General features: G+C 72.2%; 51 protein-coding genes and 1 pseudogene (1 of these 52 only partly in view). 25 read left to right on the top strand and 27 right to left on the bottom strand.

Annotated features, from left to right (window positions below; genetic code table 11):
* Together ADK67_RS42685 and ADK67_RS51855 are read left to right on the top strand one after the other, a co-directional pair.
* A partial coding sequence (locus ADK67_RS42685) for a rhamnogalacturonan lyase (protein ID WP_053722314.1) occupies window positions 1-1,851 on the top strand: 1,851 nt, incomplete at its 5' end.
* Between the two features lie 71 nt (window positions 1,852-1,922).
* Window positions 1,923-2,066 carry a hypothetical protein gene (locus tag ADK67_RS51855; protein ID WP_157621557.1) on the top strand — a complete coding sequence of 48 codons (144 nt, stop codon included), beginning with the start codon at window positions 1,923-1,925 and terminating at the stop codon, window positions 2,064-2,066.
* A gap of 3 nt (window positions 2,067-2,069) precedes the next feature.
* Here the strand turns inward: ADK67_RS51855 and surE are convergent, their stop codons facing one another.
* The 7 genes and pseudogenes from surE to ADK67_RS42720 form a co-directional block, all read right to left on the bottom strand.
* Window positions 2,070-2,825 (bottom strand): 5'/3'-nucleotidase SurE, encoded by a 756-nt coding sequence (gene surE, locus ADK67_RS42690; RefSeq protein ID WP_053722315.1) that lies wholly within the window; start codon window positions 2,823-2,825, stop codon window positions 2,070-2,072.
* Window positions 2,822-3,742: a PfkB family carbohydrate kinase gene (locus ADK67_RS42695; protein WP_053722316.1), complete on the bottom strand. Its 921-nt coding sequence runs from the start codon at window positions 3,740-3,742 to the stop codon at window positions 2,822-2,824. The genes surE and ADK67_RS42695 overlap by 4 nt, the downstream gene beginning before the upstream one ends.
* A gap of 39 nt (window positions 3,743-3,781) precedes the next feature.
* Window positions 3,782-4,840 (bottom strand): hypothetical protein, encoded by a 1,059-nt coding sequence (locus ADK67_RS54365; RefSeq protein ID WP_053722317.1) that lies wholly within the window; start codon window positions 4,838-4,840, stop codon window positions 3,782-3,784.
* Window positions 4,841-5,114: 274 nt separating this feature from the next.
* Window positions 5,115-5,402 (bottom strand): annotated as a pseudogene (locus tag ADK67_RS54940) (RNA polymerase sigma factor); the annotation flags it as partial.
* Between the two features lie 90 nt (window positions 5,403-5,492).
* A complete protein-coding gene (locus ADK67_RS42710; RefSeq protein WP_053722319.1) occupies window positions 5,493-6,764 on the bottom strand; it encodes a M1 family metallopeptidase in 1,272 nt (423 codons plus the stop codon).
* The gene (locus ADK67_RS42715; RefSeq protein WP_053722320.1) at window positions 6,761-10,564 is read right to left on the bottom strand and encodes a Pls/PosA family non-ribosomal peptide synthetase; all 3,804 of its coding nucleotides are present in this window, start codon (window positions 10,562-10,564) and stop codon (window positions 6,761-6,763) included. Before ADK67_RS42715 ends, ADK67_RS42710 begins: the two co-directional genes overlap by 4 nt.
* A gap of 149 nt (window positions 10,565-10,713) precedes the next feature.
* Window positions 10,714-11,760, bottom strand: coding sequence for an LLM class flavin-dependent oxidoreductase (locus tag ADK67_RS42720; protein ID WP_053722321.1), 1,047 nt, complete (start codon window positions 11,758-11,760; stop codon window positions 10,714-10,716).
* A 74-nt stretch (window positions 11,761-11,834) separates the two neighbouring features.
* On the opposite strand from ADK67_RS42720, the gene ADK67_RS42725 reads away from it, so the two are divergent.
* Both ADK67_RS42725 and ADK67_RS42730 read left to right on the top strand, forming a co-directional pair.
* Window positions 11,835-12,296 carry a MarR family winged helix-turn-helix transcriptional regulator gene (locus ADK67_RS42725; RefSeq protein WP_053722322.1) on the top strand — a complete coding sequence of 154 codons (462 nt, stop codon included), beginning with the start codon at window positions 11,835-11,837 and terminating at the stop codon, window positions 12,294-12,296.
* Window positions 12,297-12,624: 328 nt separating this feature from the next.
* A complete protein-coding gene (locus tag ADK67_RS42730) occupies window positions 12,625-13,866 on the top strand; it encodes a cytochrome P450 (RefSeq protein WP_053722323.1) in 1,242 nt (413 codons plus the stop codon).
* Window positions 13,867-13,870: 4 nt separating this feature from the next.
* Here the strand turns inward: ADK67_RS42730 and ADK67_RS42735 are convergent, their stop codons facing one another.
* The 3 genes from ADK67_RS42735 to ADK67_RS42745 are packed head-to-tail and all read right to left on the bottom strand — an operon-like array spanning window position 13,871 to window position 16,508.
* The gene (locus ADK67_RS42735) at window positions 13,871-14,530 is read right to left on the bottom strand and encodes a response regulator (protein WP_053722324.1); all 660 of its coding nucleotides are present in this window, start codon (window positions 14,528-14,530) and stop codon (window positions 13,871-13,873) included.
* Window positions 14,527-15,675, bottom strand: a complete 1,149-nt coding sequence (locus ADK67_RS42740; protein ID WP_053722325.1) for a sensor histidine kinase — start codon at window positions 15,673-15,675, stop codon at window positions 14,527-14,529. Before ADK67_RS42740 ends, ADK67_RS42735 begins: the two co-directional genes overlap by 4 nt.
* Window positions 15,672-16,508, bottom strand: coding sequence for a CPBP family intramembrane glutamic endopeptidase (locus tag ADK67_RS42745; protein ID WP_053722326.1), 837 nt, complete (start codon window positions 16,506-16,508; stop codon window positions 15,672-15,674). The genes ADK67_RS42740 and ADK67_RS42745 overlap by 4 nt, the downstream gene beginning before the upstream one ends.
* 236 nt (window positions 16,509-16,744) lie before the next feature.
* Between ADK67_RS42745 and ADK67_RS42750 the strand changes: the two genes are divergently transcribed.
* The gene (locus ADK67_RS42750; RefSeq protein ID WP_082404700.1) at window positions 16,745-17,926 is read left to right on the top strand and encodes a serine hydrolase domain-containing protein; all 1,182 of its coding nucleotides are present in this window, start codon (window positions 16,745-16,747) and stop codon (window positions 17,924-17,926) included.
* A 4-nt stretch (window positions 17,927-17,930) separates the two neighbouring features.
* A complete protein-coding gene (locus tag ADK67_RS42755; RefSeq protein WP_053722327.1) occupies window positions 17,931-18,710 on the top strand; it encodes a MerR family transcriptional regulator in 780 nt (259 codons plus the stop codon).
* A 30-nt stretch (window positions 18,711-18,740) separates the two neighbouring features.
* Here ADK67_RS42755 and ADK67_RS42760 read toward each other — a convergent pair whose 3' ends face one another.
* Window positions 18,741-19,784 carry an NAD(P)-dependent alcohol dehydrogenase gene (locus ADK67_RS42760; RefSeq protein ID WP_053722328.1) on the bottom strand — a complete coding sequence of 348 codons (1,044 nt, stop codon included), beginning with the start codon at window positions 19,782-19,784 and terminating at the stop codon, window positions 18,741-18,743.
* Between the two features lie 96 nt (window positions 19,785-19,880).
* Between ADK67_RS42760 and ADK67_RS42765 the strand changes: the two genes are divergently transcribed.
* Window positions 19,881-20,474 (top strand): TetR family transcriptional regulator, encoded by a 594-nt coding sequence (locus ADK67_RS42765; RefSeq protein WP_053722329.1) that lies wholly within the window; start codon window positions 19,881-19,883, stop codon window positions 20,472-20,474.
* Between the two features lie 33 nt (window positions 20,475-20,507).
* Here ADK67_RS42765 and ADK67_RS42770 read toward each other — a convergent pair whose 3' ends face one another.
* Window positions 20,508-22,808, bottom strand: a complete 2,301-nt coding sequence (locus tag ADK67_RS42770; RefSeq protein ID WP_197289894.1) for a helix-turn-helix transcriptional regulator — start codon at window positions 22,806-22,808, stop codon at window positions 20,508-20,510.
* 194 nt (window positions 22,809-23,002) lie between these two features.
* Here ADK67_RS42770 and ADK67_RS42775 point away from each other — a divergent pair, with 194 nt between their 5' ends.
* Window positions 23,003-25,996: a carbohydrate binding domain-containing protein gene (locus ADK67_RS42775; RefSeq protein ID WP_053722331.1), complete on the top strand. Its 2,994-nt coding sequence runs from the start codon at window positions 23,003-23,005 to the stop codon at window positions 25,994-25,996.
* 356 nt (window positions 25,997-26,352) lie between these two features.
* Here ADK67_RS42775 and ADK67_RS42785 read toward each other — a convergent pair whose 3' ends face one another.
* The 3 genes from ADK67_RS42785 to ADK67_RS42795 all read right to left on the bottom strand — a co-directional run bounded on the left by ADK67_RS42785 (window position 26,353) and on the right by ADK67_RS42795 (window position 29,259).
* Window positions 26,353-27,315 (bottom strand): winged helix DNA-binding domain-containing protein, encoded by a 963-nt coding sequence (locus ADK67_RS42785; protein WP_053722333.1) that lies wholly within the window; start codon window positions 27,313-27,315, stop codon window positions 26,353-26,355.
* Window positions 27,312-28,337 carry a LacI family DNA-binding transcriptional regulator gene (locus ADK67_RS42790; protein ID WP_053722334.1) on the bottom strand — a complete coding sequence of 342 codons (1,026 nt, stop codon included), beginning with the start codon at window positions 28,335-28,337 and terminating at the stop codon, window positions 27,312-27,314. Before ADK67_RS42790 ends, ADK67_RS42785 begins: the two co-directional genes overlap by 4 nt.
* A 76-nt stretch (window positions 28,338-28,413) precedes the next feature.
* Window positions 28,414-29,259, bottom strand: coding sequence for a carbohydrate kinase family protein (locus tag ADK67_RS42795; protein WP_053722374.1), 846 nt, complete (start codon window positions 29,257-29,259; stop codon window positions 28,414-28,416).
* A 224-nt stretch (window positions 29,260-29,483) separates the two neighbouring features.
* On the opposite strand from ADK67_RS42795, the gene ADK67_RS42800 reads away from it, so the two are divergent.
* Window positions 29,484-30,791, top strand: coding sequence for a hypothetical protein (locus ADK67_RS42800; protein WP_157621558.1), 1,308 nt, complete (start codon window positions 29,484-29,486; stop codon window positions 30,789-30,791).
* A gap of 51 nt (window positions 30,792-30,842) precedes the next feature.
* Here ADK67_RS42800 and ADK67_RS42805 read toward each other — a convergent pair whose 3' ends face one another.
* Both ADK67_RS42805 and ADK67_RS42810 read right to left on the bottom strand, forming a co-directional pair.
* Window positions 30,843-32,060, bottom strand: coding sequence for a cytochrome P450 (locus ADK67_RS42805; RefSeq protein ID WP_063797918.1), 1,218 nt, complete (start codon window positions 32,058-32,060; stop codon window positions 30,843-30,845).
* 192 nt (window positions 32,061-32,252) lie between these two features.
* Entirely contained in the window at window positions 32,253-33,641 is a 1,389-nt protein-coding gene (locus tag ADK67_RS42810; protein WP_053722337.1) for a KamA family radical SAM protein, read from the bottom strand.
* Window positions 33,642-33,750: 109 nt separating this feature from the next.
* Here ADK67_RS42810 and ADK67_RS42815 point away from each other — a divergent pair, with 109 nt between their 5' ends.
* The 4 genes from ADK67_RS42815 to ADK67_RS54945 all read left to right on the top strand — a co-directional run bounded on the left by ADK67_RS42815 (window position 33,751) and on the right by ADK67_RS54945 (window position 37,478).
* Window positions 33,751-34,266, top strand: a complete 516-nt coding sequence (locus ADK67_RS42815; RefSeq protein WP_053722338.1) for an FxsA family protein — start codon at window positions 33,751-33,753, stop codon at window positions 34,264-34,266.
* Between the two features lie 90 nt (window positions 34,267-34,356).
* Window positions 34,357-34,902, top strand: a complete 546-nt coding sequence (locus ADK67_RS42820) for an EF-hand domain-containing protein (protein WP_053722339.1) — start codon at window positions 34,357-34,359, stop codon at window positions 34,900-34,902.
* A 72-nt stretch (window positions 34,903-34,974) separates the two neighbouring features.
* Window positions 34,975-35,934, top strand: coding sequence for a TIGR03885 family FMN-dependent LLM class oxidoreductase (locus ADK67_RS42825; protein WP_053722340.1), 960 nt, complete (start codon window positions 34,975-34,977; stop codon window positions 35,932-35,934).
* A complete protein-coding gene (locus ADK67_RS54945) occupies window positions 35,931-37,478 on the top strand; it encodes an alpha-amylase family protein (protein WP_053722341.1) in 1,548 nt (515 codons plus the stop codon). The genes ADK67_RS42825 and ADK67_RS54945 overlap by 4 nt, the downstream gene beginning before the upstream one ends.
* On the opposite strand, the gene ADK67_RS42835 is transcribed toward ADK67_RS54945, so the two are convergent.
* On the bottom strand, window positions 37,463-38,149 hold the full coding sequence (locus ADK67_RS42835; RefSeq protein ID WP_053722342.1) for a response regulator: 687 nt from the start codon (window positions 38,147-38,149) through the stop codon (window positions 37,463-37,465). The two genes, ADK67_RS54945 and ADK67_RS42835, sit on opposite strands and share 16 nt — an antisense overlap.
* Complete coding sequence (locus tag ADK67_RS42840) at window positions 38,146-39,717, bottom strand: ATP-binding protein (protein ID WP_053722343.1); 1,572 nt, start codon at window positions 39,715-39,717, stop codon at window positions 38,146-38,148. The genes ADK67_RS42835 and ADK67_RS42840 overlap by 4 nt, the downstream gene beginning before the upstream one ends.
* Before the next feature lie 175 nt (window positions 39,718-39,892).
* On the opposite strand from ADK67_RS42840, the gene ADK67_RS42845 reads away from it, so the two are divergent.
* From ADK67_RS42845 to ADK67_RS42880, 8 genes are all read left to right on the top strand, one after another.
* The gene (locus tag ADK67_RS42845) at window positions 39,893-40,864 is read left to right on the top strand and encodes a Bug family tripartite tricarboxylate transporter substrate binding protein (RefSeq protein WP_053722375.1); all 972 of its coding nucleotides are present in this window, start codon (window positions 39,893-39,895) and stop codon (window positions 40,862-40,864) included.
* Window positions 40,861-41,397: a tripartite tricarboxylate transporter TctB family protein gene (locus tag ADK67_RS42850; protein WP_053722344.1), complete on the top strand. Its 537-nt coding sequence runs from the start codon at window positions 40,861-40,863 to the stop codon at window positions 41,395-41,397. Before ADK67_RS42845 ends, ADK67_RS42850 begins: the two co-directional genes overlap by 4 nt.
* Complete coding sequence (locus tag ADK67_RS42855; protein WP_053722345.1) at window positions 41,390-42,871, top strand: tripartite tricarboxylate transporter permease; 1,482 nt, start codon at window positions 41,390-41,392, stop codon at window positions 42,869-42,871. Before ADK67_RS42850 ends, ADK67_RS42855 begins: the two co-directional genes overlap by 8 nt.
* 223 nt (window positions 42,872-43,094) lie before the next feature.
* Window positions 43,095-44,111, top strand: a complete 1,017-nt coding sequence (locus ADK67_RS42860) for a hypothetical protein (protein WP_053722346.1) — start codon at window positions 43,095-43,097, stop codon at window positions 44,109-44,111.
* On the top strand, window positions 44,108-45,697 hold the full coding sequence (locus tag ADK67_RS42865; protein WP_082404703.1) for an amidohydrolase: 1,590 nt from the start codon (window positions 44,108-44,110) through the stop codon (window positions 45,695-45,697). The genes ADK67_RS42860 and ADK67_RS42865 overlap by 4 nt, the downstream gene beginning before the upstream one ends.
* Window positions 45,698-45,756: 59 nt before the next feature.
* Complete coding sequence (locus ADK67_RS42870; RefSeq protein ID WP_053722376.1) at window positions 45,757-47,325, top strand: lysine 5,6-aminomutase subunit alpha; 1,569 nt, start codon at window positions 45,757-45,759, stop codon at window positions 47,323-47,325.
* Window positions 47,322-48,113: an OAM dimerization domain-containing protein gene (locus ADK67_RS42875; RefSeq protein ID WP_231648645.1), complete on the top strand. Its 792-nt coding sequence runs from the start codon at window positions 47,322-47,324 to the stop codon at window positions 48,111-48,113. The genes ADK67_RS42870 and ADK67_RS42875 overlap by 4 nt, the downstream gene beginning before the upstream one ends.
* Window positions 48,110-48,499: a hotdog fold domain-containing protein gene (locus ADK67_RS42880; RefSeq protein ID WP_053722348.1), complete on the top strand. Its 390-nt coding sequence runs from the start codon at window positions 48,110-48,112 to the stop codon at window positions 48,497-48,499. The genes ADK67_RS42875 and ADK67_RS42880 overlap by 4 nt, the downstream gene beginning before the upstream one ends.
* Before the next feature lie 64 nt (window positions 48,500-48,563).
* On the opposite strand, the gene ADK67_RS42885 is transcribed toward ADK67_RS42880, so the two are convergent.
* Window positions 48,564-48,995 carry a hypothetical protein gene (locus ADK67_RS42885; RefSeq protein WP_157621559.1) on the bottom strand — a complete coding sequence of 144 codons (432 nt, stop codon included), beginning with the start codon at window positions 48,993-48,995 and terminating at the stop codon, window positions 48,564-48,566.
* A gap of 200 nt (window positions 48,996-49,195) precedes the next feature.
* Here ADK67_RS42885 and ADK67_RS42890 point away from each other — a divergent pair, with 200 nt between their 5' ends.
* Both ADK67_RS42890 and ADK67_RS42895 read left to right on the top strand, forming a co-directional pair.
* On the top strand, window positions 49,196-49,561 hold the full coding sequence (locus tag ADK67_RS42890) for a GntR family transcriptional regulator (RefSeq protein WP_053722350.1): 366 nt from the start codon (window positions 49,196-49,198) through the stop codon (window positions 49,559-49,561).
* A gap of 10 nt (window positions 49,562-49,571) precedes the next feature.
* Complete coding sequence (locus tag ADK67_RS42895; protein ID WP_053722378.1) at window positions 49,572-50,318, top strand: TetR/AcrR family transcriptional regulator; 747 nt, start codon at window positions 49,572-49,574, stop codon at window positions 50,316-50,318.
* On the opposite strand, the gene ADK67_RS42900 is transcribed toward ADK67_RS42895, so the two are convergent.
* The gene (locus ADK67_RS42900) at window positions 50,312-50,497 is read right to left on the bottom strand and encodes a PspC domain-containing protein (protein WP_053722351.1); all 186 of its coding nucleotides are present in this window, start codon (window positions 50,495-50,497) and stop codon (window positions 50,312-50,314) included. The two genes, ADK67_RS42895 and ADK67_RS42900, sit on opposite strands and share 7 nt — an antisense overlap.
* A 268-nt stretch (window positions 50,498-50,765) precedes the next feature.
* Between ADK67_RS42900 and lnt the strand changes: the two genes are divergently transcribed.
* Complete coding sequence (lnt, locus tag ADK67_RS42905; protein WP_231648646.1) at window positions 50,766-52,376, top strand: apolipoprotein N-acyltransferase; 1,611 nt, start codon at window positions 50,766-50,768, stop codon at window positions 52,374-52,376.
* Window positions 52,351-53,145, top strand: coding sequence for a polyprenol monophosphomannose synthase (locus ADK67_RS42910; protein WP_053722353.1), 795 nt, complete (start codon window positions 52,351-52,353; stop codon window positions 53,143-53,145). Before lnt ends, ADK67_RS42910 begins: the two co-directional genes overlap by 26 nt.
* 65 nt (window positions 53,146-53,210) lie before the next feature.
* Here ADK67_RS42910 and ADK67_RS42915 read toward each other — a convergent pair whose 3' ends face one another.
* The 6 genes from ADK67_RS42915 to ADK67_RS42940 all read right to left on the bottom strand — a co-directional run.
* Window positions 53,211-53,555 (bottom strand): RNA polymerase-binding protein RbpA, encoded by a 345-nt coding sequence (locus tag ADK67_RS42915; protein WP_053722354.1) that lies wholly within the window; start codon window positions 53,553-53,555, stop codon window positions 53,211-53,213.
* A gap of 470 nt (window positions 53,556-54,025) precedes the next feature.
* Window positions 54,026-54,496: an NUDIX domain-containing protein gene (locus tag ADK67_RS42920; protein WP_053722379.1), complete on the bottom strand. Its 471-nt coding sequence runs from the start codon at window positions 54,494-54,496 to the stop codon at window positions 54,026-54,028.
* A gap of 91 nt (window positions 54,497-54,587) precedes the next feature.
* A complete protein-coding gene (locus ADK67_RS42925) occupies window positions 54,588-55,190 on the bottom strand; it encodes a helix-turn-helix domain-containing protein (protein ID WP_053722355.1) in 603 nt (200 codons plus the stop codon).
* A gap of 83 nt (window positions 55,191-55,273) precedes the next feature.
* Window positions 55,274-55,993 (bottom strand): thymidine kinase, encoded by a 720-nt coding sequence (locus tag ADK67_RS42930; protein WP_053722356.1) that lies wholly within the window; start codon window positions 55,991-55,993, stop codon window positions 55,274-55,276.
* Window positions 55,994-56,237: 244 nt separating this feature from the next.
* On the bottom strand, window positions 56,238-56,630 hold the full coding sequence (locus tag ADK67_RS42935; RefSeq protein ID WP_053722357.1) for a RidA family protein: 393 nt from the start codon (window positions 56,628-56,630) through the stop codon (window positions 56,238-56,240).
* 48 nt (window positions 56,631-56,678) lie between these two features.
* On the bottom strand, window positions 56,679-56,802 hold the 3' portion of the coding sequence (locus tag ADK67_RS42940; RefSeq protein ID WP_053722380.1) for an RrF2 family transcriptional regulator. 320 nt of this gene lie beyond the right edge of the window; 124 of the gene's 444 nt are visible here — the last part of the coding sequence; its start codon lies beyond the right edge, outside the window; its stop codon occupies window positions 56,679-56,681.

A 56,802-nucleotide genomic window follows, 5' to 3' on the forward strand; every position in this document is an offset into this window, starting at 1 on the left:
GGCGTCGACCCCACGACGACGACAACCACCACGTCGACCACCACCACGACAACCACAACCACCACGACGACGACCACGACGCCCGGCCCCGGCCCGTCCGACCCGACGGGCCGCAAGCAGGTCGAGCGGCTGGACCGCGGTGTGATCAGCGTGCGGTCGGGCAGCGGCAACCTGGTCAGCTGGCGGCTGCTCGGCGGTGACCCGCAGAACGTGGCGTTCAACGTCTACCGGGGCGCGACGAAGGTCAACGCCTCGCCCATCACGGCCTCCACGAACTACCTGGACAACGGCGCGGCGGCGGACGCCTCCTACACCGTGCGCGCCGTGGTGAACGGAGCCGAACAGCCGGCGTCCCCGGTGTCGCTGGCGTTCGGCTCCGGTTACCGGGACGTGCCGATCCAGTCGCCGGGCTCCACCTACGTCGCGAACGACGCGAGCGTGGGCGACCTGGACGGTGACGGCGACTACGAGTTCGTGCTCAAGTGGGATCCGGACAACGCCAAGGACAACTCGCAGTCGGGCGTGACCGGGAACGTCTTCATCGACGCCTACACCTTGCAGGGCACCCGGTTGTGGCGGATCGACCTGGGTCGGAACATCCGGGCGGGTGCGCATTACACGCAGTTCCAGGTGTACGACTTCGACGGTGACGGTCGGGCCGAGGTGGCGATGAAGACCGCGGACGGTACGCGGTCGGGCACCGGTCAGGTGATCGGGAACGCGTCGGCGGACCACCGCAACTCGTCCGGTTACATCCTCGCCGGGCCGGAGTTCCTGACCATGTTCGACGGTCGGACGGGTGCGGCGTTGTCGACGGTGAACTACGACCCGCCGCGCGGAACCGTGTCGTCGTGGGGTGACAGCTACGGCAACCGGGTGGACCGGTTCCTGGCGGGCACGGCGTACCTGGACGGCGCCCGGCCGTCGTTGATCATGGCGCGTGGGTACTACACGCGTGCGGTGGTCGCGGCGTGGGACTTCCGCAACGGGGCGTTGACGAAGCGGTGGACGTTCGACTCCAACGCCTCGGGCAACTCGGGGTACGCGGGGCAGGGCAACCACTCGTTGAGCATCGCCGACGTGGACCAGGACGGTCGGGACGAGATCGTCTACGGCGCGGCCACGATCGACGACAACGGTCGGGGTTTGTGGACCACGGGTCTCGGGCACGGCGACGCCGGGCACGTGGGCGATCTGGACCCGTCACGTCCGGGCCTGGAGTACTTCAAGGTCTCCGAGGACACGTCGAAGCCGGGTTCGTGGTTCGCCGACGCCCGCACCGGGCAACGGCTGTGGACCACCGCGTCGGGCAGCGACAACGGTCGTGGCGTGTCGGGTGACATCCACCCGGGCAGCCCCGGCGCGGAGTCGTGGTCGTCGGCGGACGCGAACCTGCGCAGCCCGAGCGGCACGAACGTCGGCCGCAAGCCGTCCTCGGCGAACTTCCTGATCTGGTGGGACGGCGACCCGTCGCGCGAGCTGCTCGACCAGACCCGGATCGACAAGTACGGCACCGGCGGCGACACCCGCCTGCTCACCGGCTCCAACGTGGCCTCCAACAACGGCACCAAGGCCACACCCGCGCTGAGCGCCGACCTGTTCGGTGACTGGCGCGAGGAAGTCGTCTGGCGCACCTCGGACAACTCCGCCCTGCGGATCTACTCCACCCCCAACCAGACCGACCGCCGGATCCCGACGCTGATGCACGACACCATGTACCGCGTCGCCATCGCGTGGCAGAACACGGCCTACAACCAGCCGCCGCACCCGAGCTTCCACATCGGGAACGGCATGGCTGACAACCACCCGCTGATCACGTTCCGTCGCCGTGGCCTACCTCACTCGGGGTAGGCCACCGGCTTTTCCGGGTGTGAATCCCTCGGTCAGTGGGTACCAACCCGGGGATCGAGGGAGGTCACACCATGGGCAAGCACAGACTCGGCCAGTCCGAGGGCCGTCAGTGGGGCGGTCCCGACCTGGTCAACGGCGCGGAGGACGCGTTGGGCCGGTCGGACGGCGAGCAGTCCGAGCAGCCCGCGGCGGAGCGCGTGGAGGACGACCGGTGACGGCTAGGACGACTCGAACGGGACCTCGACGGCCGGGTCCTCGCCGACCGAGCGCAACGGGGTGACGGTCGGTCGGCCCTCGGCCAGCAGCGCCGCGTCGGTGCCGGGCTCCAGGTCGTCCTCGACCAGGACGGCGGCGAGGCCGATCGTGCCGTCGTCGGTGTCCTTGATCCTGGTCCGGACGGTGCCGAACTCGGCGAGCGAGGCCCGCTTCGGCTCGCCCACCTCGGCCCGGTTGGGCACGTTCAGGTTGAGCACCGCGCCGGCCGGCAGGGCCGCGACCAGGTCGAACAACGTCGAAGCCACCGTGACCGCGGTGTCCCAGTGGTGCGGGAGGTCCAGCTCCAGCCCCACGTCCAGGGACACCGCCATGGCACGCGCGCCGTTGATGGCGGCGGTCAGGGCCGCGCCGACGGTGCCGGAGTGCAGCACCGCGCGGCCGACGTTCGCGCCGCGGTTCACGCCGGACAGCACGACGTCCGGCGGGTCGCCGAACGCGCCCTGGGACGCGACCAGCACGATGAAGGCGGGGTGCGCGGAGACCGCGTAACCCGGCACGTCCGCCAGTCCGGGCAGCTCACGCCGCTCGACTCGCACGTGCCGGTCGTCCTCGGCGGCGGTCAGGCCCGCGCTCGTGCCGCTGGACTCGCGGGCGGGCGCGGCGACCACGGTCGTCCAGCCGTGCGCCACCGCGCCGCGCGCCAGGGCGGCCAGCCCCGGCGAGTCGATGCCGTCGTCGTTGGTGATGAGCACCCTCATGCGTCCTCCCACGGGCGCAGCCGCACCCGGTCGACCAGTCCGCGCACCACGTCACCGCTGCCGGTGCCGAGCCCGTGCCGGGTCACGTTGACCGCGCCCGCCGCCGCGCCGAGCTTCAGCGACTCCTCCAGCGACCGGCCGAGCGCGAGGCCCGCGGCCAGTCCGGCGGTCATCGAGTCGCCGCCGCCCCGCGTGTCGACCGGACTCAGCTCGGGCACCTCCACCAGGTAGTGCGTGCCGTCGAGCCACGCCAGCGTCTCCTCGGCGGCCCGGGACACCACGACCGCGCTCGCGCCGGACTCGGCGACCCGCCGGCAGCCCTCGACCAGGTCGGGCAGCGAGTCGGAGGCGGCGAGCCCGTCCGACACCAGCTCCTCGTGGCTGACCTTCACCACCGCGGGCCCGCCCGCGAGCGCGGCGGCCAGCCGTTCGCCGGACAGGTCCACGACCACGCGGCAGCCGTTCCCGCCGAGGTCCTTGGCGAGGCGTTCGTAGACGGAGTCGGGCACCGGGGTGTCCTCCTCGGCGGGTCCGCTGAGCACGGCGACGCCCGCGTCCAGCGCCTCGATCAGCGTCATCTCGTACAGGTCGTCGAGCTCGTGGCGGGACAGCGCGTCGGCGGGCATCCGCACCACCTGGTCGCGGCCTCCGGCACGCCGGTCGTGCACGTAACCGCCGTTGCGGGCGGCGACGTCACGCGCCTTCAGCTCGACCCCGATCAGGTGCCGCAGCACCTGCCCGGTCTCACCGCCCAACGCCGAGCACAGCACCACCTCGGCGCCCAACGACTCGATCATGCGCGACATCCACACCCCTTGCCCTCCGGCGTGGATGTGGATGTCGGGCGTGCCATCCAGCTCTTCCACCGTCACCGTCAACTCAGGCGACGGCGCGAACACCGCTACTCGACCGGGCATAACGGTCACCTACCCGTTCTGCCGTGATCGAAGCACGGTTCAGTACCGGTGCGTGAGTTCCTCCAGCACGTTCCCGGACGCGTCCCGCGCGACGATCCGCAGCTCAGTGGTGGTGAACTCGATGCCGGGCAGGACCACCGAGCCCGCCACCGGTTCGGCCGTGACCTCCGGCCGGCCCGGGCTGACCGCGGTCACGCTCGCCACCCGCGCGTCGGTGACCTCCGCGATCACGGCTTCGGTCATCGACGTGCCGTACGTGGCCTCGCCGCCGGCCGTGTCGCCGAACCGGTCGAAGACCCGCACCCCGCGCAGGGTCGCGCCGGCCCACTGCGTGCCGTCGGGCCGCCGGAAGTCGTACACCGAGACGGTCCGGTTCTCCCGGCACAGCAGCAGCAGGTCCTCGTAGTGGCCCAGTTGGACGGACTCGGTCGCGGTGAGGTCGGCGGTCCGCCCCGCCCGCCACGCGGAGGGGTCGACGATCGGCTCGGGCTGGCCGGCGAGGCACTCGCCCAGCCTGCGTCCCTCGGCGCTCGCACGGTCCTCGGGCGTGACCGGCCGGTCGACCACCGCGGGGGACGGCGGTGGCGTGGCCAGGTCGAACCTCTGCACGAGCTCGGCCGAGGTGGTCACCTCCGGTTCGGCGACGACCCCGTCCGAGACGAGACCGGCGGGCATCAGGAACACCCGGCCGACTCGCGCCGCGAGGCCGCCCCGGTTCGGGTCCCGGGGTGCGACGAGCCGGAACGAACGGGGATCGACGTCGTTGAACCCCGCCATCGACCCGCCGGCCGTGGTGAACGCGATGGCGAGCGCACCGGGATCGGGCTGCGGCGACGACACGGTGACCGAAAGGGGCGTCGTCTCGCAGAACACGATCCCCGCAGGCGTCTCGAACGCCGTCAGGGCCACCCGGCGCCGGGACGCCGTGGCGATCGGGGTCCAGCGCTCGGCCGTGCTCGTCCCGGCCCGGCAGCGGTCCTCCGCGTCGTCCGCGGCGGAGCCCGTGCGCAGGTCGTAGAAGGAGGCCGGGTCCTGGTGGCGCAGTTCGGGGGTGCTCCGCCGGGATCGGTGCGGTCGCCGGGCCCGGGTCACCGCCATCGGTGAGCAGCACGGCCAGGGTCGTCGCGGCGACCACGGCCACCGCGGCGGCGACCTTCAGCGGAAGGCGACGCGGAGGAGGGGCGGCGAAGCCGGCTTGCAGGCGGGTGAGCGCGGCGGCGCGCACCCCGTCGGGCAGGCGGTCGACCGCGCGGACCACGCGGCGCAGGCGGCGTTCGGCGAAGTCGCCGTCCACGATGGCGTCGGCGTGGTCGCGTTCGGCGGACGTGCGGGACAGCCGTTGCCGCAACGCGGCCGGCCGTGCGCCGGCGCGGCGCTCGTCGCGGGCGAGCCGGGCCGTGACGGTGAACAGCCACGGCCGCGCGGAGTCGCGTGTCAGCACCGCTCGGCCACGGGTGCGCCAGGCGTTGAGGAACGCGGTCGACAGCAGGTCGTCGGCCTGCGCCCACGACGCCGTGAGCCGGTAGGCGTAGTTCCACACCGCCTCGGCGTGCCGCTGGAACAAGTCGGTGAACGCCGCGTGCGCCGCCGGCCCGTCGCCCGCGATGGCGTCCCACAGGTCGGCGTCCGACTCGGGAGGCGGACCGACCCCCCGGGACACCGCCCGGCGCCCCCACCCCGATCGACTCCGTCGAAGCTTCCGTCATGCCAGGGATGAGGCCGCCGGGCGGCGAGTGCTGCGTGTCCTGCGTCACACCGCGGGCAGGCGTGGCTCGGCCAGCCAGGCGCGGAAGAACGCGGTCAGCGGCTCAGGGGAGTGCCGCTGCGCCAGTGCCACGAAGTCGCCCGTCGTCGCGGTGCCGTGGCGGTGCGTGTCCGTCCATTCGCGGAGGACGCCGAAGAACGCCGCGTCACCCAGACGGGTCCGCAGCCCGTGCACGGTCAGCGCGCCCCGCTGGTAGACCCGGTCGTCGAACAGGTTCGCCACGCCGGGGTCGCCGATCCGGAGGTCCTGCGGCAGCCGGGCCAGGCGGGCGTGTGCCCGCGCGGCGTGCGCGTGGGCGGCGGGGCCGCCGGACCGCTCGGACCACAGCCACTCCGCGTAGCAGGCGAAACCCTCGTTCAGCCAGATGTCGCGCCAGTCGGCCAGGCCGACGCTGTTGCCGAACCACTGGTGCGCCAACTCGTGCGCGACCAGCCGCTCGTGCCCGCGCCGCCCGTCCACGTGGTTCGCGCCGAACACCGACATGCCCTGCGCCTCGACCGGCACCTCCAGCTCGTCGTCGGTCACCACGACCTGGTAGGTCCGGAACGGGTAGGGGCCGAACAGCTCCTCGAACACGGCCATCATCCGCGGCTGGCGGGCGAAGTCGTGCCGGGCGGCCCGGAGCAGCCGCGCGGGCGTGGCCACGTCCTGGCCCTCGGCCAGCGGCAGCCGTTCGTACAGGCCGATCTGCACCGACGCCAGGTAGGTCGCCATCGGCTCGGCCTGCTCGTAGACCCACGTCGTGCTGCTGCCGCCGGTGCGCCGGTCGACGGGCACCCCGTTCGCCAGCACCGTGTACGGCGACGGCGCGGTGACGGCGACGCGGTAGGTCGCCTTGTCCCGCACCAGGTCGTTGCACGGGAACCAGGACGGCGCGCCGATCGGCTGGCTCGCCACCAGCGCGCCGTCGGCGAGCTGGTCCCAGCCCAGCTCGCCCCAGTGCCGGGAGCGGACCGGGCGGGCGACCCCCGAGTACCGCACCTCGACGGTGAACGGTCCGTCGACCGGCCGTGCGGGTCGGACGCGCAGCTTGCCGCCGCCGTGGACGTGCCGCGCGGGTCGGCCGTCCACCAGCACCCGGTTCACGGTCAGCGTGCCGAAGTCCAGCACCACCCGCGCGCACGGTCCGGCCGCGACGGCGGACAGCGTCGCCCGCCCGGCCAGCCGCCCGGTGTGCGGCTTGTAGTCCAGCTCCAGGTCGTAGTGCGCGACCCGGTAGCCGCCGTCGCCGTGGTCGGGCAGGTACGGGCCGGTCATCGCCAGGCGGAGATCGGGTTGCCCAGCCAGCGCGTGCCCTCGGGCACGTGCTCGCCGCGCATCACCAACGACGCCGGGCCCACGGTCGCGTGCGCCCCGACCGTCGCGCCCGGCAGCACGATCCCGTGCGGGCCGAGCGTGGCCCCGTCCGCCAACTCCACCTCGTCCATGCGGAGGATCCGATCATGGAACAGGTGGGTCTGCACCACGCACCCCCGGTTCACGGTCGCGCCGTCGCCCAGCCGCACCAGGTCCGACTCGGGGAACCAGTACGACTCGACCCACGTGCCGCGCCCGATCCGCGCGCCCAGCGACCGCAGCCACACCGCCATCACCGGCGACCCGCCGGCCCGACCGACCAGCCACGGCACCGCCAGCACCTCGACGAACGTGTCCGCCAGCTCGTTGCGCCACACGAACCCGCTCCACAGCGGGTGCTCCCGCGCCCGGAACCGGCCCACCAGCAGCCACTTCGCCGCCGCCGACACCGCGCACGCCGGCACGCCCGCCGCGAGCAGCACCGGCCCGGCCAGCAGCGGCCACGCCCAGGACGACATCACCGCCCGCAGGGTGAACAGCACGCCGACGACCAGCGCCACGTGGCACATCACCGGCACGATCCGGCACAGCTCGACCAGCGCGCGTGCCACGACCAGCCGTCGCGGCGGGTCGAACGTGCGGCTCTGGTCGCCGGACTCCACCGCGCGCGGCAGCTTCATCGGCGGCATCCCCAAGTACGAGCTGCCCGCCTTGGCGTGCTTCGGCGTCGAGGACAACACGCCGACGAGGCCGCGGTTCGGCACCGAACGGCCCGGCGCGGTCATGCCCGAGTTGCCCAGGAACGCCTGCTTGCCGACCCGTGCCGAGGCGATGCGCAACCAGCCGCCGCCCAGCTCGTAGGTGGCGACCATGGTGTCGTCGGCGAGGAACGCGCCGTCGCCGATCGTGGTCATCTTCGGCAGCGCGAGCACGGTCGACGCCTCGACCCGGCGGCCGACCTTCATCCCGAGGGCACGCAGCCACACCGGCGTGAGCAGGCTCGCGTACAGCGGGAACAGCACGACCCGGGCGGTGTTCATGAGCCGTTCGGTGGTCCACGCCTGCCAGGCGATCCGGCTGTGCACCGGGTAGGTCCCGGCCCGCAGCCCGAGGCCGAGCAGCCGCACGGACACGAGCACCAGCAGCGCGTACGAGCCCAGCCACGCCACCGTCGCCAACGGCACCGCGAGCAGCGCCGAGCCCGGCGTCAACGGCTCGCGCGCGATCAGCAGCACGGGCGCCACGGCCGCCGCCACCGGCAGCAGGCCCAGCGCCGACGTCGTCACCGCGTAGACGAGCCGCCACCACGTCGACCGCGGCGGGCGCGGACCCGGCCGGGCCGCCTTGCCGTGCCGTTGCGCCGGCACACCGGCCCAGCGCTGGCCGGTGGGCACGGAGCCGGTCACCCCCGAACCGGGCGCGACCTCCGCCCGCTTGCCGACCCGCGCGCCGGGGAACAGGGTGCTGCGGGCGCCGACCACCGCGCCCGCGCCGACCCGGAGGCGGCCGACGTGCAGCCGGTCGCCGTCCACCCAGTGCCCGGACAGGTCGACCTCGGGCTCGATCGCGCAGCCCTTGCCGAGCTTGAGCATGCCGGTCACCGGCGGCGCGGAGTGCAGGTCGACGTCCGGGCCGATCCGCACGCCCAGCGCGCGGGCGTAGTGCGTGAGCCAGGACCCGGCCAGGTCCGTCGCGCCGCTGAACTCGGCGAGCCGTTCGGCGGTCCACAGCCGCAGGTGCACGCCGCCGCCGCGCGGGTACGTGCCGGGGCGCAGGCCGCGCAGCAGCAGCCGCGCGCCACCCGCCGCGATCACGACCTTGCCGGGAGGGCTGACGAACGCCAGCCACCCCGCGGCGATCCACCACCACGACACCGGCGCGGTGAAGCCGACGACGGTGCCGACCGCGGCCAGCCCCACGGACCACCGCAGGCCGACCAGGCCCATCAACGGCACCAGCAGCAGCGACTGGAGCAGGCCGGTCCGCCGCGGCGTCGGCGCGATCTCGCGCGTGACGCCCTGGTGGCCGCCCAGCTCGTCCAGCCGCGCGGCCAGCGCGCGCAGCGTGGGGTGCTGGTAGACGTCGTTGACCGAACCGCTGGGGTAGCGGGTCCGGATCGTGGAGACCAGCTGGGCCGCGGCGAGGCTGCCGCCGCCGTGGGCGAAGAAGTCCGCCTCGGGGCCGGCGACCCGGGAACCCAGCAGCTCCGACCACTGCTCGGCCAGCCACTGCTCGGTGGCGGTGAGCTGCCCGACCGGCGCCGCGGTGTCCAGGTCGGGCAGCGGCCACGGCAGCGCGGCCCGGTCGACCTTGCCGGACGTGCGGGTGGGCAGGGTGTCGACGACGGCGAGCAGGGGCACGAGCGCCGCGGGCAACGCGGTCCGCAGCCGGGCCAGCGCGTCGGCCTGGTCGAAGCCCTCGCCCGCGACCACGTACCCGACCAGCACCTGGTTGCCCGCCTTGGTGGCGCGCACGGCCGCGGCGGCGCCCGCGACGTCCGGCAGCGCCTGCAGCGCCGCGTCGACCTCGCCCAGCTCGATCCGCCGGCCACCCAGCTTGACCTGCTCGTCCGCCCGGCCGAGGAACAGCAGGCCCTCGGGCTCGGCGCGGACGAGGTCGCCGCTGCGGTAGGCGCGGTCCCAGCCCATCGCGGGCAGCGGCGCGAACTTCTCGGCGTCCTTGGCGGGGTCGAGGTAGCGGGCCAGGCCGACGCCGCCGATGACCAGCTCCCCGGACTCGCCCATGGGCACCGGGGTGCCGGTCGCGTCGACCACGACCAGTTCCCAGCCGTCCAGGGGCAGCCCGATCCGCACCGGGCCGTCACCGGTGAGCCGTGCCGCGCACGCCACGACGGTCGCCTCGGTCGGGCCGTAGGTGTTCCAGACCTCGCGGCCGTCGACGGCGAGCCGTTCGGCCAGCTCCGGCGGGCACGCCTCGCCGCCGAAGATGAGCAGGCGCACGTCGTCCAGCGCGTCCACCGGCCACAGCGCGGCCAGCGTCGGCACCGTCGACACGACGGTGACCTCGCGCTCGACCAGCCACGGTCCCAGGTCGAAACCCGTGCGGACCAGCGCGCGCGGCGCGGGGACCAGGCACGCGCCGTGCCGCCAGGCGAGCCACATCTCCTCGCACGAGGCGTCGAACGCGACGGACAGGCCCGCGAGCACGCGGTCGTCCGGGCCGATCGGGTCGTCCGGGAGGAACAGGCGGGCCTCGGCGTCCACGAACGCGGCGGCGGACCGGTGCGAGACCGCGACACCCTTCGGCTTGCCCGTGGAGCCGGACGTGAAGATGATCCACGCGTCGTCGTCCGGGCCGGGAGCGCCGACGAGCCCCATGGGCGTGCCGCGCATTTCGAGTTCCCCGGTGATGACCGCGCACACGCCGGCTTCGGTGAACACGAGTTCCGCGCGCTCGTCCGGGTCGTCGGCGTCGACGGGCACGTACGCCGCGCCGGCGGTGAGGACGGCCAGCACCGCCACGTACAGGTCGACGGTCCCGGACGGGACCCTGATGCCGACCCGGTCGCCGACACCGATGCCGGCCGCCGCCAGCTCACGGCTCCGCGCGTCGACCACGTCCAGGAGTTCCCGGTAGGTCAACGAGGTCGTGCCGTCGTCCAGCGCGGGGGAGTGCGGGTGCCGGCGCGCGGTGTCGGCGAGGATCGCGACGAGGGTGCGCTCAGGCGCGGCGACGCCGGCGCGGAACAGCGCCGGCGTGTCGGTCAGCGTGGGCAATGCGGTGTCGGGGGCGATGGTCACCGACGGGCACCGAGGGAACGAAGTCGCACTGTGAAGTCCTCCAAGAAAAGCCGACCTGCGACTTTACCGGGGATTCACCTGCCCGTCGCCCCCACGTGACCACGAGTGGGTGGTGTCACATCCTGTAACGACACCGGGTACGTGGTCTGTCACTCCACAGTGGACTCACCGAGTTCCTTGCGCACCAACGGCATCACCTCGGTGCCGAGCAGTTCGATCGCCTCCATCACGAGCTCGTGCGGCACGCCGGACCAGTCCATCTGCAGGGCGTAGCGGTCGGCGTTCACGAGCCTGCCCACCGAGATGAGGCGCTCCGCGACCTCCTCCGGGCTGCCCGCGAAGATCGACTGCGCGCCCCGCGTCCACGAGTCGTACTCCGCCCGCGACGGCACGGGCCAGCCCCGCGCCCGCGAGCCGTACTTCATCGTCTCCAGCCAGTACGGGTAGAACGCGTCCTTGGCGTCCTGTGACCGGCGTGCGACCAGGCCGATCGCGCTCATCGTCACGCTCAGCCCCTCGGGGTCCTGCCCGCCTGCCTCGCCCGCGCGCCGGTACAGGTCGACCAGCGGCGCGAACCGCTCCGGCTCGCCGCCGATGACCGCGTACACCACCGGCAACCCCAGCAGCCCGGCCCGGATCGACGACTCCGGGTTGCCGCCGGTGCCCACGGAGATCCGCAGCCGTGACCCGTACGGCTTCGGATAGACGTGCGCGTTCCGCAACGGGCTGCGGAACTTCCCGGTCCACGTGATCGGGTCTTCCCGGTCCAGCTTCAGCAGCAGCGCCAGCTTCTCCTCGAACAGCTCGTCGTAGTCCTCCAGGCTCGCGCCGAACAACGGGAACGACTCGGTGAACGACCCGCGCCCGGCCAGCAGCTCCGCCCGGCCCCGGCTGAGCTGGTCGAGCGTCGTGAACTGCTGGTACACCCGCACCGGGTCCTCGGTGCTGAGCACGGTGACCGCGCTGCTCAACGTGATCCGCGACGTGACGCTCGCGGCGGCGGCGAGGACCGTGCCGGGGTTCGAGATCGAGTAGTCCGCGAGGTGGTGCTCACCCAACCCGTAGAAGCCCAGCCCCAGCTCGTCGGCCAGCTTGATCCGCTCCAGCGTCTGCGCCAGCTTGTCCGCGACCGAGACCTGCTCACCCGTGATCGGGTCGCGGTGCCGGTCGCCGAAGCTGTAGACGCCGAGCTGCATTCCCTTTGTGGACACGTCAACAATCTACGCGGACATTGATGACACGTCAACATATTGTTGCTAGCGTGAGGTCCATGGGCGAACCCCGATGGCTGACCGAGCGGGAGGCGCGCGTGTGGCAGGCGTACCTGGCGGTCGGCCGCGAGCTGCACAGCGCGTTGGAGCGGCAGCTGGTGCGCGACTCGGGACTGTCCAACGCCGACTACGCGCTGCTCGTGCCGCTGTCGGAGGCCGCGGACGGTGTCGTGCGGTCACGGGAGCTGGGCGCGCTGGTCGGCTGGGAGCGCAGCAGGCTGTCCCACCAGATCGGGCGGATGGAGAAGCGCGGGCTGGTGACGCGGGAGGAGTGCGCCGAGGACGCGCGCGGCTCGATGGTGCGGCTCACGCCCGCCGGCCGTGCCGCGATCGAATCCGCCGCACCGGGGCACGTGGAGACCGTCCGGCGGTACGTGTTCGACGAGCTGTCGGCCGAGGAGGCGGACGTGCTGGACCGGGTGTTCCACCGCGTGCTGGACCGGATCGCCGCGGAAGCCTGACAGACCGCGGCGGACCTCAGGGGAAAAGGGGCCGCGCGGAGTGCGGCCCCTCCCCATCCCCCTTGGACGCCGGGCGGTGACCAACGCGGCTGACCCGCCCGACGGGCGTTCGGCCGTCGGGGTGCCGAACGCCCCTCAGCTTCGCCCACCCGTGCGGGACCCCGCATCAGCAAACCTCCGTATACACCTCCGTATCCGCGATGAGGCGGTCCCGTCCACCGATCTCCGTACGCTGTCATCGGGAATACGGAGAGCGGTGGATGCGCGGCCTACGGCGCTCACACGAAAGTGGACGCCGCAGAACCCAGACGCACCACGAGGAGACGACGTGCAGCTGACCGCGGAGTTCGCCCCGGACCGACAGGCCCTCGTCGGCGGCCCACTGCGCGGATGGCAACACCACGCCCACGAGGACGCGCTGGCCCGCCGCGGCCCCGTGCACCCCGCGGAGCTGCCCAACGGCCTGGAAGTCCTGGTCACCACCATGGGCCTGGAGGCGACCCGCGTGCTGCTGGGCGACGACCGGCTGGCCAAGGACGCCGCCGGGCTGCGCGCCGCGATGCAGGACCAGTTGGCGCGCAAGGGCAGGCCGACCGACCTGTCGCGGATCATCGGCCCGTCGATGCTCAACACCGACCCGCCGCACCACCGCAGGCTGCGCGCGCTCGTGTCGCAGGCGTTCACGGTGCGCCGCATCAACGCCCTGCAGCCGGCGGTGGAGAAGACCGCGCGGGAGATGGTCGCCGCGCTGCCGAACGACGCCGACCTGATCGAGGGCCTGGCGTTCCCGCTGCCGCTCGCGGTGATCTGCGACCTGCTCGGCGTGCCCGTCGAGGACCGCGACCAGCTGCACCACTGGACCGCGGCGATGATGACCGAACGGCCCGAGCTGGTCGTGCCCGCCTCCGACGCCATGTTCGGCTACCTGGCCGGCCTGATCGAGTACAAGCGGGACAAGCCGGACGACGCGCTGCTCAGCGGCCTCGTGCAGGCGCAGGTCGACGGCGAGCGGCTGACGCCGGAGGAGCTGCTGACCACCGCGATCCTGCTCGTCGTCGCGGGCCACGAGACGACGACCGGCCTCATCGGCAACGCCGCCGTCGCCCTGCTGTCCACGCCGGGCGCCTGGGACGCGCTGGACGACGACACCGTGGGCGCGGCGGTCGAGGAGGCGGCACGCTGGGATCCCCCGGTCCGCGTCACCCCGCACTACCGCGCCACGGCCGACATCGAGCTGTCCGGCGGCGTGATCCCGGAGGGCGCGGTGGTGATGATCGGCCTCGGCACGGCCGGCCGCGACCCGCTGGTGCACGGCCCGACCGCGGACCGGTTCGACCCGACGCGCGCCCCCGTGAACGGCAACGCGGCCCTGGGGCACGCGGCGTTCGGGCACGGCGTGCACTACTGCCTGGGCCACCACCTGGCGCGGATCGAGGCACGGGCGGCGCTCTCCGCGTTGCGGGCCCGCGCGCCGCGGGCCCGGCTCGCGGTGGACCCGACCGAGCTGGAGCGCGGCGACAAGGTCGTGCCCAACACGTTCGCCTCGGTGCCCGCGCTGCTGGAGCCGTGACCGGTCAGGTCACCAGGCCGCGGCGGTAGGCGTACACCACGGCCTGCACGCGGTCGCGCAGGTCGAGCTTGGTGAGGATGCGCGACACGTACGTCTTCACGGTCTCGTGGCTGATCACCAGCGTGGCGGCGATCTCGCTGTTGGAGAGGCCGTCGGCGATCAGGCGGAGCACCTCCAGCTCGCGCGGCGCCAGGGGCACGTCGCCCCTGGCGTCCTCGGCGGGCCGGATCCGCGTGGCGTACCGGCCGACGAGCTGTCGCGTCACCTCGGGGTCCAGCAGCGCCGCCCCGCTCGCGACGGTGCGGATCCCGTGCAGCAGCTGGGCGGGCGGCGCGTCCTTCAGCAGGAACCCGCCGGCCCCCGCGCGCAGCGCCTCGTACACGTACTCGTCGAGGTTGAACGTCGTCACCACGAGCACCTTGACGGGATCCGCCACGCCGGCGCCGGCCAGCAGGCGGGTGGCCTGGATGCCGTCGAGGACCGGCATCCGCACGTCCATCACGACCACGTCCGGGCGCAACCGGCCGGCGAGGTCGACGGCGGTCCGCCCGTCACCGCACTCGCCCACCACCTCCAGGTCGGGCTGGGCGTCGATGATCGTCGCGAACCCGGTGCGGATGAGCGCCTGGTCGTCGCAGACCAGGACCCGGAGCGGGGCGGTCACGACGGCCTGCCCGCGGGGATGCGGGCCTGGACGACGAAGCCGCCGCCCGGCCGCCGGCGCGCGTCGAACTGGCCGCCGAGCACGCCGACCCGTTCGCGCAGCCCGGTCAGGCCGCGCCCGCTCCCGCCGGGTGACCGCCCGTTCCCGCCCGCGCCTTCCGTGGTCACCTCCACGGTGATCTCTCCTGTCCCGTGCGTGACGTGGACGACGGTGGGGCTGCCGTGCGCGTGCTTGAGCGCGTTCGTCAGCGCCTCCTGCACGACCCGGTACGCCGCGGCCTCGGCGCTGCCGGTCGTCTCGGGCGGACTGCCCTCCTGGCTGAACTCGACCGGCTGGCCGGCCAGCCGGGTCCGCTCGACGAGGGCGCGCAGTTCGCCCACGCCGTGCGCGCCCGCGTCGTGGTCGGGGTTCAGGAGGTCGAGCAGGTGCCGCAGGTCGCCGATCGCGCGGCGGCCGGTGTCCGTGACGGCGGTCAGGGCCTGGTCGAGGCGGTCGGGGGCGGCGGTCAGGTACCGCGCGGCCTCGGCCTGCACGACCATGGCGGTCACGTGGTGGGTCACGACGTCGTGCAGCTCGCTCGCGATGCGCGTGCGCTCGGCGGCGCGGGTGGTCTCGGCGACGTGGCGGCGGCGTTCGACCTCGGCCACCCGCGACAACCGCAGCCACGACCCGACGCCCCACGCGATGGCCAGCGTGAGGTAGAACGTCACGAGCCCGACCACGCCCTCGCCCGGCGCGAGCCGTTCGACCGCGACCGCCAGCGGCACGTACGCCGCGGACAGCAGGGCGGCGGTGGTCCACCGGTGGCGTTCCAGGTGGGCGCCCGCGCTGATCAGCGCGATGGGGAGCGCGGTGCCCGCGACGGTGTGGTAGCCGCGGAGCTGGTCGACGGCGAAGCCGAGCGACACCAGGACGAGGCAGACGGCCGGCCACCGCCGGCGCACGGCCAGCGGCAGGGCTTCGAGCGCGATCACCACGACGGTCAGCGCGTCGAACGGGCGGTGCGGCAGGGCGCCGAGCTGCGTGCCGTAGTTGTTCAGCCCGGGCAGGAACGCGGTGGCGGCGACCAGCACGGCGAACGGGAGGTCCCGCACCACGACGTCGCACCGCCGCCACAGGTCCTGAACCGCGCGGACGTCGATCACCCGGCGAGCGTAGCGGTCGCCGGGGCGCGGTCCGCGCGGCGGCGTCGCGGGACGATGTTCCCGCGACGGCGGGCCAGCCACAGGAACACGACCGTCAGCGCCGCGCCGAACGCCACGGCGTACCCGCTCGCCTCGGGGCCGAACGCGCCGCCGGTGAGCAGGGTCGGGCCCGACAGCGTCGCGTCCAGCAGGCCGTCCGTCGTGTCGTTGCCCGAGACCTCGGCGGCGAAGATGCCGCCGAGCGCGAAGTTCCAGCCGAAGTGCAGCCCGATCGGCAGCCACAGGGTGCGGGTGGCGGCGTAGGCGGCGGCGAGCATGAAGCCCGCCTCGATCGCGATGGCGGTCGCGCCCCAGAGGCTCGCGTTCGGGTTGGGGATGTGCGCCAGGCCGAACACGACACCGCTCAGCAGCAGCGCGACCCACGTGCCGGTGCGCTCCTCGACGATCCGGAACAGGACGCCGCGGAAGAGCAGCTCCTCGGTCACGGCGGCGGCGGCCATGAACCCGAACAGCGCCACCATGCCCGTCGCCGAGCCGAACCCGGCGATCGAGTAGCCGCCGAGCCACGCGATGTTGGCGATGACCGACCCGCACATCAGGACGCCGATCAGCAGTCCCCGACCGGTCGCGGCGGCGGCTCCGCTCAAGGCCACCTCGACGGGCTCGCGGCGCTCGGTCCGCCGCACCACCCACGCGTAGGCGAGCACGGCGAGCACGGCCGTCGCCACACCGATCACCAGCGTGAGCCAGGGGTTCCCCTGCACGGCGCCGACGCCCTGGCTGCCGATCAGGGCGACCGCGGCGACGGTCAAGAGCTGCAGTACCACTCGCATGACGACTGTCCTCCGTCCGGTTCGCGACCGTTCGGCCGCGTGACCGGACGGACGCTACGGATCCGGCGGCCCCGGATCGTCACCGTGCGGTGGACAGCTGCGTGTAGCTCGCTTGGGGGACAAGGCGTTCCGGCCGGGCGCGCCGGTGTGACCTGGATCATGGAGGAGGTTGACCCGGGGTCAGGGTGGACGCTCGTCGCAGCGGCACGACACGCCGACCCGAAGGAGCGACCACCATGCCCGTCACGCAGTCCGGTCAGGACAAGAGCACCCCGCGCAACGCCGCCACTCAGGACGGTCCGACCGCCGCCGGGCACGATCGCCCGGAGTTGCGGAACGCGATGGAGGAGATCGTCGAGTCCGGTTTCCTCGGGGTGTCCGTGCGCGTGCACGACGAGCGGGGCGGCTGGGTCGGCAGCGCCGGGGCCGCCGAGCTGGGCGGCGCCGCGAAGCCTTCGACCGACGGGCACGTCCGGATCGGCAGCAGCACCAAGACCTTCACCGCGACGGTGGTGCTGCGGCTGGTGGCCGAGGGCAGGGTCGGGCTGGACCACCCGGCGGCGGACTACCTGCCCGGGTTCGGGCTGGACGAGCGGATCACGGTGCGGATGCTGTTGCGGCACACCAGCGGGCTGTTCAACTTCAGCGGCGAGGTCCGCGCGGACGGGACGATCGAGCCGGGGATCCCGATCCCGTACGGCACCGCGGGCAACGAGTGGCTGGACGACCGGTTCCGGACCTACCACCCGCGGGAACTGGTCGAGTTGGCGTTGTCCAAGCCGGCGCGGTTCGAGCCGGGTGCGGGCTGGAGCTACTCCAACACCAACTACGTGCTGGCCCGGCTGCTGATCGAGCACGTCACCGGCCGTTCGGCCGCCGAGGAGACGCACCGGCTGATCCTGGGCCCGCTCGGGCTGGCGGACACCGTGCTGCCGGGCGCCTCGCCGGAGATCCCCGAACCGCACGCCCACGCCTACTACCGGCACGGGGACGCCGGCGAACCCAAGACGGTCGACGTCACCCGCCAGAACCCGTCCTGGATCTCCGCCGGCGGCGACATGATCTCGACCACCCGGGACCTCCGCACGTTCCTGTCCGCGCTGCTGGGCGGCGAACTCCTGCCTGCGCCGCTGCTGGCCGAGATGTGCGCGCCGCACCCGACGGGCATCCCCGACATGGACTACGGCCTGGGCGTGTTCGTGCTGAACACGGCCCACGGCACCGTCATCGCCCACCACGGCGCCGCCGTGGGCCACGCGGCGCTGATGTGCGGCACACCGGACGGCAGCAGGATCCTGACCGCCGCGCTGAACTGCGTGGACGACGCCGACCTGTCCATCGCGACCGCGTTCCGGAACGCCCAGCAGCGGCTCGTCGACGAGGTGTTCCGCCGCGGGCAGGCCGGTCGGGCAGGCTGAGCGGATGACGAGCAGGGTCACGATCGGGCAGGCGGCGGCCTTCGTCGGCGTCACGGTGAAGACGGTGCGGCACTACCACAAGCTCGGCTTGGTCGAGGAGCCCGCGCGCGACAGCTCCGGCTACCGGCGGTACGGGTCGGCCGAGCTGCTGCGGCTGGTGCAGGTCCGGACGCTGGCCGCCGCCGGGGTGCCGCTGGCCGGGATCGGGCCCCTGCTCGACGCCGACGCCGCGGTGTTCGCCGCCGCGCTCGCCGACGTCGAGCGGCAGCTCACCGAGCGGATCGAGGAGCTGGCCGCGCGGCGGGACACCGTGCACCGGCTCGCCGACGGGGACCGGGCGCTGCTGCCCGACCGCGCGGTGGCGCTGCTGGAGCGGATGCGCGGCCTCGGGTTCCCCGCGGCGGAGGTGGCGGCCACCAGGGAGGGCTGGGTGCTGGCCAGGGCCCTGGTCCCGGGCGGCTTCGACGACTACCTCACCGATTTCGGGCAGGCCCTCGACGACACCCGGCTCGTCGACCTGACCCGGCGCGCGGCCGAAGCCGCGGCCTGGGACCCCGACGACCCCCGCATCGCCGACCTCGCCACCGCCGTGGCCGACCACTACCTCGCCGACCCCGCGTTGCTGAAGACCGTGATCGGCCTGCGCGCCGGCACCGACGCCGCGACCCGGTACGCGCTGATCGCCCACCACGGCGAAGAGCGGACACCGGCCACGGCACGGCTGACCGCGCTGTTCGAGGCGAAGCTCCGCGCCGCCGGCGTCCACCTCCCCAGACCGGACTAGTGCCGCGACGGCATCTGTGCAGGTGGCGGCCTACGACAGGTCGGACATGTCGAGCACGAAGCGGTAGCGGACGTCGTTGCGCTCGAGGCGGTCGAGGGCTTCGCTCACGCGCGCCGAGGGCACGAGTTCGATGTCGGCGGTGATGTCGTGCCGGGCGCAGAACTCCAGCATGGCGGCGGTTCCGGTGCTGCCGCCGCTGCCCGCGGAGCTGAGCTTCTTGCGCCCGATCAGCAGATCCGTGGTCTCCACGGTGACCGGTCCGAGGTGCCCGACGTGGCTGAGGGTCCCGTCCAGGGCGACCAGCCGCAGGTACGGGGTGACGTCGTGGGGGACGGCGATGGTGTCGATGACGACGTCGAACCGGTCCCGGGCGGTGGTCATCTGTCGCTGGTCCGTGGACAGGATCAGGTCGTGGGCGCCGAGGCGGCGGGCGTCATCGGCCTTGTCGGCCGACCGGCTGATGACGGTGGTGTCGGCACCGAGTGCGACGGCGAACTTGACCGCGAGGTGCCCGAGACCGCCGAGTCCGGCGACCGCGACCCGAGTGCCAGGTCCGACGCCGAGGGCCCGCAGTGGTTCCCAGACGGTGATCCCCGCGCACAGGAGAGGAGCCGCGGCCGCGGGGTCGAGGCCCGCGGGGAGCGAGTAGGCGAAACGGTCGCGAACGACGTACTCGCGGGAGTAACCGCCCAGCGTGACGGTTCCGTCGCGGCGGTCGGCGCCGCCGTAGGTCAGGGTCGGGAACTCGTGGCAGAAGTTCTCCTGCCCCTGTCGGCACATCACGCACACGCCGCAGGAGTCGACGATGTTGCCGACGGCGACCCCGTCGCCGACGGCGAATCGCGTGACCTCACGCCCGACGTCGGTCACCACCCCCGTGAACTCGTGGCCCGGCACCAACGGCGCGTTCGCCGTGCCGGTGCGGGCGTGAACGGCGTGCAGATCGGAATGGCAGACGCCGCAGTAGTCCACCCGCACCGCGACGTCGTCGGCTCGCAGTTCCCGACGGTCGAACGACATCCGCCGCAACGCGATCCCGGCGCCGTCGGCCTGCCAGCCCACTGTGGTCCTCATGCCGACTCCCAAGATAAACAGACTGTTCGGTCTGTTTCAGAGTAGCCGAGGGTCGACGACCTGGCAAACAGACTGGTCTGTTGTTAACCTGCGGGCATGGTCGACAAGCCCCTGACCTCGCGTGGTGCCGCCACGCGGCAGCGCATCGTGGAGGTGGCGACCCGGGAGTTCGCCCAGTACGGGATCGCGGGAGCACGCGTCGAACGGATCGTGGCCGCCGCCCGCACCAACAAGGCCCAGCTCTACGGCTACTTCGGCAACAAGGAAGGACTGTTCGACGCGATCTTCTTCGGCTCCCTGGAACGGATCATGACCGCGGTCCCGATCGACACCGCTGATCTGGCGGACTGGGCTGTCCGCCTGTACGACGAGTACCTCCGTCGCCCCGACCTGATCCGGCTGGCCACCTGGGCGCGCCTGGAACGACGCCCGACCGGTCACCTCGTCGACGACGTCAACCGCCTCGACGAGGCCAAACTGCGCGCCATCGCCGACGCGCAAACCGCGGGCACCGTCCGGTCCGGCGATCCGTTCGACCTGATGGCCATGGTCATCGCGATGTCCATGGCGTGGTCGCCGGTCAGCAACGTCTACGCGGCCAGTGATCAGGAACCCGCGGAGTCGCACGAGCGACGCCGAACCCTGCTGCGCGACAGCGTTCAGCGGGTCATCGCACCAAGTGCGACATGACCCACTGCGAGTCACGCGAACGCCGTCGCCGGACTAGTCGGCCATGCTCGCGAGCAGGCTGATCAGCTGGTGGCGGCTGGAGATCTCGAGCTTGCGGTAGATCCGGGTCAGGTGGGTGTGCACGGTGGCGGGGGAGATCACCAGCCTGGTGGCGACCTCCGGGTTGGACAGCCCGTCGCCGACCAGCTTGGCCACGTTCCACTCCGCCGGGGTCAGGCCGCCGGGCCTGCGGTCGGGCTCCGGCGTCGGCACCTCGTCGAGCACGACGGCCAGCGCCTGCTCCACGGACTCCGCCGGTCCCGCGTACGCCCGCGCGTACTCGTCCTCGCCGAGCACTGCCTTGGCCCGCGCCACGGCCTGCGCGGTGACCCACGCGAACGGGACCAGGCCGTCCACCCGCACACCGGTCACCCGGTGCAGCCCGTGCGCCAGCCCCAGCATCCGGGCGGCGGCGGAACCGTCGCCCGCCCGCGAGTGCGCCCACCCCAGTGCCTCGATCGACCACAGCGGACCCCACTTGTCGCGGATCTCCCGCTGCACCCGCAGACCTTCCATCAGCACGTCCAGCGCGCCGACCGGGTCGCCCCACCGCGTCTGCACCACACCGCGGCACCAGTGCGCCCAGCTGATGCCCCACAGCGCGCCGAGCCGCTCGCACTCGGCGTAGAACTCCTCCGCCGCCGGCTCGGCCTGCTCGCGGGAACCGAGCAGCACCAGCGACACGGTCAGCATGATGTGCGCGAGGTGGTGGTCGACCGCGAAAGCGGGACCGAGCGCGCCGAACTCCTCGTGCGCCTGCCGCAACAGCTCGACGCCGTCGACCGCGCCCAACGCCAGCACGGCGTACGCGCCGCGCACGAACGTCACCGCGGGCACCGGCCCGCCCACCTCGCGGGCCATGGCGTCGGCCTCGTCCACCCGCCGCGCGACGAGCTCCCGTTCCACGCCCAAACACAGGGCGATCCACGCGTCGAGGGCGATGGCGCTGGCCCGCAACGGGTCCGCGGTCGGCGGTGTGGCGGCCAGCGCGCGGCCCAGCCACAGCCGTTCTTCCGGTAATCGACCGGCGTAGGTGTACCAGCGGGTGCGGGCCAGGTCGACGCTCATCAGCAGCCCGGCGTGCGCGGTGTCGGGGTTGCGGATCAGGTCGTTGAGCACCACGCGGTGGTTGGCCATGTCCGCGTCGACGGCCGCGAGCAGCGCGGCCTCGTTGTGCCCGGCGAACGACTCGGCCAGCCGGGCGGCCTCGCGCCGGAAGTAGTCCTGGTGCCGCTGCCGCACGGCGTCGACCTCGCCGGCGGCCCGCAACTGGGCCGCGCCGTGCTGGCGGATGGGTTCGAGCAGGTGGTAGCGGCTGCGGTCGGCGGACGGCAGCGCGATCGACTTGTCCAGCAGCCCGGCCAGGGCGTCGGCGACGTCGTCGGCGGCCAGCCCGTCGCCCGCGCACACGTCCTCCGCCGCGGTCAGGCTGAACCCGCCCTCGAACACCGACAACCGCGCCCACAGCAGGCGTTCGGCGGGCGTGCAGTGCGCGTGGCTCCAGTCGATGAGCGCGGCCATGGTCTGGTGGTGCTCGACCGCGGTGGTGTCGTTGGCGGTGAGCACGCGCATGACGTCGTCGAGCCGGTCGGCCAGCAACGACACCGGCATGGACCGCATCCGCACCACGGCCTGCTCGATCGCCAGCGGGATGCCCGACACGCGGCGCAGCACGCGCACCACGTGCGGCCAGTTCTCCGGCGTCACCCGCCAGCCCGGCACGCTCGCCTCGGCCCGGTCCACCAGCAGCGCCACGGACTCGTAATCGAGGTCCATCGGCGCGTCCTCGGCGGGCACGTCCAGCGGCGGCACCATGACCAGCACCTCGCCGGGCACGCGCAGCCGGGCCCGGCTGGTGGCCAGGACCCGCACGCCGGGCGCGGCGGCGAGCACCGCGCGCACCAGCCGCGCGACCGGCTCGACCAGGTGCTCGCAGTTGTCCAGCACCAGCAGCACCTGCCGCGGCCGCAGGTAGTCGACCAACGTCTCCAACGGCGTCGTCGTCGCCTGGTCCGGCACGCCGACGGCGCTCAACACCACCTGTGCCAACAACTCCGGGTCGCCGCCGCGCGCGGACGCCAGCTCGACCACCCGCACGCCGTCGTCGTACGCGCGGTGCACCTGCGCCGCCAGTTCCAGCGCCAGCCGGGTCTTGCCGCCGCCGCCCACCCCGGTGAGCGTGATGAGCTGCGCGACGCCTATCCGCCGGCGCAGCTCGGCCAGCAGATCCTTGCGGCCGACGAACGAACTCAGCGCCCGCGGCACCGCACCGCCTCCCGCTGCCCGCTCGGTCATCCGGACACCGTACGACATCGGGATGTGCGCGTGTCGTGAGATCGACAAAGCGACGCCCGGACGAACCAGTGTGCAAAGTCTTGCAAAGATCACTCCACGTTCCTGCTCGTCACACCGTTTACACCTGCGTTGAGCCAGGGCTAGCCTGCAAACAATTGCACCACCTTGCGCAACGAAGCGTGACGGGAGCAGTGATGCGAGCGAGATCGCGACGACTGACCGCCTTACTCCTGGCCCTCGGCCTGATCGGGTCGGTGTGGACCGCGCCGGGCGGCTCCGCCGAGAACGGGACGCCGACGCCGGCCGCCTCCGCGGCGGCGAACAGCACTACGGTCTTCTACCGCCTGCCTTCGGGGTGGCCGGTCGCCAACGTGCACTACCAACCGCGCAACGGCCCGTGGACCGCCGTGCCGGGCGAACGGATGGAACCCGCGGCGTGCGCGGGCTGGGTGCGCCGGACCGTGCCGCTGGGCGACGCCACCGGCCTGGTCGCGGTGTTCAACAACGGCACGGGCACGTGGGACAACAACAACGGGCGGAACTACAGCCTCGGCACGGGTGACGTCACCGTCGCGGCGGGCGTGGTCGGCGTCGGCGACTCGTGCGGGACCGAGCCCGACCCGGATCCCGGCCCGACGAACCACGCGGAGGTCTACTACTCCACCAAGACCCGGAACTGGACCGCGACCCGGATCCACTACCAGCCGACCGGAGGCACGTGGACCGCCGTGCCGGGCGTGCCCATGGAACAGGTGTGCCCGGACTGGGCACGCGCGTCGGTCGACCTCGGTCAGGCCACCGGCCTCAAGGCCGCGTTCAACAACGGCTCCGGCCAGTGGGACAACAACAACGGCGCCGACTACGCGTTGCCGACCGGGCGCAGCACCGTGAAGGACGGCGTGGTCACGCCGGACGCGACCGATCCCTGCGGACCCCCTGCCCCGCAGGACACCGTCGCGCCGAGCGTGCCGACCGGCCTGCGGGCCACCGCGTCCGCGCTCACCGTCTCGTTGGCGTGGACGGCGTCCACCGACAACGTCGCGGTCGCGGGCTACGAGATCACCCGCACGGGCGGCGCGCTGGGCACGGTCGTGCGCAACACCGGCGCGGTGGGCTTCGTCGACGGCCCGCTCACCGCGAACACGACCTACACCTACGCGCTCAAGGCCTACGACGCGGCGGGCAACAAGTCCGCGTCCACCGCGTCCGTCGCGGTGACCACGGGCGACGCCCCGCCCGCGCCGCCGGGCGGCACACCACTGGGCGGCGACCCGCGCGAGGACTCCGTCTACTTCGTGATGACCGCCCGCTTCAACGACGGCGTCCCGGCCAACAACCGGGGCGGCAGCCAGCACGTGCGCTCCGGCAACGCGGCCAACGACGACCCGATGTTCCGCGGCGACTTCCAGGGCCTGGTCGACAAGCTCGACTACATCAAGGGCCTCGGCTTCTCCGCGGTCTGGATCACCCCGGTCGTGCTCAACCGCTCGGACTACGACTTCCACGGCTACCACGGCTGGGACTTCCACCGCGTCGACCCGCGCCTCGAAACGCCGGGCGCGACCTACCAGGACCTGATCAACGAGGCGCACGCCAAGGGCCTCAAGATCTACCAGGACGTGGTCTACAACCACAGCTCGCGCTGGGGCGCCAAGGGCCTGTTCCAGGCGAAGGTGTTCGGCGTCCGGGACAACCAGTGGTCCTGGTACTACGACCAGCCGGTGCAGGGCTTCGAGTACGACGGCCTGACCATCGACCCGACCACCGGCAAGTCGTACTACAACGGAGACCTGTGGTCGACCACGGAGCCGGCCGGGAACACGTGCGTCGACTGGGGCAGGCCGACCCAGCACAGCAGCCCCGAGGGCTACCGGATCTACAGCTGCCAGTGGCCCAGCCCCACCTCCGGCATGTTCCCCGCCCAGCTCTACCACCGCTGCTGGATCGGCAACTGGGAGGGCGAGGACTCCCGGTCCTGCTGGCTGCACGAGGACCTGGCCGACTTCAACACCGAGAACCCGATCGTGCAGCGGTACCTGATCGACGCCTACAACCGGTTCATCGACATGGGCGTGGACGGGTTCCGGGTGGACACCGCCGTGCACATCCCGCGCGTGACGTGGAACCGCCGGTTCCTGCCCGCGATCCAGCAGCACACCACCGCGAAGTTCGGGGAGAAGGGCCGGGATTTCTTCGTCTTCGGCGAGGTCGCCGCGTTCGTCAACGACAAGTGGAACCGCGGCTCGGTCAACCACTCGGCGCAGTTCTTCACCTGGAAGGAGCGCCGCGAGTACAGCGCCGACGACGCCACCGCGTCGATCGAGCAGTACGACCACGAGCAGGCCCAGGGCACCGGCGGGCAGCCGACGAGCCGCAACGCGTTCCTCGACGGCAACGCCTACCACGCGCCGGACCACTCGAAGTCCTCCGGCATGAACATCATCGACATGCGGATGCACATGAACTTCGGCGACGCGAACAACGCGTTCTGGAACGCGAAGGACTCCGACGACTCCACCAACGACGCCACCTACAACGTGACGTACGTGGACTCGCACGACTTCGGGCCCAACAAGTCCGGCGTGCGGTACGCGGGCGGCACGGGCGCGTGGGCGGAGAACATGAGCCTGATGTGGACGTTCCGGGGCATCCCGACGCTCTACTACGGCTCGGAGATCGAGTTCCAGGCGGGCAAGCCGATCGACTGCGGCCCCACGTGCCCGCTGGCGACGACCGGTCGGGCGTACTTCGGGGACCACCTCGCGGGCCAGGTCACGGCGTCGGACTACGGCGTCGTGTCGTCGGCGTCCGGCCAGGTCGCGACCACGTTGCAGAAACCGCTGGTCAAGCACGTGCAGCGGCTCAACCAGATCCGTCGTGCGGTGCCCGCGCTGCAGAAGGGGCAGTACTCGACGGAGGGCGTGTCCGGCGGGATGGCGTTCAAGCGCCGCTACACGTCCGGCCCGGTGGACAGCTTCGCGCTGGTCGCGATCTCCGGTTCGGCGACGTTCACCGGTGTGCCCGACGGGACGTACCGCGACGCGGTCACCGGTGACACGAAGACCGTCACCGGCGGCAGCCTCACCGCGCACCCCGGCGGCCAGGGCAACGCGCGGGTCTACGTGCTGGACCTGCCGGGCAACCCGGCGCCGGGCAAGGTCGGCGCGGACGGCCCGTACCTGAGGTGACTTCCGGCGGGCGGGCGTGCTCTCTCCCACCGCCCGCCCGCCGGATCCCACACCTTCGGGTGACGTTGTGACACGCGGGCCGCTGTCGGTGCGATCTCAAGGGCACGGGACCTCACGACAGGCGGTGGTGTCCGAGCCGCCGGAAGGGCCGACCATGGGCACGACGAGAGCGGAACGCCGTCGCCGGGTCCGGGCGTTCGCGGCGTCGGGCGCCCCGGCGGCCACGGGCGTCGTGATCAACTTCGCCACGGAGTGGAAGACCGACCTCGTCGCGTGGTGCGCGGTGCTGGTCCTGACCGCCGGGTCCGGTGTGCTCGCGCTCGTCCTGTGCGACCCCGCCGCCCACCCGGTGACGGTCACCCCCAGGCCAGGACGGACTCCACCTCGAGGTCGAGCTCGGACACCGGGACGTGGCCGAACTGCTCCACCACGACCCGCCCGTCCCGGCGACGCCACGTGCCGCGCACCTGACCGTCCACGACGACGTGCGGACCTGCCGCCCGCACCTGGGGCGCGTGACGCGGATCGAGCAGCAGCGTGCGATCGGCGTAGCCGAGCAGGAACGTGTCGAACGGACCGAGGAGGCGGACCGTGCCGTCCAGGTCAGCCGCGTCCACGGCGGGCAGCTGCCAGCCGTGCTTGCCCTCCACCAGGTCGTCGAACGGGAACGCGGCGCGCACCTCGACCTCCGGCAGCCCGCTCCACGCGGTGAAGTCCTCGACCGTCGCGGGGCCGTGGGCGCGCAGGTAGCGGCGGACCAGCTCGGCGACGCCGCGCGGCTCGTCGTCGGCGCGGGGGAGCAGCCGGTAGGTCGACTCGCCCGCGCAGACCACGCCCTTGTTGGCGGCGTAGGCCAGCAGGTAGGCGGGCGCGGGGGTGGCCGGGTCGAGCGCCACGCCCACGTCGGCGAGCCGGGCGACGACCTGCGGCTTGCCCAGCGGTTCGGTCAGCACTTCCCGCAGCGCGGCCAACGCCCGCGCGCACACGTCGTCGGTGAGGCCCAGCTCCAGCCGGCGACGCCGTGACCGGGCGACGTTCACCGGGCCGAGCAGCGCCACCAGCCAGCCGACGTCCTCCCGGCGCAGCAGGTGCACCGCGCCGCGCATCGCGCACGTCCGCACGACGTCGCCGGCCTCCAACGCGGCACGCAGGTCGGCGGGGGAGACGCCGGTGGTGCGGGCCCGCACGGCCAGGCCGGCGGCGGCGGTGTCCTGCGCCTGCACGGCCAGCACGTCGTGCAGCAGCTCGGGCAGCGAGCGGGCCGGGGTCGACAGGCGTTGCGCCCGCATGCGCAACGCCCTCGCCCGCACGGCGGTCACTTCGGCCCCGCGCCCGTCGACCCGCGCACCACGAGCTCGGGCAGGAACACGAACTCGGCGTGGGGAGCGGGCGTGCCGCCGATCTCCTCCAGCAACGCGTTGACCGCGGCCTGGCCCATCGCCTCGACGGGCTGGCGCAGCGTGGTCAGCGGCGGATCGGCGAACACGATCAGCGGCGAGTCGTCGAACCCGACCACGGACACGTCCTGCGGCACGCTCAGCCCACGTTGCCGGGCCGCCCGGATCGCGCCGAACGCCATCAGGTCGCTGCCGCAGACGATCGCCGTGCACCCCTTGTCGAGCAGCGCGGTCGCCGCGGACTGCCCGCCCTCGACGGTGAACAGCGAGTGCTGCACCAGCGACTCGGCCTGCTCGGCGGTGTAGGGGAGGGCGGTGCGCATGTGCTGCACGAAACCCTCGATCTTGCGCAGCACCGGCACGAACCGGCGCGGGCCGACGGCCAGGCCGATGCGCTCGTGCCCCAGCTCGACCAGGTGTGACACCGCCAGCCGCATGGCCGCGCGGTCGTCGGTCGACATGAACGGCGCGGAGATCTTCTCCGTGTAGCCGTTGATCATGACGAACGGGATGCCGCGCCCGGCGAGCTTGGTGTAGCGGCCCATGTCGGCGGTGGAGTCGGCGTGCAGGCCGGAGACGAACACGATCCCGGCCACGCCCCGGTCCACCAGCATCTCGGTGAGCTGGTCCTCGGTCGACCCGCCCGGCGTCTGCGTGCACAGCAGCGGCGTGTAGCCCGCGCTGGTCAGCACCTGTTCCACGACCTGCGCGAGCGCGGGGAAGATCGGGTTGCCCAGCTCGGGCGTGATCAGGCCGATGAGCCCGGCGCTGCGCTGCCGCAGGCGGGGTGGTCGTTCGTAGCCGAGCAGGTCCATCGCGGCCACCACCGCCTGGCGGGTGGCCGTCGACACGCCGGACTTGCCGTTGAAGACCCGGCTGACGGTCGCCTCGCTGACCCCGGCCTGCGCGGCGATGTCGCTCAACCGGGCGGTCACGCCGTCCATGTGGATCCTTTCCGTCGCGGCGACACGCGCACCCGAAGGAAAGTCCTTGCAAAGCCTTTCAGCAAGTCCTTGACGGTCACAGTTCGGGCGCCAACCCCGCTGAACCGAGGCAGAGGGCGGCCTGGCGGGCGCCGGCGGCCATCGCCGAGTCGACTTCGTCGCCCGCGAGGTGGGCGACGAGGAAGCCGGAGAAGAAGGCGTCGCCGGCGCCGTTGGTGTCCACGATCTCCTCGACGGGCACGGCGGGCACGTGGTGGACGGCGCCGTCCACCACCGCCACCGCGCCGTCGGCGCCGAGCGTGGCGACCGCGGGCTTGTCGAGCGACTTGAGGAAGACGAGCAGCGCGTCGCGGTCGGCGAAGGCGTCGTCGTTGAGGAACACGTGGTCGGCCGCGTCGAGGAAGTCGCGGTGGAACTCCGCGACCCCGTCGTAGTCGTGCAGGTCGCACCACACCGGCACGCCGGCCGCACGTGCGGCGGACAGCAGGGGGCGGGCGTGGTCGGCGAGGTCGATCACCGCGGCGTCGGCCGACGCCAGCGCGGCGAGCGCCCGGTCGTCGTGCTGGGCCTGGCGCAGCCGGGGGAGTTCGAGGTAGATCGACACCCGCCCGCCGTGCGGGTCCATGAGGTTGAGGTGCTGCTCGGTGGCGGTGTCGACCACCTCGGCGATCACGTCGACCCCGGCCCGGTCGAGCACGTCGAGCACCGACCGCCCGGCCTCGTCGTCGCCCACGACGGTCCGCAGCGTGACGTCCGCGCCGAGCGAGGCGAGGTTCAGCGCCTTGCCGGCCGACGTGCCGCCGACCGCCACGCGGTGGCCGGTGGCGAACACGGTGTGCGGCCTGGCCTGCGGCAACCGGTCCAGCGACACCAGTCGGTTCCACGACACCGGCCCTGCCACGAACACCTTCGGCTTGTGCATGCGGGCCATTGTGAGCGGTGATCAACAAACGGGCCAACGGTGGACGGTCACAGCTGCAAGTTCTGTCATGGCCATCTCTATAGCTTCAGTGTTGCCTGAAAATAAGGAGCGATGCTCACGTGTGTCGCGATATAAGGAGCGTTGATCGACTCGGATCACCAACCGACAACTCCAAGAGAGGTTGCCGCATGCCACGAACCAGCAGATTACGGAGACGGGGACTCGTGCCGGTCGCCACTGGCGTCACCACGCTGGGCGCGCTCGTGCTGATCGCCCCTCCGGCCAACGCCGCCGACACCGACGTGCCCTGCGACGCGTCCGCGTTGGTGGCCGCAGTCGCCGCGGCCAACGCGTCGAGCGTCCCGGACGTCTTGTCCCTCGCGCCGAACTGCGTCTACCGGCTGACCGCGCCGGCCGTGCCCGGGGGCGAGGACGGGCTGCCTGCCATCGCCGGAACGCTCACCGTCCACGGCAACGGCGCGACGATCGCCCGGGCCGCGGACGCGCCGCGGTTCCGGCTCATCTCGAACTGGGGCGACCTGAGCCTCGACCACGTGACGCTCACCGGTGGCCACGCCCCGGACGCGGTCGGCACTGACTCCTACGGGGAGGGGAACCAGGGCGACTCGGGCGGCGCGATCCAGAACTGGGGGCCGCTGACCATCAGCGACAGCGTGCTCACCGGCAACGCCGCCGGCGCGGGTGCTCCCGGCGCGGACGCCACCACGACCACGAGCGCGGGTCGCGGCGGGCTCGGCGGTTCCGGCGGCGCGATCTCGTCCTACAGCTCGAGCTCGGTGCCGCTCACCATCACCGACAGCACGATCAGCGGCAACGTCAGCGGCCCCGGTGGCCGGGGCGGTGACGGCATCGGCGCGACGGCGGGTGCCCGGGGCGGCTCGGGCGGGTTCGGCGGTGGCGTGCACACCGTCGGCGGCACCGCGCTGCGGATCAGCGGCGGCCTCGTCACCGGGAACGCCGCGGCCGACGGTGGCGCGGGCGGTTCGGGTGGCGTCGACGGCGGCGGGGGAGGGGACGGCGGCAGTGGTGGCACCGGCGGCGGCGTGGACGTGGGTGGTCGGGAGGGCCAGTCGCTGAGCCCGGCCGTCATCGGTGTGAGGATCACGGCCAACCGGGCGGGCCGGGGTGGTGACGCCGGCGCCGCCGGGCCCGGCGGTTACGCCGGTTGGGCCGGTTTCGGCGGCGGCGGTGGTGGGATCGCGGTGTACCGCGAGACCCTCACCCTCGACGGCGGCCGGGTCACCGCCAACACCGCGGGCGAGGCGGGAGCGGGTTCGTCCCCGTGGCCGGGCTCCGGCGGCGGCATCGACACCCTGTACGCGGGCGTCACGCTGGTCAACGGCGCCGTGGTGACCGGCAACCGGCCGGACAACTGCAGCTCTGTGGCCGACGTGCCCGGCTGCGGCCGCAACACCCCGGTCGCCGTCCGGGCGGAGTCCGCTGCGGACCAGGGCCTCCAGGTCGAAGCCCGCACGCTCGCGGCACGGGCCGCGTCGGCGACGGTGCGGTAGTCCGTCCCGTGCCCGGCCGCGGTGGCGGTCGGGCACGGGGCCGTCACCGCCTCAGAACTCGACGTTCAACGAGTGCAGCCGGTGTCCGAGCGGCGGGACGGGGGAGCGGTCGAGCGCGTCGTAGGCCGGGCGGAGGTCGGGGAAACGGCCGAGGAGGGCGCGGAAGCACTCGTCGGCCTCGGTCCGGGCGAGGGCCGCGCCGAGGCAGTAGAACGCGCCGAGCCCGAACGCGGTGTGCCGGTTGGGTCGGCGGGTGATGTCGAACCGGTCCGGGTCGGCGAACACCTCGGGGTCGCGGTTGCCGGCCATCATCGCCAGGTAGAACCGCTTGCCCGCGGGCAGGTCGAGGCCGCCGACCTCGACGGGGGCGGTGCTCTCGCGGACGATCAGCGACGCCGGGCCGTCGCAGCGCAGCATCTCCTCGACCGCGGCGGGGGTGAGGTCCGGGTCGGCCTTGAGCCGGGCCAGCTCGTCGGGGTTCTCGAGCAGCAGCACGAGGCCGTTGGCGATGAGCCCGGCGGTGGTCTCGTGGCCCGCGAACAGCAGCAGCACGCAGTTGGCCACGATCTCGTCCTCGGTGACCTGGCCTTCGCGCTCGGCGGCGACGAACATGCTGATCAGGTCTTCGCGCGGGTCGGCGCGGCGTTGGCGGACGAGGCCGCGGACGTAGTCCTCCATCTCCAGCACGCTGCGCTGGGACTGGCGCAGCCGTTCGAAGTCGGCGAGCTGGAAGATCGCCACGATGTCGCGCGACCACGCCTGGAGCTGCTCGCGTTCGGAGGTGGGCATGCCCAGCATCTCGGCGATCACGTTGGCGGGCAACGGGTACGCGAGGTCGGCGACGACGTCCATCCGGCCGCGGTCCGCCACGGCGTCGAGCAGTTCCGCGGTGAGCTCGCGGATCCGGGGGCGTAACCCGTTGACGGTGGCGGGGGTGAAGTAGCGCTTGAGCAGCTGCTGGAACCGGACGTGGTCGGCTTCGACGGTGTGCCCCATCCACAGGTGCATGGAGTCGCGCAGGGGGAGCAGCTCGTCCTGCTGCGCCTGGGTGAACGTGGCGAGGCCCTGGGCCATGTTGGCGGGGGAGAAGCGGCGGTCCTTGAGGGTGGCCACGATGTCGGCGTGCCGGGTGAGGAGGTAGGCGTCGAGCTGGGGGAGGTGGCTGACCGGGCTCTCGGCGCGGATGCGGTGCAGCAGCGGCATCGGGTCCGCCATCGCCTCGGGTGTGAACAGGTCGTAGGACTGGACGGCAACGGCTGAATCGCTCATGGCGGCCAGTCTGTCCCGCCTTCGCGCCACGATCAGCGGCTGATCGGCGTAGTCGAGCACTCTTCGCAACTCGATTATCTCGATAGCTTCAGTGTCGACCAAAATTAACCCCAACCCCCGGCGCACGCTGACACCAAAACCAAAAACCAGCACGGAAGCCCAGGAGGTCGGCCCAGGGCTTCCGTGGTGGGGCTACGCCTGCTCGGACCACCAGCGGCGGCCGGTTTCGGGGAGGGTGGAGATCGGGTCGTAGTACGGGTACCGGCGGTCGAGTGCCTCGGGGTCGTCGAGTTCGATGCCGGTGCGGTAGTTCTTGGTCCAGTAGGAGATGCCGAGTTCGCGGTCGTACTCGTGGAGTTGGTGGACCCAGCGCTTGCCGACGTAGGGCACGTCGCAGACGATACGCGGGGTGGCGTAGCCGGGCAGGTAGCCCATGATCGCGTGCTGGAGCTCCTGCGCTTCCCAGACGGCGACGCGCCAGTGCTCGGCGTTGGGGATCATGTCGCACATGTAGAAGTAGTACGGCAGGATGTTCGCTTCGCCCTGGAGCGCGAAGCAGAGGTCGAGCAGGTCGTCGGGGGTGGCGTTGACGCCCTTCATGAGCACGCCTTGGTTGCGGACGTCGCGGACGCCGACTTCGAGGGCGGTGCGGGCGGCTTCGGCGACGAGCGGTGTCACGGACTGCACGTGGTTGACGTGGGTGTGGATGGCGAGGTTGACGCCGCGGCGGCCGGCGGTGCGGGCGACGCGTTCGAGGCCTTCGACGACTTTGGGTTGGAGCCAGTGCTGGGGTAGTCCGGCGAGGGCTTTGGTGGCGAGGCGGACGTCGCGGACGGTGTCGATGTCGAGCAGTCGCATGAGGAACGACTCGAGTTGGGGCCAGGGGACGTTGGCGACGTCGCCGCCGGAGACGACGACGTCGCGGACGCCGGGTGTGCGCTTGAGGTAGTCGATCATCTGGTCTTGGCGGTCGACGGGTTTGAGCGCGAGTTTGAGCTTCTGGACCTGGGGGGTGGAGTTGCCGACGAGGTCCATGCGGGTGCAGTGGCCGCAGTACTGGGGGCAGGTGGAGACGAGTTCGGCGAGGACTTTGGTGGGGTAGCGGTGGGTGAGGCCTTCGACGACCCACATCTCGGCTTCGTGGAGGGAGTCGCGGGCGGAGTGGGGGTGGCTGGGCCAGTCCGGGTCGCGGTCTGATCGGACGGGGATCATGTAGCGGCGGATGGGGTCGGCGAGGAAGGCTTCGGTGAACGCCTCGGGGTCGAGTGGGGCGTTGGGTGCCATGGTGTTGAGCATCTGGGGTGGCACGAGCATGGACATGGTGGCGGAGTGCTGCTGGTCGGCGGCCAGTTCGTCGTAGAACCGGTCGGTGAGCAGGTCGCCGGCGAGGGTGCGGAGCTGTTTGGGGTTCTTGACGCAGTTGGCGCGTTGCCACTGGGCGTCGCGCCATTGGGTGTCGGTGATGTCGCGCCAGCCGGGGAAGCGGCGCCAGTCGGGTTCGACCAGCTCTTGGCGCGCGTAGGTGTAGGGCTGGAGGTCGGCCCTGTGCTGCGTGGGGGTGACCTCGTGCAGCGCGGTCATTCATGCTCCCTGTCGGTCGTGTGGCGTGGAAGATATGCTGCCAGATGACCCGTTGGCCGTAAATATTACGGCAGGGAGCGTTTCGGGGTGCTCGTGCGTTGGGCTTGGTATGCGTGTGTTCGCGGTACTGCTGGTGGGTCTGGCTGTGGAGGTCACCGCTCTGGTGGCGGCGTTCGGGGCGTGGGGTCTGTTGCCGACCCTGGGTCTGCTGGTGCTGGGCGGGGTGGTGGGTTCGGTGTTGATGCGTCGTGAGGGCGCGCGGACGATGGCGGCGTTCTCGGAGGCGTTGCGGACGCGTCGTGCGCCGCATCAGGAGATCGCGGACGGTGTGCTGATCGCGGCGGCGGCGTTCTTGATCATCGTGCCGGGGTTCGTGAGCGACGTGGTGGGGTTGTTCCTGCTGTTCCCGCCGACGCGGCGGTTGATGAGCAGGCGGATCGCGCGGCGTGCGGAGGAGCGGGAGCGGGCGATGGCGTTGAACTTGCGGTACGGGCAGCACCCGATGGCGGGTGGTGTGGTGGTGGACGGCGCTGTGGTGGATGGCGCGGTGGTCGACGGTGATGTGGTGGATGTGCGTCCGGAGTCGCGGTCGGAGTCGCCGTCGAATCGGCCGGAGTTGACCTGATCGGGTGTGGTGGGTGGTTTCGCGCTGCCGGGGTGGTCCGACCGTTCCTAGGCTTCGCCCCCTGGGTTGTTCCTAGGGAGAGGTGTGGTCGTGTCGGGTGATCTGCGGATGGACAACGTCGATCGGGCTTTCGCGGTTTTCGACGTGGACGGTGACGGCGAGATCAGCTGGGAGGACTTCTCGGCGGCGGCTCGGGGTGTGGGTCGGGAGTTCGGTTTGGGGGTGGAGTCGTCCGAGGTCAGGAACCTGGTGGCGGCGTATCGGGAGTTGTGGGAGTACATCGTCGGGGCGGATCTGGATGCGGATGGCGTGGTGAGCCGGGGTGAGTTCCGGGACGCGCACGAGGCGGGTCGGTTGTCGACGGGTGGGTTGTTGGAGAAGTGGTTGGTGGTGTCGGGTCGGAATTTCGAGGTGGCGGATCGTGATGGTGACGGTCGGTTGGACGGGAGTGAGTTCGCGGGGATCTACCGGGGGAACGGGGTGACGGATCCGCAGGTGGCGGCGATCGCGTTCGCGGGGATGGACGTGGATGGTGACGAGCGGCTGGATCGGGAGGAGTTCCAGACGCACGTGCGTGGTTTTTTCACGGCGACGGACGGGTCGGTGAAGGGCTCGCGGATGCTCAGCGGGGGCTGAGCCCGGCCTGAGGCGGGGCTTGAGCGGTTGGTCGTGGTGTCGTCGGGGGGTGGCCTGGGTACGTGAGACGGCATGACCGTCATCGGTGTGCACGCGTCTCACGAGCAGGTCCACCCGTCGGCGTTGTTGTCGGCGGTGCGGCGGGCGGAGGAGGTGGGGTTCGACGCGGGGATGAGTTCGGACCACTTCTCGCCGTGGAGTGCGCGGCAGGGTCAGAGCGCGTTCGCGTGGTCGTGGTTGGGTGCGGCGCTGGAGGCGACGGGTCTGCCGTTCGGGGTGGTGAACGCGCCTGGTCAGCGGTATCACCCGGCGATCGTGGCGCAGGCGATCGGGACGTTGGGCGCGATGTACCCGGGTCGGTTCTGGGCGGCGTTGGGCAGTGGTGAGGCGAGCAACGAGCACATCACGGGTGGGGGTTGGCCGCGCAAGGAGGTGCGGAACGCGCGGTTGTCGGAGTGCGTGGAGGTGATCCGTGCTCTGTTGGCGGGTGAGGAGGTCAGTCACGACGGTCTGGTGAGGGTGGATCGGGCGCGGTTGTGGACGAGACCGGATGTGCCTCCGTTGTTGGTCGGTGCGGCGGTGAGCGAGGAGACGGCGCGGTGGTGTGCGGGGTGGGCTGATGGGTTGATCACGGTGAACGCGCCGGTGGAGCGGTTGCGGCGGGTGGTGGGGGCGTATCGGGACGCGGGTGGTCGGGGGAAGTTGTGCCTGCAGGTGCATTTGAGTTGGGCGGAGTCCGATGACGAGGCGCGGTCGGTCGCGCACGAGCAGTGGCGGAGCAACGTGTTCGGGCCGCCGGTGTGCTGGGACTTGGAGACGGTGGAGCACTTCGACGTGGTGTCGGAGGACGTGTCGGTGGAGCGGGTGGCGGGGGTGGTGAACGTGTCGTCGGACCTGGGGTGGCACGCGAAGACGATCCGGGGTTATGCCGAGTTGGGGTTCGAGGAGGTGTACCTGCATCACGTGGGGCGTGAGCAGGAGCGGTTCCTGGACGTGTTCGGTGAGCGGGTGTTGCCGGAGGTGCGGTCGTGAAGTTGACCAGGACCGCGGATCTGTGGTGGAAGAACGCCGTCGTGTACTGCTTGGACGTGGAGACGTTCCACGATGCGAACGGTGACGGGCACGGTGATTTCCGGGGGTTGATCGACAAGATCGACCACTTGCACCGGTTGGGTGTGACGTGTTTGTGGTTGATGCCGTTCTTCCCGTCGCCGGATCGGGATGACGGGTACGACATCACGGATTTCTACGGTGTGGATCCGCGGTTGGGGACGTTGGGTGATTTCGTGGAGTTCGTGCGGACGGCGCGTGATCGTGGGATGCGGGTGATCGCGGATCTGGTGGTGAACCACACGTCGGATCGGCATCCGTGGTTCCAGGCGGCGCGTGATCCGGGTAGTCCGTTCCACGACTGGTACGTGTGGGCGGACGAGCCGCCGGCGAACGCGTCGGACGGGGTGGTGTTCCCGGACGAGGAGACGTCGCTGTGGACGTATGACCGGAAGGCGAAGCGGTACTACCTGCACCGGTTCTACCGGCACCAGCCTGATCTGAACGTGGCGAACCCGAAGGTGCGGGACGAGATCGCGCGGGTGATGGGGTTCTGGATGGAGTTGGGGTTGTCGGGGTTCCGGGTGGACGCGGTGCCGTTCTTGTTGGAGGCGCCGATCGAGGCGTTGCCGGATCCGCACGACTACTTGGCGGATCTGCGGGCGTTCCTGTCGCGGCGCAACGGTGAGGCGATCCTGTTGGGTGAGGTGAACCTGCCGTACGCGGAGACGATGGCGTTCTTCGGCGGGTCGGACGGTGTGGGCGACGAGTTGCACATGTGTTTCGACTTCATCGGGATGCAGCAGTTGTACTTGTCGTTGGCGCGTCGGGACGCGAGTCCGTTGACTCATGCGTTGAGGGAGCGTCCGGAGCCGCCGCGGGATTGTCATTGGGCGACGTTCGTGCGCAATCACGACGAGTTGACGTTGGACAAGTTGACGGAGCCGGAGCGGCAGGAGGTGTTCGCGGCGTTCGGTCCGGAGGAGGACATGCAGCTGTACGGGCGGGGGTTGCGGCGGCGGTTGCCGTCGATGTTGGAGGGTGATCCGGACCGGATCAGGATGGTGTACAGCCTGTTGTTCTCGTTGCCGGGGACGCCGGTGTTGTTCTACGGCGAGGAGGTCGGGATGACCGAGGACTTGTCGTTGGAGGGTCGGTTGGCGGTGCGGACGCCGATGTGGTGGGACGCGGTGGACGGGCAGCGGCGTGATTCCGGGTCGCTGTTGGGGTGGGTCCGGTTGCTGGTGGAGCGGTACCGGGAGTGTCCGGAGTTGGCGTGGGGTGCGTTCTCGACGATCGACACGGCGGATCCGGCGGTGTTCGCGCACCGGTGCGAGATCGACGGTGGGACGGTGGTCGCGGTGCACAACTTCGCCGACCGGGACGTCGTGGTCGAGTTGCCGAAGGTCGAGGGTGTGCTGACGGATCTGCTGGTGGACGGCACGGTGGCGCCGGGGGAGGACGGGACGGCGGTGGTGGAGTTGGGTCGGTACGGGTGTCGGTGGTTCCGTCAGGTGAGCCGGTAGCCGTGGGCGGGTCGGTTGGCCATGCCGTAGCGGGGTAGGACTTCGGCTTTGCCGATGGTGACGAGGTGTTCGAGGTAGCGGCGGGCGCTGACGCGGGAGAGTCCGGCGCGGTCGGCGACTTCCTGGGCGGAGAGGTCGTCGTGGGTGGTTTTGAGGGCGTCGACGACGAGTTTGAGGGTGAGGGGTGAGAGGCCTTTGGGGAGGGCGGCCCGGGGTCGGTGTTGGAGGAGTTGGTCGACTTCGTCCTGGTCGAGCCAGGGTCCGAGGCGTTGGACCTCGGTGCGGCGGGCGAGGTATTCGCGCATGCGGTCGAGGAACGCGGTGCGGGTGAAGGGTTTGACGAGGTAGTGGTCGACGCCGCGGGACATGGCCTGGCGGACGGTGTCGCGTTCGCGGGCGGCGGTGACGGCGATGACGTCGACGGGTGGGCCCGGTCGGGTGCGGAGGCGGGCGAGGACTTCGAGTCCGGAGATGTCGGGGAGGTGGATGTCGAGCAGGACGAGGTCGGGGCGGAGGGTGTCGACGGCGCGGAGGGCTTCGCCGCCGCCGTGTGCTTCGCCGACGACGGTGAAGTCGGGGAGGGCGTCGAGGAAGCCGCGGTGGACGGCGGCGACGGCGAAGTCGTCGTCGACGACGAGGGTGCGGACGGGGGTTCGGTCGGTGGTGGTCATCGGGCGGCCTCCGGGAGCCAGACGTCGAAGGAGGCTCCGCCGAGTTCGGAGTCGGTGATGCGGACCTGGCCGCTGCGGCGGGTGACGACTCGGGAGACCAGGGCGAGGCCTATGCCTCGTCCGTGTGCGCCGCGGGGTGCTTTGGTGCTGACGCCGAGGGTGAAGATGCGGTCGCGGTCGGTGTGGTCGACGCCGGGTCCGTCGTCGTCGACGACGACTCGGACGCCGGTGGGGTCGGAGTGGACGAGGACGAGGACGGTGCCGCCGGGGTGGACGGCGTCGACGGCGTTGTCGACGAGGTTGCCGAGGACGGTGAGGGCGTCGTCGCCGGTGCGGGCGTCGACGGTGGTGGCGGGGTCGAGGCGGAGGGCGACGCCGCGTTCGTGGGCGGTGGAGGACTTGGCGAGCAGGAGTGCGGCGAGGGCGGGGTCGGTCATGGCGCCGCCGATGATGTCGGAGGTGGCGGAGCCGGCGCCGCCGACGCGTTCGATGTAGGCGACGGCGTCGTCGCGTCGGTCGAGTTCGACGAGGCCGCTGATGACGTGCAGGTGGTTGGTGAACTCGTGGGCCTGGGCGCGGAGGACTTCGGTGACGGTGCGTTGGCCGTCGAGTTCGCGCAGGGCGTCGTGGAGTTCGGTGCGGTCGCGGAGGGTGAGGACGACGCCGACGGGTCGGCCGTGGGTCTTGGCGGTCATGCGGTTGGCGACGAGGACGCGTTCGCCGGCGAGGACGAGGCGGTCGGCGACGTCGTCGTGGGTGCGGGCGAGGTCGAGGAGGCCGCCGTCCTCGAGGACGGCGGCGGCGGGTTTGCCGGTGGGGTCGTCGGTGAGGCCGAGGAGGCGGAGTGCTTCGTCGTTGACGAGGACGAGGCGTTCGTGGTCGTCGACGGCGACGACGCCTTCGCGGATGCCGTGGAGCATGGCGTCGCGGGTTTCGAGGAGGTGGGCGATCTCGTCGGGTTCGAGGCTGAAGGTGCGGGTGCGGACCATGCGGGTGACGAGGGCGGCGCCGAGGACGCCGACGAGGGCGGCGGCGGCGAGCCAGCCGATGAGTTCGGGGAGGTCTTCGGCGAGGTCGGCGTCGAGTTCGCTTTCGAGGATGCCGACGGAGGCCATGCCGATGATGTCGCCGGCGGGGGAGCGGACGGGGACTTTGGCGCGCAGCGAGGTGCCGAGGGTGCCGGTTTCGGTGCCGACGAAGACGTGGCCGGACAGGGGGCTGCTGGGGTCGGTGGAGACGCGTTCGCCGATGCGGTGGGGGTCGGGGTGGGCGTAGCGGACGCCGTCGCGGTCGGTGACGACGACGTAGGTGACGCCGGAGGCCCGGCGGAGGAGTTCGGCGAGGGGCTGGATGGTGGCGGCGGGGTCGGGGGAGGTGAAGGCGTCGACGACGGTGGGGAGGCGGGCGACGCTTTCGGCGACGGACAGCATGCGGTCCTTGTAGGCCTCGCGGATGCGGTCGCTCTGCATTTTGGCTGCCAGGAGGCCTGCCGCGCAGGTGGTGGCGAGCACGATGACGACCTGCAGGGCGAGCAGGGTGACACCGAGGGGGACCGAACGGCGGCGCATGGCAGAGCATTCTGGCCCAACGGGTGTGAGCGGGGCCACGACCTAAACGACCAATACGGCCCTTACGACCTTTGCGGGGTGGTGCGGGGGGTGGGCTCTTAGCGTTCCGGCGCACCGGAGCGACGGTGCTGCGGTGGCGGCCGTGTTCGGCCGATATTTTCGCGTGGAGGACCCGATGGCAGGACAGCGCACCCGACTTCTCGCGGCCGTGGCGGCCGTGGGCCTGGTGGTCGCGGGGTGTGGGGGCGGCGGCGCGGGGGGCGACGTCGGCCGGTTGGAGATCATGGCCCCGGCGGATCCGGGTGGCGGGTGGGACCAGACGGCGCGGGCGATGCAGGCCGCGATCGACGGCGCGGACCTGGCGGACTCGGTGCAGGTCAGCAACGTGGGCGGTGCGGGCGGCACGGTGGGGTTGCAGAAGCTGGCGAACGAGCGGTCCGAGAGCTACCTGATGGTGACCGGGCTGGTGATGGTCGGCGCGGTGGAGACCAACGGGGCGGACAAGCGGTTGGAGGACACGACGCCGATCGCCCGGTTGACGGCGGAGGACGAGGTGGTGGTCGTGCCCGCCGAGTCGCCGTACCGGACGATCGAGGAGCTGCTGGCCGCGGTGGACGAGAAGGGCAAGGGGGTGACGATCACCGGCGGTTCGGCGGGCGGCACGGACCACATCCTGGCCGGGATGCTGTTGCAGGCGTTGGACATCGACCCGGGCAAGTTGAACTACGTGCCCTACTCCGGCGGCGGTGAGTCGCTGGCGGCGTTGCTGGGCGGGAAGGTCGACGCCGGCATCTCGGGTGTGGGCGAGTACGTGGAGCAGATCAAGGCGGGCAAGCTGCGGGCGTTGGGCACGTCGGGGCCGAAGGAGCACCCGGAGCTGAAGGTGCCGACGTTCAAGAAGCTGGGCACCGGTGTGGAGCTGATCAACTGGCGTGGTGTGGTGGCGCCGGGGTCGATCTCGGTGGCGGCGAAGGACAAGCTGGTGAAGCTGGTCACCGACATGCACGCGAGCCCGCAGTGGCAGGAGGAGCTGAAGAAGAAGGGCTGGACGGACACGTTCCAGACCGGGCACGACTTCTCGACGTTCCTGACGATGGAGATCGGCCGCATCAAGCCGGTGTTGCAGGAGATCGGCCTGGTCTCGTGACGTCGTCCGACGCGACATCCCCCGATCCGGCGCCGCCGGCCCGGTCGGCGAAGGCCGAGGAGTACGTGTTCGGGGCCCTGGTGGCGGCGTTGGGGGTGTTCACCCTGGTGGACGCGACCACGATCGCGACCAGGGGTTCGATGGGCACGGTGGGGCCGCGGGTGTTCCCGTACGCGGTGGGTGCGCTGCTGGTCGTGACGGGGGTGGCGGCGATCGTCGCCACCGCCCGCGGCCGGCTGGGCCCGGCGGAGGACGCCGAGGACGTGGACACGTCGGTGCGCACGGACTGGGTGACGGTGGCGAAGCTGGTCGCGGTGCTGGTGGCGCACCTGGCGCTGATCGACGTGGCGGGCTGGCCGGTGGCCGGGGCCGTGCTGTTCTTCGGCGCGGCGTGGACGTTGGGCGCGGTGTGGTGGAAGGCGCTGGTCGTCGCGGTGGTGCTGGCGCTGGTGGTGCAGGTGCTGTTCGCGGCGGGGTTGGGGCTGTCGCTGCCGGCCGGGGTGTTCGAGGGGGTGCCGTTGCTCGATGGGTAGCCTCACCGCGCTGTTGGAGGGCTTCGCGACGGCCGCGCAGCCCGAGTACCTGCTCTACGCCCTGCTGGGCGTCACGCTCGGCACCGCCGTGGGCGTGCTGCCCGGTATCGGCCCGGCGATGACGGTGGCGTTGCTGCTGCCGTTGACGTACTCGCTGGAACCCACCGCCGCGTTGATCATCTTCGCGGGCATCTACTACGGCGGCATGTACGGCGGGTCGACCACGTCGATCCTGCTCAACACGCCGGGCGAGTCGTCGTCGGTGGTGACGGCGCTGGAGGGCAACCGGATGGCCCGCGCCGGGCGGGGCGCGGCGGCGCTGGCGACGGCGGCGATCGGGTCGTTCGTGGCGGGCACGATCGCGACGATCCTGCTCACCGCGCTGGCGCCGACGATCGCCGACCTGGCGGTGACGCTGGGCCCGGCGGACTACGTGGCGTTGATGGTGGTGGCGTTCACCACGGTCGCGGCGCTGTTGGGCGCGTCGCCGGTGCGCGGGTTGGCGTCGCTGGGCCTCGGGCTGTTCATCGGGCTGGTCGGCACCGACACCCTGACCGGGCAGCAGCGGTTCACGCTCGGCGTGCCGACGCTGTCGGACGGGATCGACGTGGTCGTGGTCGCCGTCGGGGTGTTCGCCGTCGGCGAGGCCCTGTACGTGGCGGCGCGGATGCGGCACGGCCCGGTCGAGGTGGTGCCGGTGGGCGGGAAGTGGATGACCGGCGAGTTCTGGCGGCGGTCGTGGAAGCCGTGGCTGCGCGGCACCGCGATCGGTTTCCCGATCGGCACCATCCCGGCCGGCGGCGCGGACGTGTCGACGTTCCTGTCGTACGCGGCGGAGAAGAAGCTCGCGAAACGCCCGGAGGAGTTCGGGAAGGGCGCGATCGAGGGCGTCGCGGGGCCGGAGGCGGCGAACAACGCCGCGGCGGCCGGTGTGCTGGTGCCGTTGCTGACGTTGGGGTTGCCGACGACGGCGACGGCGGCGGTGATCGTGGCCGGGTTCCAGAGCTACGGCATCCAGCCGGGGCCGCTGCTGTTCACCAACGACTCGGCGCTGGTGTGGGCGCTGATCGCGTCGCTGTACATCGGCAACGTGATGCTGCTGGTGCTGAACCTGCCGTTGGTGAAGATCTGGGTGAAGGTGCTGCAGATCCCGCGGCCCTACCTGTACGCGGGGATCCTGCTGTTCGCCGCGTTGGGCACCTACGCGGTGAACTTCGTGGTCGACGACCTGGTGGTGCTGCTGGTCATCGGCGTGGCCGGGTTCTTCATGCGCCGCCACGGCTACCCGGTGGCGCCGCTGGTGGTGGGGCTCATCCTGGGGCCGATGGCCGAGGAGCAGGTCCGCCGCACCCTGCAGATCAGCGAGGGCGACCCGGCGGCGCTGGTCGCGAGCCCGTTCGCGGCGGTCGCCTACGCGGTGCTGGCCGCCGCGCTGGTCGTCACGGTCGTGCTGCGGGTCCGCCGCCGGGCCTGACCGTCCGTGTCACGTGCCCGGCCGGGGATGCCCCCCGGCCGGGCACGTCCGCGTTCCGGGGCCGTCCGCGTTCCCTGCACATCCGTGGTTCCGGGCCGGCACACCCGCGTTCCCTGGGGGTGTCGGCGTTCGGCGCGCCCCCTCCTGCGGCGTCACCCTTGCGGAATCCCGGCCGTTCACGTGAAGATATCCGGGTCCTGGCCTCATAGACCGAAGGATTTCCATGACTTCGCCGTACGGTCTGCACCGCGTCCTCGAACCCGCCGGGGTGCTGCCGCAGCAGGCCCACCGGCTGGACGCCACCCCGGTGTGCGGACCCGACGAAGTCCTGGTCGACGTGTCCCGGCTCAACCTCGACGCCGCCTCCTACCGGCAGCTGCGCGAGGAGCACGGCGTCGCCGGTGTCCGGCGGGCCGTCCTGGACATCGTCGCCGCCCGCGGCAAGATGCAGAACCCCGTCACCGGATCGGGTGGCATGCTGCTCGGCGTCGTCCGGGAGGTCGGCCCCGCCTCACCGCTGGGCCTGCGGCCGGGTGACCGGATCGCGACGCTGGTGTCGCTGACCCTCACGCCGCTGCGCATCACCGACGGCCTCGCCGCGTGGGACGGCGCGGACGAGCAGGTGCCGTGCGAGGGCACCGCGGTGCTGTTCGGCCGGTCCATCGCCGCCGTGCTGCCCGACGACCTGCCCGAACAGCTCGCCCTGTCGGTGCTGGACGTGTGCGGCGCGCCCGCGTTGACCGACCGGGTCGTGCGCCGCCGTGCCGCGCCGTCGGTGCTGGTGCTGGGCGGCGGCGGCAAGTCGGGGTCGCTGTCGCTGGCCGCCGCGCGGCGCGCCGGCGCGTCCCGGCTCGTCGCGCTCGTGCCCACCGGGCGGGAAGCCGCCGCCGTCCGCGCCTCCGGGCTCGCCGACACCGTGGTCGTCGCCGACGCCCGCGACCCGCTCGCCGTCGCCGCCGCCGTCGGCGACCCGGTGGACGTGACCGTGGTGTGCGTCGACGTGCCCGGCTGCGAGCACGGCGCGATCCTGGCCACCGCCGACGGCGGCACCGTGGTGTTCTTCTCCATGGCCACCTCGTTCCCCGCCGCCGCGCTGGGCGCCGAAGGGCTCGCCGCCGACGTGGAGATGCTCGTCGGCAACGGCTACGTGCCAGGTCACGCCGCGTTCGCCCTGGACCTGCTGCGCGGTGAGCCTGCCGTGCGGGCCCTGTTCGAGCACCGGCAGACTCAGCAGGCGTGACTACAGTGAACGGCGCCTCCGCGTCGACGAGCGCGTCGACGCGTCTGCTCGTGGGGGGACGCATCCACTCCCCGACCTCCCCGGACGCCACCGCGATGGCCGTCACCGACGGCACCGTGGTGTGGCTCGGCCAGGACGCCGCCGGCCGCGCCCTGCACCCCGACGCCGAGGTCGTCGACCTGGGCGGCGCGTTCGTCGCCCCCGCGTTCGTCGACGCCCACGTGCACGCCACGTCCGCCGGGCTGCTGCTCACCGGCCTCGACCTCACCGGCTGCCGCTCCCTGGCCGAGCTGCTCGACGCGGTGCGCGGCGCCGACGGGCCCCTGGTGTGGGGGCACGGCTGGGACGAGACCCGCTGGCCGGAGAACCGGCCGCCCAGCCGCGCCGAACTCGACGACGCCGCCCGCGGCGCCCGCGTCTACCTGTCCCGCATCGACGTGCACTCCGCCCTGGTGTCCACCGCGCTGGTCGACCTCGCCCCGGACGCCCGCGGCGCCGACGGCTGGAGCCCCGACGGGCCGCTGTCGCGCGCCGCGCACCACCACGTGCGCCGTGCCGCGAAGGACGCCATCCCCGTCGAACGCCGCCGTGCCGCCCAACGCGCGTTCCTGGAGCACGCCGCGTCGCGCGGGATCGCGTCGGTGCACGAATGCGCCGGACCCGACATCTCCGGCGTCGACGACCTCGCCGACCTGCTCGCCACCGACCTGCTCGACGTCGCCGGCTACTGGGGCGGCCTCGGCCCGGTCGACCTGCCCGTGCGCGGCCTGGCCGGTGACCTGTTCGTCGACGGGGCGCTCGGTTCCCGCACCGCCGCCCTGTGCGAGCCCTACGCCGACGCCGACACCACCGGCGCCCTCTACCTCGACGCCGACGCCATCGCCGACCACCTCGTCGCCTGCACCCGCGCCGGCCTGCAAGGCGGGTTCCACGTCATCGGCGACGCCGCCGTCACCGCCGTCGTCGACGGCTTCGCCCGCGCCGCCGACATCGTCGGCGTGCCCGCCCTGGCCGCCCGCAGGCACCGCCTCGAACACCTCGAGATGATCACCGCCGAGCAGGCCGCCCGGCTCGGCTCCTGGGGTGTCGTCGCCTCCGTGCAACCCCAGTTCGACCACGAGTGGGGCGGCCCCGACGGCATGTACGCCCGACGCCTCGGCGTCGACCGCGGCACCGCGCTCAACCCGTTCTCCCGCCTCGCCGCCGCCGGCATGATCCTCGCCCTCGGCTCCGACGCCCCCGTCACCGCCGTCGACCCGTGGGCCACGATCAAGGCCGCCGTCCACCACCGCACCGACGGCCACGGCCTCTCCCCGCGCGCCGCGTTCAACGCCCACACCCGCGGCGGGTGGCGCGCCGCCGGCGTCGACGACGGCGTCACCGGCACCCTCCAGCCCGGCGCCCCCGCCACCTACGCCGTGTGGGAAGCCGGGGACCTGGAGGTCGCCGCCCCCGACAGCCGCGTGCAGCGCTGGTCCACCGACCCGCGCTCCCGCGTCCCCGCCCTGCCCGCCCTCGACGGCCCCGTCCCGGTCTGCCTGCGCACCGTCCTGCGCGGCCGCACCGTCTACGAACGGGACGCCTGAGTGACGGTCATCGGCGGCACCACGACGCTCGGCGACGGCCGACGGGAACAGGAGTGAAGATGGCGTTGCTCGACCTCGACCCGAAGGTGGTCGCCACGGCGCGGGAACTCGCCGCACGGGCCGCCGAACCGGTGGTGGCGCTGGCCAAGGCCCACACCACGGTGGCGGTCGAGCGCGCCACGCTCCGCCTCGCCGGCATCACCGGCGCCGACACCACCCACCGCGCCGGCGACGTCCCCTGGGTCAACCGGGTCGTCGACACCGTCCGCGAGCACTGCGGCCTCGAACACGGCGTCGCCCTGCCCGTCTTCCACGCCCTGCGCGAACACGACCTCGGCACCCTCACCGAGCTGGCCGAAGCCACCGCCGCCGGGCAGGTCCGCTACACCCTCCCCACCGGCCGCGACCGCGAACGGGCCCGCAAAGCCGCCACCGCCGCCGTCACCAGAGGCCTGCGCACCGTCGACCGCAACCGCGCCCACCGCGACAAGCTCGTCGCGAAACTCGGCGACCCGCCCCGACGACCCTGGATCTACCTCATCGTCGCCACCGGCGACATCGACGAGGACGTCGTCCAGGCCCGCAACGCCGCCCGCGCCGGCGCCGACATCATCGCCGTCATCCGCTCCACCGGCCAGTCCCTGCTCGACTACGTCCCCGAAGGCGCCACCCACCACGGCTTCGCCGGCACCTACGCCACCCAGGAGAACTTCCGCATCATGCGCGCCGCCCTGGACGACGTCTCGAAAGAGGTCGGCCGGTACGTGCGGCTCACCAACTACGCCTCCGGGCTGTGCATGCCCGAGATCGCCGTCCTCGCCGGCCTGCAACGCCTCGACATGATGCTCAACGACTCCATGTACGGCATCCTGTTCCGCGACATCAACCCCATCCGCACCTTCGTCGACCAGCGGTTCTCCCGCCAGGTCCACGCCCGCGCCGGCATCGTCATCAACACCGGCGAGGACAACTACCTCACCACCGCCGACGCCATCGACGCCGCCCACACCGTCACCGTCTCCCAACTGCTCAACGAGCACTTCGCCCACGAAGCCGGCCTGCCCGACCACCTCCTCGGCCTCGGCCACGCCTTCGAGATCAACCCCGCCGTGCCCGAGTCGTTCCGCCTCGAACTCGCCCACGCCCTGCTCGCCCGCGAACTGTTCCCCGACGCGCCGCTCAAGTGGATGCCACCCACCAAGCACATGACCGGCGACGTGTTCCACGGCTACCTGCTCGACGGGTTCTTCACCCTCGCCGGCCTGCTCACCGGCCAGTCCATCCTGCTCGTCGGCATGATGACCGAAGCCGTCGTCACCCCGTTCCTGTCCGACCGCGACCTCGCCCTGCGCAACGTCCGCTACGTCCTCGACGCCGCCGGCGGCCTGCGCGACGACTTCCGGCCCGCACCCGACGGCCTCATCGTGAAACGCGCCCACCAAGTCCTCGGCGAAGCCGTCGACCTGCTCGCCCGCATCGTCGACGACGGCCTCCTCGACGCCATCGCCGACGGCACCTTCGGCCTCATGAAACGCCCCGCCACCGGCGGCAAAGGCGCCGACGGCGTCATCACCAAAGCCGACGACTACCTCAACCCGGCCGCGGACCTGCTGGAGGCACACCCGTGACACGCCACGTCCGCCCCTACGGCGACACCACCGGCGACGGCATGGTGCAGACCTCGTTCACCCTGCCCGTCCCCGCCGGACCCCACGCCGACGGCGCCGCACAACAACTCGCCAACAAGATGGGCATCGACCCCGCCATGGTCGTGCACTCCCACCCCATCGGCGACGACTTCACCTTCTTCGTCGTCTACGGCTCCGTCCGCCACATCGTCGACCTCGACGACGTCCGCGTCGTCGAACGCGAATACCCCCTCCTGCCACCCGCCGAGATCAACACCACCGTCAAGAAACTCCTGCGCCGCAAACTCGTCGTCGTCGGCGCCTGCATCGGCACCGACGCCCACACCGTCGGCATCGACGCCATCCTCAACATCAAAGGCTTCGCCGGCGAGAAAGGCCTCGAGTACTACCGCGAACTCAAGGTCGTGAACCTCGGCGCCCAGGTCTCCGTCCCCGAACTCGTCCGCCGCGCCCGCGCCGAGAAAGCCGACGCCGTCCTCGTCTCCCAGGTCGTCACCCAACGCGACGCCCACATCCTCAACACCCAGGAGATGTCCGCCGCCTTCCGCGAAGCCATGGGGGAGCGACGCCCCCTGCTCATCGCCGGCGGACCCCGCTTCGACCCGCTCATGGCCGCCGAACTCGGCGTCGACCGCGTCTTCGGCCGCGGCACCACACCCGGCGAAGTCGCCAGCTACCTCGTCCACGCCATCCACACCACCAGCGCCGACACCAAAACCACCACCACGGCTGCCGCCGCGCGCGCCGCCCGCAAGGAGAACGCGTGAGCCTCACCGAAGGACACACCGTCACCCACCGCCGCTACGTGCCCCACTCCCACGCCCACTACGGCGGCAACCTCGTCGACGGCGCCTACACGCTCGGCCTGTTCGGCGACGTCGCCACCGAACTGCTCATCCGCACCGACGGCGACGAAGGCCTCTTCGCCGCCTACTCCACCGTCGAGTTCCTCGCACCCGTCCACGCCGGCGACGTCCTCGAGGCCACCGCCACCCTCGTCCGCATCGGCACCCGCTCCCGCGAGATCGCCTTCGAAGCCCGCGTCGTGTGCCGCAGCGCCCCCCACCGGGGCCCCTCCGCCGCCGACGTCCTCGACCCGCCCGTCGTCGTCACCCGCGCCCGCGGCACCGTCGTCGCCCCCGGACACCCGTAACGCCCATCGTCGTCCGCGGGTGCGGCCCCGGTCGGTCGCAACCCCGGTCGCGGGGTGCGCGTCGTCAGTCGCCGCCGAGCTCCGGGTCCTCGCACACGTCCACCAGGTTCACCCGGTGCTCCCGCCGCAACTCCTCCGCCAGCTCCTCCGCGTCCACCCCGAACGCCTCCACCACCCGGAACGACGCCGGCGTCCGCTCCACCCGCGCCGCGTCGGCCAGGTCGTCACGACCCGACGCCCGCAACGCCGCCGTCAACCGGGCGTGGTTGTCCGCCTGGGTCCGCTCGTCACGCACCTCACGCACCCGACTGTCACCGCGCAACCCGTCCGCCACCCGCCGCATCTCCTCGTCGGTGTCGAGCAGCAGCTGCAACACCGTGCAGTTCGGCGTCGGCGTGCCCACGACCTCACGGCCCGGCCCGAACAGCACCACCGCCGCGACCCCGCCCGTGACCAACGCCAAGGCCACGGTCAGCAGCAGCGGTCTGCGGAACACGCCCACCACCCTGCCACGCCCCGCACCAGCCCTGCGACCCGACGCGACCCGCCGACCCGCCGACCCGACACGTCGTCACGACACGGCCCGCCGTCGACCTCGGCCTTGCCGGCACCACCCCGTGCCGTCACCCCGGCACGACACCGCCGTCACCCCGTGCCGTGACGCGCCCGGCCGCCGCCCTCTGCCACTATCGACCCGTGATCAGCATCGACCCGGCCTCGCCCGTGCCGCCCTACGAACAGGTGCGCTCCCAGTTCGCCCGCCGGATCACCGACCGCGACCTGGCCGTCGGCACCCGCCTGCCCACCGTGCGCGCCCTCGCCGCCGACCTCGGCCTCGCCGTCAACACCGTCGCCCGCGCCTACCGCGAACTCGAGGAAGCCGGCCTCATCGAAACCCGCGGCCGCGCCGGCACCGTCGTCAGCGCCGCCGGCCAACGCGGCCGCGAACGCGCCCTGCGCGCCGCCCGCGCCTACGCCGCCACCGCCCGCGAACAAGGCCTCACCGTCGACGAAGCCCTCGACATCGTCCGCGCCGCCCTCACCGACACCCACCACCCGTAGGGTGACGCCCGTGGCCACCGAACCCAGCGGCGACCCCGCCCGGACCCTCGCCGTGCTGTGGCGCACCGGCGGCCGCACCGCCCGCACCGACCTCGGCGTGGACCGCATCGTCGCCGCCGCCGTCACCCTCGCCGACACCGAAGGACTCGCCGCGCTGTCCATGCGCCGCGTCGCCGACACCCTCGGCGTCGGCACCATGTCCCTCTACACCCACGTCCCCGGCAAAGCCGAACTCCTCGACGCCATGGTCGACGCCGTCCACGGCGAGACCCCACGCCCCACCGACGTGCCCGGCGGGTGGCGCGAACGGCTCACCCGCATCGCCCACGACAACCGCGACCTGCACCTGCGCCACCCCTGGCTGCTCCAGGTCCCCGCCACCCGCGCCGTCCTCGGCCCCAACGTCGTCGCCAAGTACGACTACGAACTGCGCGCCGTCGACGGCATCGGCCTCACCGACCTGGAGATGGACTCCGTCCTCACCCTCGTCCTGGCGCACGTCCGCGCCTCCGCCCAGGTCACCGTCGACGCCCTCCGCACCCGCGACCGCACCGGCCTCACCGACGACCAGTGGTGGCAGGCCGCCGCGCCCCTCCTGGCCCGCGTCCTCGACCCCGCCCGGTTCCCCCTCGCCACCCGGGTCGGCGCCGCCGCGGGAGCCGCCCACGGCGCCGCCTACCACGGCGACCACGCGTTCACGTTCGGCCTGGACCGCGTCCTGGACGGCATCCAGGCCCTCGTCGACAGCCGTCAGTAGGGCCGCTTCGGCATCATCACCCACAACACCAGGTAGATCAGGAACTGCGGCCCCGGCAACAGGCACGACAACACGAACACCCACCGCACCGTGCTCGCCTTCCACCCGTACCGGGCCGCCAGCCCCGCACACACACCCGCGATCATCTTCCGGTCCTGAGGCCTGGTCAACGTGGTCATGCCTCCACCATCCCTCCGCAGGAACCACCGGACATCGGTGGCAACCCTGAATTCCCACCCCGACCGACCACGAACCAACACCAGGGCAACCTCGACCCGCCCGCCGCGTCCACCCCTCCGTGCCGCGCAGCTCACCCGACCCGGTGAACGGCGGGGGAGTGACCGACACCACGGCACCCGGTCGGGTGACGGCAGCGGGGCGCGAGGCGCGGGTGGCGGTTCGTGACCGGGCTGCGGGTTCGTGACCGGCGGCTCGTAGGCTGATCCGGTGGTCGCAGCCCCCGTGACGCCGGATCAACCCGGCGCAGACACGCCCCCCGCCCGCCGCCGGGACGTGCGCGGCACGCTGCTGCGGGTCCTCCTCGCCGCCGCCGGCGGAGCCGCCGTGTTCCTCAGCTTCCCCCCGCGCACCACCTGGTGGCTGGCGCCCGTCGGGTTCGCCGTCCTCGGCCTCCTGCTGCACGGGCGCCGCGCCCGCGCCGGGTTCGGCCTCGGCCTGGTGTGGGGGCTGGCGTTCATGGCGCCCCTGCTGCGCTGGACCGGCGAGTTCGTCGGCCTCATCGCCTGGCTGCCGCTCGCCCTGCTGTGCGCGGCGCTCATCGCCGTCGGCACGGCGGCCATGGCCCTGGTGTCCCGGCTGCCCGCCGCGCCGCTGTGGATGGCGCTGGTGTGGGTCGCCGACGAGGCCCTGCGCTCCGTCGTGCCCTTCGGCGGCTTCCCCTGGGGCAAGATCGCCTTCGGCCAACCCGAGGGCTGGTACCTGCCGCTGGCCACGATCGGCGGAGCGCCCCTGATCGGGTTCGCCGTCGCCCTCACCGGCCTCGGCGCCGCCCACCTCGTCCGCGACTGGAAGATCGGCGTGCCCGCCCTCGTGCTGCCCGTCGCCGCCGGCATCGCCGCGACCGCCCTCGTGCACACCGACCCCGACCAGGGCACCGCCACCGTCGCCGCCGTCCAGGGCAACGTCCCCCGCGCCGGCCTCGACTTCAACGCCCAACGCCGCGCCGTCCTCGACAACCACGTCGCCCGCACCCTGAAACTCGCCGACGACATCCGCGCCGGCCGCGCCGAACAACCCGACCTGGTCATCTGGCCGGAGAACTCCTCCGACATCGACCCCTTCCGCAACGTCGACGCCGCCAACCAGATCCGCCGCGCCACCGAGGCCATCCGCGCGCCCATCGCCGTCGGCGCCGTCGTCATCGACCCCGACGACAAGCTGCCCCGCAACACCGTCGTGCTCTACGAACCCGGCGTCGGCCCCACCGACACCTACACCAAACGGCAGCTGCAGCCCTTCGGCGAGACCATGCCCTACCGCGAGTTCTTCCGGATCTTCACCTCCACCGTCGACCGCGCCGGCACCTTCCAACCCGGCACCGACCCCGAGGGCTTCACCATGGGCCCCGCCAAGGTCGCCATCGACACCTGCTACGAAGTCGCGTTCGACAGCGTCGTCCGCGACTCGATCACCGAAGGCGCGAACCTCATCGCCATCCCCACCAACAACGCCACCTTCGGCTACACCGAGATGACCTACCAGCAACTGGCCATGTCCCGCGTCCGCGCCGTCGAACACGGCAAATCCGTGATCGTCTCCGCCACGAGCGGCGTGTCCGCCATCGTGCGGCCCGACGGGGCCGTCACCCACCGGACCGGCCTGTTCACCGCCGACGCGCTGGTGGCCACGGTCCCGCTGCGGGGGGAGGCTACGCTGGCCACCCGGCTCGGCGCATGGCCCGAGTGGGTGATGACCGCTCTGGGCCTGATGGCCGCAGCGATCGCCTTGACAGTGACACGACGACGGACGCGTCCGACTACCCCTGGTGCGGGAGTCGGCGAGGAGGACACGGATGGCGGACCAGCAGGCGCAGCCTGACCGCGAGCTCGGGCCGGTGCTGGTGGTGATCCCGACCTACAACGAGCGGGACAACATCGGGAAGATCGTGCGACGGCTGCACACCGCGCTGCCGGACGTGCACGCCCTCGTGGTCGACGACGGCAGCCCCGACGGCACAGGACGACTGGCCGACGAGATGGCCGCCGCCGACGACCGCGTGCACGTGCTGCACCGCACGGAGAAAGCCGGCCTCGGAGCCGCCTACATCGCCGGGTTCGGCTGGGGCACCGACCGCGGCTACCAGGTGCTCGTGGAGATGGACGCCGACGGCTCCCACGCCCCCGAGGACCTGCCCCGCATGCTCGACGCCCTGCGCGACGCGGACCTCGTGATCGGCTCCCGCTACGTGCCCGGCGGCACCGTGGTCAACTGGCCCAAGAAGCGCGAGTTCCTCTCCCGCGGCGCCAACCTGTACTCACGGCTCGCCCTGGGCGCCTCGGTCAAGGACATCACCGCGGGCTTCCGCGCCTACCGCACCGACGTGCTCAGCAACCTCAACCTGCACAACGTCGCCTCGGCCGGCTACTGCTTCCAGATCGACCTCGCCTGGCGCACGATCGAACTCGGCTACCGGGTCGTCGAAGTGCCCATCACGTTCACCGAGCGTGAGATCGGCGTGTCCAAGATGAGCGGCGACATCGTCCGCGAAGCGCTGATCCGCGTCACCAAGTGGGGCCTGCGCCGCCGCGGCACCCAGCTGCGCGACCTGCTCTCACCCAAGAAGTCGAAGACCCCCAGCAACCGCTGACCACACGCCGTGACGCCGAGGGGCCCGCCGGAAAATTCCGGCGGGCCCCTCGCACGTCGACACGATCAGGCGGTGCGGGTGCGCCGCCCCTTCAGCTCCTCCAGCCGCTCGTCCAGCAGCTCTTCGAGCTCCGGGATCGTGCGCCGCTCCAGGAGCATGTCCCAGTGCGTGCGCGGCGGCTTGACCTTCTTCGCCTCCGGCTCGGCGCCGTCGATGATCTTCGACTCCTGGCCGTGGAGGCGGCACTCCCAGGTGTGCGGGATCTCGGCGTCGTCGGAGAACGGGACCTCGAAGTCGTGGCCCTTGGGGCAGGCGTACCGCACCGACCGGCGCGGGGCGAGGTCGTGATTGCGGTCGGTCTCGTAGCTGACTGCTCCGAGCCGGCTACCCCGTAGAACGCGGTCGGCCATGGCGGTGTCCTTTCGCTCGGCTCAGGGCCGGGGCCCAGGCTTGTTGCTCACCGAGTGCAACGATCGGACTGCTCCGTTCGTTCCCGGCTTCACGGTCATCGTCGCCCACAGTGACGTCTTTCACCCGTCAACGAAGGCTTCCTCCTAAGGGATGCAATCGCGGCCGGTTCGTGACGCGTTATCAAGCTACCGGGCGACCCCATCACACTGATGGAGCAGTCCTGGCAGAAGTCGTGCGGCTGCGACAGCTTAGACCGACCACGTAGGGCGACGTTACGGCGGGTTTAACTCGCCGGTAGTGACGTCCGTCATGGTCACGGTTACGCAAAGTTATTTCATGGTTTTCGGGGGTCGTCGCCACGCAGGGTGGCGGCACGAGTGTGTTCGGTGGCGGACATGAGGATGTATCACCCGTCCGGACCGCACCCAAACGTCCAATCGGACGCTTTATCCGTTCGATGACTTCAGTGTCACTCGAAAGAGTGCTTTTCGGCGAGTCGGTCGAGCAGCTCCCGTTGGGCCTTCACCACTTTTACCCGCGCCTCGACCAGAGGAAACCAGGCCACCCGGTCCACCTCCGGGAACTCCCGCACCGTCCCGGACCCCCGCGGCCACTCCAGGGTGAACGTCCCCGGAACCACCCGTCCGGGGTCCAGGTCTCCCTCCAGTGCCCACGCGGTCACCACCTTGCCCCCGGACTGCCGGACCTCGCCCAACGGCACCAGCGGGCCCTCGGGCACCGGCAACCCCAACTCCTCGGCGAACTCCCGGCGCGCGGTCGCCTCCAGCTCCTCGTCGCCGTCCGGCTCGCCCTTCGGGATCGACCACGCGCCCTCGTCCTTGCGCGCCCAGAACGGGCCGCCCATGTGGCCCAGCAGCACCTGCGGCGCGCCGTCGACCACCCGGTACAGCAGGATCCCGGCGCTGCGCGCCCCCGTCACGCCCACCCTCCCGCCACGAGCCCCGAACGCGCCGTCGTCCCTGCAGCCGTCATGCGCCCAGTCATGTGCACAGTGTGGCCGCCCTCAGAGGTCACGTCTTGCGCCGGGTGCGCATGTGGATCTGCTCGCCCTGCTTGCCGAACAGGCTCAGGATCTCCACCGGCTCCGGACCCGCCGGCCCGAACCAGTGCGGCAGCCGCGTGTCGAACTCCGCCGCCTCGCCGGGCGCCAGCACCACGTCGTGGTCGGCCAGGATCAGCCGCAGCCGCCCCGACAGCACGTAGAGCCACTCGTAGCCGGTGTGCGTGCGCGGATCCGGCTCGCCCCGCTCCGGGATGATCATCTTGAACGCCTGCAGGCCGCCGGGCTGCTGGGTCAGCGGCAGCACCGTCATGCCGTTGCGGCGGATCGGCACCGGCCGGATCCGCGGGTCGCCGACCGGCGGCGCGCCCACCAGCTCGTCCAGCGGCACGCGGTGCGCCCGCGCGATCGGCAGCAGCAGCTCCAGGCTCGGCCGGCGCTGCCCCGACTCCAGCCGCGACAGGGTGCTCTTGGAGATCCCCGTCGCCTCCGCCAAGTCCGCCAGCGTCGCGCCGCGGCTCGTGCGGATGTGCCGCAGCCGCTCGCCGACCTTGTCCAACACCTCGTCGGTCGGGTCGTCGGGCTCGGTGGGGGTGGTGCCGGCGTCGCTCATGTGTCGTCCCGGATACGGCAACAAGGATTGCCCATTGTGGGACGCGGGGACGGCGGTCGTCCAGCCGGGTCGGGCCGGCCGGGTCAGGTCAGGCTGAGCTGGTGGCCGTTCACCGTGTGCGGGCCGAGGTCGCCGGTGCGGTAGTGCGTGCGGCACAACACCTGGTAGCGGACCTCCACGGTGTCCGCCGCGACCGTGTCGGCGACCAGCACCGTGTCCCCGGCGCGCACCACGTCGCCGTCGTGGACGCGGGCGTTGAACCGGCCCGGGCGCCCGCACCAGCACAACACCTCGACCTGGATCGCGTTGAGCTCGTCGGCCAGCTCGAACAGCCGCTGCGACCCCGGGAACAGGCAACTGCGGAAATCGGTCGCCAGCCCGAAGCAGTAGACCTCCAGGTGCGCGTCGTCGGCCAGCTCCGCCAACTGGTCGACCTGCTCGGCCGACAGGAACTGCGCCTCGTCGACGATGACGTAGTCCACCCGGCTGCCCCGCGCCCAGTGCTCCCGCACCAACGCGCACAGGTCCATGCCCTCGTGGACCTCCAACGCCGTGCGCACCAGGCCCATGCGGCTGGAGATCGTCGGCTTGCCCGACCGGTCGTGGCGCACCAGCAGCAGCCCGCGGCGGCCCTGCCGGGCCTGGTTGTGGTCGATCTGCAGCGCCAACGTCGACTTGCCGCAGTCCATCGGCCCGAAGAAGAACCGCAACCGCCCCGTGGGCGGCAGACCGCGGCCGACCCCGGCGGCGGGCACGGAGGACAGCGCGTCGGTCGGGTCCGGGGAGGCGATGATCGGTTCCACGGCGGGCCACCCTAGTGCGCGCCGCCGCCCACCGGTGTCCCGGCCTTCCGCACACCCGAGGCCGCACGCACCACGCCGGGGGGCGTCGACCGGGCGGCCGGTCCGCGGCGGCCGGGTGTGGTGCCCGCCGACTCCGCCTCGCGGCCCGAAAGCCCCGGGTGGTCCCGAGCGGACACGGTCGAGGTGTGCGGGTGCCTCCCGGCCGGACGTGCGGCCGGGAGGCACCGGGGTCGGCGTGCGGCGGTCAGCGTGCGGCGACGGCGTCGACCTCGAACAGCATCCCGGGCAGGGCGAGCGTGGCGACGCCCAGCAGGGTCTGGGCGGGCGGCCGGTCGCCCCAGATGCGGGTGATGTGCCCGAGCAGGACGGTGAGCCGGTCGGCGTCGTGGTCGACGACGTAGGTGCCCAGGCGGGCGACGTGCCGGTAGTCGAGGCCTTCGGCGCGCAGCGCGACGCCGAGGTTGGCGAAGGCGCGGGCAACCTGGTCGGCGAAGTCGTCGGAGACGACCTGGCCGTCCGGGCCGGAGCCGTACTGGCCCGCGACGAACACCAGGTCGCCCGTGGTGGCGGCGACGTGGCTGTAGCCGTAGCCGGAGGGGTCGTGGAGCTCGGCGGGGTTGGTCAGGGTGTGCGGCACGGTCGTCCTCTTCCGTTCGGTCCGTCGGACAAGGGGCAAAGGGTCGGGTCAGGTGAGTCGGGCGCGGGTGGCGGCCGGGGCGTCGGGGTCGGCGCGGCGCACGTCGGCGTCGAGGTCGGCGAGGGTGCGGCCGGCCAGTTCACGGCGCCAGGCCAGTTCGGCGCGGGTCATG

This window comes from Saccharothrix sp. NRRL B-16348, assembly GCF_001280085.1.
Taxonomy (GTDB): domain Bacteria; phylum Actinomycetota; class Actinomycetes; order Mycobacteriales; family Pseudonocardiaceae; genus Actinosynnema.

Bases quoted from the DNA above. Each gene is read 5' to 3' on its own strand.
- ADK67_RS42760 (WP_053722328.1), bottom strand. From the start codon at position 19,784: ATGAGGACCACAGTGGGCTGGCAGGCCGACGGCGCCGGGATCGCGTTG.
- ADK67_RS42840 (WP_053722343.1), bottom strand. From the start codon at position 39,717: ATGCGCCGCCGTTCGGTCCCCCTCGGTGTCACCCTGCTCGCCCTGCAG.
- ADK67_RS54365 (WP_053722317.1), bottom strand. From the start codon at position 4,840: ATGGCGGTGACCCGGGCCCGGCGACCGCACCGATCCCGGCGGAGCACC.
- ADK67_RS42810 (WP_053722337.1), bottom strand. From the start codon at position 33,641: ATGACCGCGCTGCACGAGGTCACCCCCACGCAGCACAGGGCCGACCTC.
- surE (WP_053722315.1), bottom strand. From the start codon at position 2,825: ATGAGGGTGCTCATCACCAACGACGACGGCATCGACTCGCCGGGGCTG.
- ADK67_RS51855 (WP_157621557.1), top strand. From the start codon at position 1,923: ATGGGCAAGCACAGACTCGGCCAGTCCGAGGGCCGTCAGTGGGGCGGT.
- ADK67_RS42860 (WP_053722346.1), top strand. From the start codon at position 43,095: ATGACTTCGCCGTACGGTCTGCACCGCGTCCTCGAACCCGCCGGGGTG.
- ADK67_RS42710 (WP_053722319.1), bottom strand. From the start codon at position 6,764: ATGACCGGCCCGTACCTGCCCGACCACGGCGACGGCGGCTACCGGGTC.
- ADK67_RS42870 (WP_053722376.1), top strand. From the start codon at position 45,757: ATGGCGTTGCTCGACCTCGACCCGAAGGTGGTCGCCACGGCGCGGGAA.
- ADK67_RS42745 (WP_053722326.1), bottom strand. From the start codon at position 16,508: ATGCGAGTGGTACTGCAGCTCTTGACCGTCGCCGCGGTCGCCCTGATC.
- ADK67_RS42805 (WP_063797918.1), bottom strand. From the start codon at position 32,060: ATGAGCGATTCAGCCGTTGCCGTCCAGTCCTACGACCTGTTCACACCC.
- ADK67_RS42795 (WP_053722374.1), bottom strand. From the start codon at position 29,259: ATGCACAAGCCGAAGGTGTTCGTGGCAGGGCCGGTGTCGTGGAACCGA.
- ADK67_RS42755 (WP_053722327.1), top strand. From the start codon at position 17,931: ATGACGAGCAGGGTCACGATCGGGCAGGCGGCGGCCTTCGTCGGCGTC.
- ADK67_RS42910 (WP_053722353.1), top strand. From the start codon at position 52,351: ATGGCGGACCAGCAGGCGCAGCCTGACCGCGAGCTCGGGCCGGTGCTG.
- ADK67_RS42765 (WP_053722329.1), top strand. From the start codon at position 19,881: ATGGTCGACAAGCCCCTGACCTCGCGTGGTGCCGCCACGCGGCAGCGC.
- ADK67_RS42750 (WP_082404700.1), top strand. From the start codon at position 16,745: ATGCCCGTCACGCAGTCCGGTCAGGACAAGAGCACCCCGCGCAACGCC.
- ADK67_RS42725 (WP_053722322.1), top strand. From the start codon at position 11,835: ATGGGCGAACCCCGATGGCTGACCGAGCGGGAGGCGCGCGTGTGGCAG.
- ADK67_RS42915 (WP_053722354.1), bottom strand. From the start codon at position 53,555: ATGGCCGACCGCGTTCTACGGGGTAGCCGGCTCGGAGCAGTCAGCTAC.
- ADK67_RS42790 (WP_053722334.1), bottom strand. From the start codon at position 28,337: ATGGACGGCGTGACCGCCCGGTTGAGCGACATCGCCGCGCAGGCCGGG.
- ADK67_RS42775 (WP_053722331.1), top strand. From the start codon at position 23,003: ATGCGAGCGAGATCGCGACGACTGACCGCCTTACTCCTGGCCCTCGGC.
- ADK67_RS42815 (WP_053722338.1), top strand. From the start codon at position 33,751: ATGCGTGTGTTCGCGGTACTGCTGGTGGGTCTGGCTGTGGAGGTCACC.
- ADK67_RS42835 (WP_053722342.1), bottom strand. From the start codon at position 38,149: ATGACCACCACCGACCGAACCCCCGTCCGCACCCTCGTCGTCGACGAC.
- ADK67_RS42925 (WP_053722355.1), bottom strand. From the start codon at position 55,190: ATGAGCGACGCCGGCACCACCCCCACCGAGCCCGACGACCCGACCGAC.
- ADK67_RS42855 (WP_053722345.1), top strand. From the start codon at position 41,390: ATGGGTAGCCTCACCGCGCTGTTGGAGGGCTTCGCGACGGCCGCGCAG.
- ADK67_RS42825 (WP_053722340.1), top strand. From the start codon at position 34,975: ATGACCGTCATCGGTGTGCACGCGTCTCACGAGCAGGTCCACCCGTCG.
- ADK67_RS42845 (WP_053722375.1), top strand. From the start codon at position 39,893: ATGGCAGGACAGCGCACCCGACTTCTCGCGGCCGTGGCGGCCGTGGGC.
- ADK67_RS42770 (WP_197289894.1), bottom strand. From the start codon at position 22,808: ATGACCGAGCGGGCAGCGGGAGGCGGTGCGGTGCCGCGGGCGCTGAGT.
- ADK67_RS42695 (WP_053722316.1), bottom strand. From the start codon at position 3,742: ATGCCCGGTCGAGTAGCGGTGTTCGCGCCGTCGCCTGAGTTGACGGTG.
- ADK67_RS42900 (WP_053722351.1), bottom strand. From the start codon at position 50,497: ATGACCACGTTGACCAGGCCTCAGGACCGGAAGATGATCGCGGGTGTG.
- ADK67_RS42720 (WP_053722321.1), bottom strand. From the start codon at position 11,760: ATGCAGCTCGGCGTCTACAGCTTCGGCGACCGGCACCGCGACCCGATC.